Source organism: Streptomyces sp. yr375, assembly GCF_900110755.1.
GTDB lineage: Bacteria > Actinomycetota > Actinomycetes > Streptomycetales > Streptomycetaceae > Streptomyces.
In genome coordinates this window covers 57,672-115,342 of sequence record NZ_FOFF01000016.1, presented here as the reverse complement: position 1 = coordinate 115,342, position 57,671 = coordinate 57,672, and the positions used below count along the sequence as shown (strand labels likewise).

The 57,671-nt window shown below is 71.4% G+C and carries 50 protein-coding genes and 1 tRNA gene (1 of these 51 only partly in view); 31 read left to right on the top strand and 20 right to left on the bottom strand.

Going from position 1 to position 57,671, the window contains the following annotated elements:
- Nucleotides 1-179 precede the first annotated feature (179 nt).
- The 4 genes from BMZ82_RS18375 to BMZ82_RS18355 all read right to left on the bottom strand — a co-directional run bounded on the left by BMZ82_RS18375 (nt 180) and on the right by BMZ82_RS18355 (nt 4,555).
- Nucleotides 180-1,025 (bottom strand): S-methyl-5'-thioadenosine phosphorylase, encoded by an 846-nt coding sequence (locus BMZ82_RS18375; protein ID WP_093777068.1) that lies wholly within the window; start codon nt 1,023-1,025, stop codon nt 180-182.
- An 86-nt stretch (nt 1,026-1,111) separates the two neighbouring features.
- Nucleotides 1,112-1,444, bottom strand: a complete 333-nt coding sequence (locus BMZ82_RS18370; RefSeq protein WP_093777066.1) for an FmdB family zinc ribbon protein — start codon at nt 1,442-1,444, stop codon at nt 1,112-1,114.
- A gap of 68 nt (nt 1,445-1,512) precedes the next feature.
- Complete coding sequence (locus tag BMZ82_RS18365) at nt 1,513-2,775, bottom strand: MFS transporter (protein ID WP_093777064.1); 1,263 nt, start codon at nt 2,773-2,775, stop codon at nt 1,513-1,515.
- A 274-nt stretch (nt 2,776-3,049) separates the two neighbouring features.
- Nucleotides 3,050-4,555 carry a potassium/proton antiporter gene (locus BMZ82_RS18355; protein ID WP_093777062.1) on the bottom strand — a complete coding sequence of 502 codons (1,506 nt, stop codon included), beginning with the start codon at nt 4,553-4,555 and terminating at the stop codon, nt 3,050-3,052.
- A gap of 266 nt (nt 4,556-4,821) precedes the next feature.
- On the opposite strand from BMZ82_RS18355, the gene BMZ82_RS18350 reads away from it, so the two are divergent.
- Nucleotides 4,822-7,620 carry a penicillin acylase family protein gene (locus BMZ82_RS18350; RefSeq protein ID WP_093777060.1) on the top strand — a complete coding sequence of 933 codons (2,799 nt, stop codon included), beginning with the start codon at nt 4,822-4,824 and terminating at the stop codon, nt 7,618-7,620.
- Nucleotides 7,621-7,729: 109 nt separating this feature from the next.
- On the opposite strand, the gene BMZ82_RS18345 is transcribed toward BMZ82_RS18350, so the two are convergent.
- Nucleotides 7,730-8,344, bottom strand: coding sequence for a 5-formyltetrahydrofolate cyclo-ligase (locus BMZ82_RS18345; RefSeq protein WP_093777058.1), 615 nt, complete (start codon nt 8,342-8,344; stop codon nt 7,730-7,732).
- 126 nt (nt 8,345-8,470) lie between these two features.
- On the opposite strand from BMZ82_RS18345, the gene galU reads away from it, so the two are divergent.
- The 10 genes from galU to BMZ82_RS18295 all read left to right on the top strand — a co-directional run bounded on the left by galU (nt 8,471) and on the right by BMZ82_RS18295 (nt 17,277).
- Nucleotides 8,471-9,373 (top strand): UTP--glucose-1-phosphate uridylyltransferase GalU, encoded by a 903-nt coding sequence (gene galU, locus BMZ82_RS18340; RefSeq protein WP_093777056.1) that lies wholly within the window; start codon nt 8,471-8,473, stop codon nt 9,371-9,373.
- A gap of 5 nt (nt 9,374-9,378) precedes the next feature.
- Nucleotides 9,379-10,704 carry a molybdotransferase-like divisome protein Glp gene (gene glp, locus BMZ82_RS18335; RefSeq protein WP_093777054.1) on the top strand — a complete coding sequence of 442 codons (1,326 nt, stop codon included), beginning with the start codon at nt 9,379-9,381 and terminating at the stop codon, nt 10,702-10,704.
- 62 nt (nt 10,705-10,766) lie between these two features.
- The gene (gene moaC, locus BMZ82_RS18330; RefSeq protein WP_093777053.1) at nt 10,767-11,246 is read left to right on the top strand and encodes a cyclic pyranopterin monophosphate synthase MoaC; all 480 of its coding nucleotides are present in this window, start codon (nt 10,767-10,769) and stop codon (nt 11,244-11,246) included.
- Complete coding sequence (locus tag BMZ82_RS18325) at nt 11,243-11,785, top strand: MogA/MoaB family molybdenum cofactor biosynthesis protein (protein ID WP_093777052.1); 543 nt, start codon at nt 11,243-11,245, stop codon at nt 11,783-11,785. Before moaC ends, BMZ82_RS18325 begins: the two co-directional genes overlap by 4 nt.
- 23 nt (nt 11,786-11,808) lie before the next feature.
- Complete coding sequence (locus tag BMZ82_RS18320; RefSeq protein ID WP_256251982.1) at nt 11,809-12,408, top strand: GNAT family N-acetyltransferase; 600 nt, start codon at nt 11,809-11,811, stop codon at nt 12,406-12,408.
- A gap of 140 nt (nt 12,409-12,548) precedes the next feature.
- Entirely contained in the window at nt 12,549-13,967 is a 1,419-nt protein-coding gene (gene glpR, locus BMZ82_RS18315; RefSeq protein ID WP_093777048.1) for a divisome protein SepX/GlpR, read from the top strand.
- A 94-nt stretch (nt 13,968-14,061) separates the two neighbouring features.
- A tRNA-Ala gene (locus tag BMZ82_RS18310) sits at nt 14,062-14,135 on the top strand.
- A 562-nt stretch (nt 14,136-14,697) separates the two neighbouring features.
- Nucleotides 14,698-15,585, top strand: coding sequence for a terpene synthase family protein (locus BMZ82_RS18305; RefSeq protein WP_093777046.1), 888 nt, complete (start codon nt 14,698-14,700; stop codon nt 15,583-15,585).
- Complete coding sequence (locus BMZ82_RS18300) at nt 15,572-16,594, top strand: polyprenyl synthetase family protein (RefSeq protein ID WP_093777044.1); 1,023 nt, start codon at nt 15,572-15,574, stop codon at nt 16,592-16,594. The genes BMZ82_RS18305 and BMZ82_RS18300 overlap by 14 nt, the downstream gene beginning before the upstream one ends.
- Before the next feature lie 29 nt (nt 16,595-16,623).
- Nucleotides 16,624-17,277, top strand: coding sequence for an acyltransferase family protein (locus BMZ82_RS18295; RefSeq protein ID WP_256251977.1), 654 nt, complete (start codon nt 16,624-16,626; stop codon nt 17,275-17,277).
- Between the two features lie 15 nt (nt 17,278-17,292).
- On the opposite strand, the gene BMZ82_RS18290 is transcribed toward BMZ82_RS18295, so the two are convergent.
- Entirely contained in the window at nt 17,293-17,775 is a 483-nt protein-coding gene (locus BMZ82_RS18290) for a GNAT family N-acetyltransferase (RefSeq protein WP_093777124.1), read from the bottom strand.
- A gap of 90 nt (nt 17,776-17,865) precedes the next feature.
- Between BMZ82_RS18290 and BMZ82_RS18285 the strand changes: the two genes are divergently transcribed.
- Complete coding sequence (locus tag BMZ82_RS18285) at nt 17,866-18,669, top strand: exodeoxyribonuclease III (RefSeq protein WP_093777042.1); 804 nt, start codon at nt 17,866-17,868, stop codon at nt 18,667-18,669.
- On the opposite strand, the gene BMZ82_RS18280 is transcribed toward BMZ82_RS18285, so the two are convergent.
- A complete protein-coding gene (locus BMZ82_RS18280; protein ID WP_093777040.1) occupies nt 18,657-19,361 on the bottom strand; it encodes a MerR family transcriptional regulator in 705 nt (234 codons plus the stop codon). The genes BMZ82_RS18285 and BMZ82_RS18280 overlap by 13 nt on opposite strands.
- Nucleotides 19,362-19,519: 158 nt before the next feature.
- Between BMZ82_RS18280 and BMZ82_RS18275 the strand changes: the two genes are divergently transcribed.
- The 4 genes from BMZ82_RS18275 to BMZ82_RS18260 all read left to right on the top strand — a co-directional run bounded on the left by BMZ82_RS18275 (nt 19,520) and on the right by BMZ82_RS18260 (nt 23,142).
- Nucleotides 19,520-21,043: a flavin-containing monooxygenase gene (locus BMZ82_RS18275; protein WP_256251976.1), complete on the top strand. Its 1,524-nt coding sequence runs from the start codon at nt 19,520-19,522 to the stop codon at nt 21,041-21,043.
- A complete protein-coding gene (locus tag BMZ82_RS18270) occupies nt 21,040-21,948 on the top strand; it encodes an alpha/beta fold hydrolase (RefSeq protein ID WP_093777038.1) in 909 nt (302 codons plus the stop codon). The genes BMZ82_RS18275 and BMZ82_RS18270 overlap by 4 nt, the downstream gene beginning before the upstream one ends.
- Before the next feature lie 8 nt (nt 21,949-21,956).
- On the top strand, nt 21,957-22,844 hold the full coding sequence (locus BMZ82_RS18265; RefSeq protein ID WP_093777036.1) for an SDR family oxidoreductase: 888 nt from the start codon (nt 21,957-21,959) through the stop codon (nt 22,842-22,844).
- A gap of 91 nt (nt 22,845-22,935) precedes the next feature.
- A complete protein-coding gene (locus BMZ82_RS18260; RefSeq protein ID WP_093777034.1) occupies nt 22,936-23,142 on the top strand; it encodes a hypothetical protein in 207 nt (68 codons plus the stop codon).
- A 76-nt stretch (nt 23,143-23,218) separates the two neighbouring features.
- On the opposite strand, the gene BMZ82_RS18255 is transcribed toward BMZ82_RS18260, so the two are convergent.
- Both BMZ82_RS18255 and BMZ82_RS18250 read right to left on the bottom strand, forming a co-directional pair.
- A complete protein-coding gene (locus BMZ82_RS18255; protein ID WP_093777032.1) occupies nt 23,219-23,467 on the bottom strand; it encodes a DUF397 domain-containing protein in 249 nt (82 codons plus the stop codon).
- The gene (locus BMZ82_RS18250; protein ID WP_093777122.1) at nt 23,464-24,309 is read right to left on the bottom strand and encodes a helix-turn-helix domain-containing protein; all 846 of its coding nucleotides are present in this window, start codon (nt 24,307-24,309) and stop codon (nt 23,464-23,466) included. Before BMZ82_RS18250 ends, BMZ82_RS18255 begins: the two co-directional genes overlap by 4 nt.
- A 112-nt stretch (nt 24,310-24,421) precedes the next feature.
- Between BMZ82_RS18250 and BMZ82_RS18245 the strand changes: the two genes are divergently transcribed.
- Nucleotides 24,422-24,886 (top strand): ATP-binding protein, encoded by a 465-nt coding sequence (locus BMZ82_RS18245; protein ID WP_256251975.1) that lies wholly within the window; start codon nt 24,422-24,424, stop codon nt 24,884-24,886.
- Between the two features lie 76 nt (nt 24,887-24,962).
- Here BMZ82_RS18245 and BMZ82_RS18240 read toward each other — a convergent pair whose 3' ends face one another.
- Nucleotides 24,963-27,197: an MMPL family transporter gene (locus BMZ82_RS18240; RefSeq protein ID WP_093777027.1), complete on the bottom strand. Its 2,235-nt coding sequence runs from the start codon at nt 27,195-27,197 to the stop codon at nt 24,963-24,965.
- A 173-nt stretch (nt 27,198-27,370) separates the two neighbouring features.
- On the bottom strand, nt 27,371-27,982 hold the full coding sequence (locus tag BMZ82_RS18235) for a TetR/AcrR family transcriptional regulator (protein WP_093777025.1): 612 nt from the start codon (nt 27,980-27,982) through the stop codon (nt 27,371-27,373).
- A gap of 155 nt (nt 27,983-28,137) precedes the next feature.
- On the opposite strand from BMZ82_RS18235, the gene BMZ82_RS18230 reads away from it, so the two are divergent.
- A complete protein-coding gene (locus BMZ82_RS18230) occupies nt 28,138-31,407 on the top strand; it encodes a S41 family peptidase (protein WP_093777023.1) in 3,270 nt (1,089 codons plus the stop codon).
- 67 nt (nt 31,408-31,474) lie between these two features.
- Nucleotides 31,475-31,759: a DUF1876 domain-containing protein gene (locus BMZ82_RS18225; protein ID WP_093777120.1), complete on the top strand. Its 285-nt coding sequence runs from the start codon at nt 31,475-31,477 to the stop codon at nt 31,757-31,759.
- Here BMZ82_RS18225 and BMZ82_RS18220 read toward each other — a convergent pair.
- The 6 genes from BMZ82_RS18220 to BMZ82_RS18195 form a co-directional block, all read right to left on the bottom strand.
- Entirely contained in the window at nt 31,749-32,939 is a 1,191-nt protein-coding gene (locus BMZ82_RS18220; RefSeq protein WP_093777118.1) for a serine hydrolase domain-containing protein, read from the bottom strand. The two genes, BMZ82_RS18225 and BMZ82_RS18220, sit on opposite strands and share 11 nt — an antisense overlap.
- Nucleotides 32,940-32,997: 58 nt before the next feature.
- Nucleotides 32,998-33,489, bottom strand: a complete 492-nt coding sequence (locus BMZ82_RS18215; protein ID WP_371271252.1) for an organic hydroperoxide resistance protein — start codon at nt 33,487-33,489, stop codon at nt 32,998-33,000.
- Between the two features lie 155 nt (nt 33,490-33,644).
- Nucleotides 33,645-34,112: a MarR family winged helix-turn-helix transcriptional regulator gene (locus BMZ82_RS18210; RefSeq protein WP_093777021.1), complete on the bottom strand. Its 468-nt coding sequence runs from the start codon at nt 34,110-34,112 to the stop codon at nt 33,645-33,647.
- Nucleotides 34,109-34,867 (bottom strand): energy-coupling factor ABC transporter ATP-binding protein, encoded by a 759-nt coding sequence (locus BMZ82_RS18205; RefSeq protein ID WP_093777019.1) that lies wholly within the window; start codon nt 34,865-34,867, stop codon nt 34,109-34,111. The genes BMZ82_RS18210 and BMZ82_RS18205 overlap by 4 nt, the downstream gene beginning before the upstream one ends.
- Before the next feature lies 1 nt (nt 34,868).
- Nucleotides 34,869-35,630, bottom strand: coding sequence for a cobalt ECF transporter T component CbiQ (gene cbiQ / locus BMZ82_RS18200; RefSeq protein ID WP_093777017.1), 762 nt, complete (start codon nt 35,628-35,630; stop codon nt 34,869-34,871).
- A 4-nt stretch (nt 35,631-35,634) separates the two neighbouring features.
- On the bottom strand, nt 35,635-36,711 hold the full coding sequence (locus BMZ82_RS18195) for an energy-coupling factor ABC transporter permease (protein WP_093777015.1): 1,077 nt from the start codon (nt 36,709-36,711) through the stop codon (nt 35,635-35,637).
- Nucleotides 36,712-36,946: 235 nt separating this feature from the next.
- Here BMZ82_RS18195 and BMZ82_RS18190 point away from each other — a divergent pair, with 235 nt between their 5' ends.
- Entirely contained in the window at nt 36,947-37,306 is a 360-nt protein-coding gene (locus BMZ82_RS18190; protein WP_093777013.1) for an SsgA family sporulation/cell division regulator, read from the top strand.
- Nucleotides 37,307-37,328: 22 nt separating this feature from the next.
- Here the strand turns inward: BMZ82_RS18190 and BMZ82_RS18185 are convergent, their stop codons facing one another.
- From BMZ82_RS18185 to BMZ82_RS18175, 3 genes are all read right to left on the bottom strand, one after another.
- Entirely contained in the window at nt 37,329-39,014 is a 1,686-nt protein-coding gene (locus tag BMZ82_RS18185) for a penicillin-binding transpeptidase domain-containing protein (RefSeq protein WP_093777011.1), read from the bottom strand.
- 154 nt (nt 39,015-39,168) lie between these two features.
- The gene (locus BMZ82_RS18180) at nt 39,169-40,812 is read right to left on the bottom strand and encodes a penicillin-binding transpeptidase domain-containing protein (RefSeq protein ID WP_093777009.1); all 1,644 of its coding nucleotides are present in this window, start codon (nt 40,810-40,812) and stop codon (nt 39,169-39,171) included.
- A 125-nt stretch (nt 40,813-40,937) separates the two neighbouring features.
- Complete coding sequence (locus BMZ82_RS18175; protein WP_371271251.1) at nt 40,938-42,701, bottom strand: dolichyl-phosphate-mannose--protein mannosyltransferase; 1,764 nt, start codon at nt 42,699-42,701, stop codon at nt 40,938-40,940.
- A 74-nt stretch (nt 42,702-42,775) separates the two neighbouring features.
- Here BMZ82_RS18175 and rsmI point away from each other — a divergent pair, with 74 nt between their 5' ends.
- The 11 genes from rsmI to BMZ82_RS18120 all read left to right on the top strand — a co-directional run.
- Nucleotides 42,776-43,636 carry a 16S rRNA (cytidine(1402)-2'-O)-methyltransferase gene (rsmI, locus tag BMZ82_RS18170; protein WP_093777005.1) on the top strand — a complete coding sequence of 287 codons (861 nt, stop codon included), beginning with the start codon at nt 42,776-42,778 and terminating at the stop codon, nt 43,634-43,636.
- A 278-nt stretch (nt 43,637-43,914) separates the two neighbouring features.
- On the top strand, nt 43,915-44,349 hold the full coding sequence (locus tag BMZ82_RS18165; RefSeq protein WP_093777003.1) for a hypothetical protein: 435 nt from the start codon (nt 43,915-43,917) through the stop codon (nt 44,347-44,349).
- A 61-nt stretch (nt 44,350-44,410) separates the two neighbouring features.
- Entirely contained in the window at nt 44,411-45,310 is a 900-nt protein-coding gene (locus BMZ82_RS18160) for a TatD family hydrolase (protein ID WP_093777001.1), read from the top strand.
- Between the two features lie 101 nt (nt 45,311-45,411).
- A complete protein-coding gene (locus BMZ82_RS18155) occupies nt 45,412-46,854 on the top strand; it encodes a resuscitation-promoting factor (RefSeq protein ID WP_093776999.1) in 1,443 nt (480 codons plus the stop codon).
- Between the two features lie 78 nt (nt 46,855-46,932).
- Entirely contained in the window at nt 46,933-47,835 is a 903-nt protein-coding gene (rsmA, locus tag BMZ82_RS18150) for a 16S rRNA (adenine(1518)-N(6)/adenine(1519)-N(6))-dimethyltransferase RsmA (protein WP_093776997.1), read from the top strand.
- The gene (locus BMZ82_RS18145) at nt 47,832-48,743 is read left to right on the top strand and encodes a 4-(cytidine 5'-diphospho)-2-C-methyl-D-erythritol kinase (protein WP_093776995.1); all 912 of its coding nucleotides are present in this window, start codon (nt 47,832-47,834) and stop codon (nt 48,741-48,743) included. The genes rsmA and BMZ82_RS18145 overlap by 4 nt, the downstream gene beginning before the upstream one ends.
- A 328-nt stretch (nt 48,744-49,071) precedes the next feature.
- On the top strand, nt 49,072-50,592 hold the full coding sequence (locus tag BMZ82_RS18140; RefSeq protein ID WP_093776993.1) for an FAD-dependent monooxygenase: 1,521 nt from the start codon (nt 49,072-49,074) through the stop codon (nt 50,590-50,592).
- 302 nt (nt 50,593-50,894) lie between these two features.
- Nucleotides 50,895-51,674 carry an MHYT domain-containing protein gene (locus tag BMZ82_RS18135; RefSeq protein ID WP_093776991.1) on the top strand — a complete coding sequence of 260 codons (780 nt, stop codon included), beginning with the start codon at nt 50,895-50,897 and terminating at the stop codon, nt 51,672-51,674.
- 330 nt (nt 51,675-52,004) lie between these two features.
- Nucleotides 52,005-54,002: a sensor histidine kinase gene (locus BMZ82_RS18130; RefSeq protein WP_093776989.1), complete on the top strand. Its 1,998-nt coding sequence runs from the start codon at nt 52,005-52,007 to the stop codon at nt 54,000-54,002.
- Nucleotides 54,003-54,103: 101 nt separating this feature from the next.
- Complete coding sequence (locus BMZ82_RS18125; protein ID WP_093776987.1) at nt 54,104-55,948, top strand: ABC-F family ATP-binding cassette domain-containing protein; 1,845 nt, start codon at nt 54,104-54,106, stop codon at nt 55,946-55,948.
- A 191-nt stretch (nt 55,949-56,139) separates the two neighbouring features.
- Nucleotides 56,140-57,671, top strand: the 5' portion of a protein-coding gene (locus BMZ82_RS18120) for an outer membrane protein assembly factor BamB family protein (RefSeq protein ID WP_093776985.1). It continues 388 nt past the right edge of the window; only the first 1,532 of its 1,920 coding nucleotides appear in the window; its start codon is at nt 56,140-56,142; its stop codon lies beyond the right edge, outside the window.

The following is a 57,671-nucleotide window of genomic DNA, read 5'->3' as shown; positions in this document are numbered from 1 at the left end:
TGCGAAGCCACGATGAGCCTTCGCGCCGCCGCTCGCCGGAGCCGGTGGACTACCCACGGGTTGTGGATAACTCCCTCACTCGAACGAGGAGTTCCGCGCCCTCGCCGCCTCCGGAGATCCACCCCCGTGTCCACACCCACCCATGTCCATCCCCCACGCCCACGCCGCACCACCACGCGCTAAGGCAGCTCGAACCCCGGGTTCAGCCCGCCCAGCGCGTTCGTGCACAGACAGTCCCGCTGCTCGTTCGACGGCAGCGCGGCCACCGCGTCGAACAGGACACCCCGCAGCCGGTCCGTGTTGGACGCGAACACGCGCAGGACCTCCTCGTGGGACACGCCCTCACCGCTCTCGGCGCCCGCGTCAAGGTCGGTGACCAGGGTCAACGACGTGTAGCAGAGCTCGAGTTCACGGGCGAGCGCGGCCTCCGGGTGACCTGTCATGCCCACCACCGACCAGCCCTGCGCCCGGTGCCACAGCGATTCGGCGCGGGTCGAGAACCGCGGTCCCTCGATCACGACCAGCGTCCCGCCGTCCACCGGCTCCCACTCCCGCCCGCGCGCCGCCTTCAGGGCCGCCGACCGCCCGGCGGGGCAGTAGGTGTCGGCCAGGGACACATGCACCACGTTGGGCACCGTGCCGTCGGGCAGCGGCAGGCCGTCGAAGTACGTCCCGATCCGCGACTTCGTGCGGTCGACCAACTGATCGGGCACGAGCAGCGTGCCGGGCCCGTACTCGGGGCGCAGACCGCCCACCGCGCACGGACCGAGCACCTGGCGCACCCCGAGCGAGCGTAGCGCCCACAGGTTGGCCCGGTAGTTGATCCGGTGGGGCGGCAGATGGTGTCCGCGCCCGTGCCGGGGCAGGAAGGCGACCCGCCGGCTGGCGATCTCGCCGAGGAAGAGGGAGTCGCTGGGCGGCCCGTAGGGGGTGTCGACCTGGACCTCGGTCACGTCGTCGAGGAACGAGTAGAAGCCGGAACCGCCGATCACACCGATCTCTGCCGCGTTCGCCTTGTTCGCCATGCGTCGCACCCTAACGACCCCCTGACCGCCCCCGGAAACGCCGAAGACCCCGTCGTCGCATGACGACAGGGTCCCTTGAGCGAGCCTTACGCGGCTGAGCTGCTGCCGGTCGAGGTGCCCGTGCTCGACGACTTCGAGTCCGAGGACGACGACGTCGAGGACGAGGTCGAACTCGACGACTTCGCGTCAGAGCCGGACGTCGACGACTTCGAGGACGACGCCGGGGCGCTGCTCGACGAGGAGCCGCGGCTGTCGTTCCGGTAGAAACCGGAACCCTTGAAGACGATGCCGACCGCGGAGAACACCTTCTTGAGGCGGCCACCGCAACTGGGGCACTCGGTCAGAGCGTCGTCGGTGAACTTCTGCACCGCCTCGAGGCCCTCGCCGCACTCGGTGCACTGGTACTGGTAGGTCGGCACTGGTCTTCCTCCTGGCACTCTCACTCAGTGAGTGCTAACGACGGTCTATCTTGACGTATTCCGGAGGATCAGTCCACTGTCACCGGCACGCGGTGACCGACGCCACGTGCGACGGTACGCGCGCGTGGGCGAGTCGCCAGGCTCGATCGCAGGGCCAGCAGCGTCCCCAGGGCCAGCAGTGTGCCGCCCATCGGCACCAGGAAACCGGCCCCGCCCCAGAAGCGGTCCTCCAGTTGTCCGGCGACCGTGACCGCCGCCGCCTGCCCGAGCGCCACCGCGCCCGTCAGCCAGGTGAACGCTTCGGTACGAGCCCCGGCCGGGACCAGGCCCTCGACCAGCGTGTAGCCGGTGATCAGCGCGGGCGCGATGCACATGCCGACCAGGAGGCCGAGGCCCGCCAGCACGAGCACCGAGTGCGCGGCCCACAAGCCGGAGGCGACGAGGGCCAGCGCGCCGTAGGCGACGACCAGGCGTCGCTGCGGTGCCACCTTCCAGGCGACGGCGCCGCAGACCAGGCCGGAGAGCATGTTGCCCGCGGCGAAGGTGCCGTACAGGACGCCGTTCAGGCCGGGTTCGCCGATCGACTCGGTGAACGCGGCCAGCGAGACCTGCATGCCGCCGAAGACGGCGCCGATGCCCAGGAAGGCCACGATCAGCACGCGCACACCGGGGACGCGCAGCGCCGAGCCGTGCTCCACGCGCGCGTGCCCGGCGGCGGCGACCTGGGGCTGCGTGCTCTTCTGTGCGGCGAACAGCAGGCCGCCGAGCAGGGTCAGCGAGGCCTCGGTGACCAGGCCGGCGGCCGGGTTCACGGCCGTGCACAGGGCGGTCGCCAGGAGCGGGCCGAAGACGAAGGTGAGCTCGTCGGTGACGGACTCGAAGGCCGCCGCGGTGGTCATCAGGGGCGAGCCCTTCAGCTTCACGCCCCAGCGGGCCCGCACCATGGGACCGATCTGCGGCACCGACGCGCCTGTGGGCACCGCCGCCACGAACAGCGCCCACAGGGGGGCGTGGGAGAGGGCGAGGGCCGTGAAGGTGAGGCCGGACAGCGTGTGCACGAGCACGCCGGGGAGCAGCACCGCGCGCTGGCCGTAGCGGTCGGCGAGACGGCCGCTGTACGGGGCGCACAGGGCCATGGAGACGCCGGTGACGGCCGCGGCGGCGCCGGCGGCACCGTACGAGCCGGTGGTGTGCTGCACGAGCAGCACGATGGAGATGGTGAGCATCGCGAACGGCTGGCGCGCAGCGAAGCCGGGGAGCAGGAACGTCCAGGCGCCGCGGGTGCGCAGCAGTTGTCCGTATCCCGGGCGGGAGGTGACCGTGGATGCCACGGCCCGTGCCTTTCTGCCGCCTGGTAGCGCGACCCATGTGCGGGCCGGGGCGCCGAGAGCTGTCCTCTTGCGCTGACTGCGGTAGTTGCCGGCGCCCACTGTGGAGGGGTTCTCGGCCGCCATACGGTCGCGCCAGCACTGCGTCAGGCAGAGTTGGTTCGATCAGAATGCGCCTTCATCGTACAGGGGGCAACGCGTGGTGCACCTGTGAAAGCGAGCACCACGCGGGCGTCCACCTGCGTTTGGCGGAGTGTGAACCATACGAAACATGCCGTTAACGGGCCGTGTCGGCGGTGCCCGTTCCGAGCCACCCGGCCAGTTTGCCGCCGTGGCCCACCGCGCGGAGTCGTAGTTCCGCCGCGTCCCGGACCGGGTCGGTGGCGACCACGAGCAGTTCGTCGCCGTGTCGCAGCACCGTCGTCGGCAGCGGGACAAACGATTTTGCGTCGCGTACGACGAGGGTGACGGCAGCCCCGGCCGGCAGTCGCAGCTCGTTGACCTCGACGCCGTGCATCTTCGACCCCTCGGGGATCGCGACCGACAGCAGGTGCCCGCGCAGTCGCTCCAGGGGCGCGGATTCGACGCCGAGGTCGGCGGCCTCGGGGTCGCCGCCCAGCCGCAGCGTGCGCGCCAGCCAGGGCAGCGTCGGCCCCTGAAGCAGGGTGTAGACGACGACCAGGACGAAGACGATGTTGAAGATGCGGCGGCTGCCCTCGACGCCGTTCACCATGGGGATCGTCGCCAGGATGATGGGCACGGCGCCGCGCAGCCCGGCCCAGGACATCAGCGTCTGCTCCTGCCACGGCACCCGGAACGGCGTCAGGCACAGCACGACGCTGAGCGGGCGGGCCACCATGGTGAGCACCAGGCCGATGACGAGCGCGGGCAGCACGTCGTCGCCCAGCTCGTGCGGGGTGACCAGGAGGCCGAGCAGCACGAACATGCCGATCTGGGCGATCCAGCCGAGGCCGTCGGCGAACCCGCGCGTGGCGGGCCAGTGCGGCAGCTTCGCGTTGCCCATGACCATCGACGCGAGGTAGACGCCCAGGAAGCCGCTGCCGTGCGCCAGTGAGCCCGCCGCGTACGCGGTGACCGCGATCGCCATGACGGCGATCGGGTAGAGGCCGGAGGCGGGCAGCGCGACGTGCCTGAGGCCCCAGGAGCCCAGCCAGCCGACCGCGAGGCCGATGGCGGCGCCGATGGCCAGCTCCAGGGCTATCTCGCCCAGCAGCATGTACCAGTGCTCGACGGGGCCCGCCGTGGAGAAGGCGACCACCAGGATGACCACCGGGGCGTCGTTGAAGCCGGACTCGGCCTCCAGGGTGCCCGTCACGCGCGAGGGCAGGGGGATCTTGCGCAGGACGGAGAAGACCGCCGCCGCGTCCGTCGAGGACACCACCGCGCCGATGATCAGCGCCTGCCGCCACTCCAGCCCCATCACGAAGTGCGCGGCCGTGGCGGTGACGCCGACGCTCACCGCGACGCCGGCCAGCGCCAGCGCCGTGGCGGAGGGCAGGACCGGTTCGATCTCCTTCCACTTCGTGCCGAGGCCGCCCTCGGCGAGGATCACGACCAGGGCGGCGTAGCCGATGACCTGGGTCAGTTCGGCGTTGTCGAAGTGGATGTCGCCGATGCCGTCCTGGCCCATGGCGATGCCGATCCCCAGGTACACGAGCAGGCTGGGGAGCCCGCTGCGCGAGGAGATCCGGACCGCCGCGACGGCGATCAGCAGGACCAGCGAGCAGACGAGCAGGAGCTGGTTGAGGTGGTGGACAGTCAGCGGCGGTTCCCTTCACCGGCGCGCGCGCCTCGCGCGGGCACAACATGTGCATCGGATTCATCGGACACGAAGCTGTGCGCTCCGGACCCAACTACTTCGTTACCTTACCTAACTCTTGACGATTTCTTGACGCTTGCCGAGTCAAGATCGAACATCCTTCCGTGCCGGTACCCGACTCCGCGTCAAGTCGCGCGAAGCCCTGCGCCTATGGTTGCTCCAGCACTCCAGGACCGCCTGCCGCTCGCGTTAGGACAGCAAGGACAGCGATGCCCCCCAACACCACCGCCACATCGGGTGACAAGCCCGGCAAGTCCGGCAGGAAGAAGGGGCGCAAAGCCCGTTTGATCGTGCTTGTGCTGGTGCTGGCCATCATCGGAGGCATCGCCTACGGCGCCTACTGGTCCATCAGCACCGTCCGCGCGTCCTTCCCGCAGACCAAGGGTTCGATCACGCTCGAGGGTCTGTCCGGACCCGTCGACGTGCAGCGGGACGGCTACGGAATCCCGCAGATCTATGCGGATTCCGATGAGGACCTGTTCATGGCGCAGGGCTACGTCCAGGCGCAGGACCGGTTCTACGAGATGGACGTGCGCCGGCACATGACGTCCGGGCGGCTGTCGGAGATGTTCGGTAAGAGCCAGGTCGACAACGACGAGTTCCTGCGCACCCTGGGCTGGGACCGCGTAGCCCAGCAGGAGTACGACACCAAGCTGTCGGCCGACACCAAGAAGTACCTCCAGGCGTACGCCAAGGGAGTCAACGCCTACCTCAAGGGCAAGGATGGCGCGGACATCTCCCTGGAGTACGCGGCCCTGGGCTTCACCAACGACTACACGCCCGCCCAGTGGACCCCGGTCGACTCGGTCTCCTGGCTGAAGGCGATGGCCTGGGACCTGCGCGGCAACATGCAGGACGAGATCGACCGCGCCCTGATGACCAGCCGTCTCGGCCCGCAGCAGATCGCCGAGCTGTACCCGCAGTACCCGTACGACCGCAACCAGGCGATCGTCCAGGAGGGCCAGTACGACGAGCTGACCAAGTCGTTCAAGCAGAGCGACGGGGACGGCGGGAGCGGCTCCGGCGACTCGTCCACGAACGGCGGCTCCGGCGGCGCTACGAGTGGCGGTGGCACCGGAACGTCGGGCGGCACGGGTTCGGCCCTGCAGAGCCAGCTCTCGGGCCTCTACGACGTCCTGGACGACCTTCCTACGGCCGTCGGCGTGAACGGCAACGGCATCGGCTCCAACTCCTGGGTCGTCGCCGGGAGTCACACGATCACCGGAAAGCCGCTGCTGGCCAACGACCCGCACCTGTCGGCGTCGCTGCCGTCCGTCTGGTACCAGATGGGCCTGCACTGCCGCACCGTCTCCGCCACGTGCCGGTACGACGTCTCCGGCTACACCTTCGCGGGCATGCCCGGTGTGGTCATCGGCCACAACCAGAACATCTCCTGGGGCATGACCAACTCCGGCGTCGACGTCACCGACCTCTACCTGGAGAAGCTCTCCGGCGACGACGGCTACCAGTACGACGGCAAGGTGAAGCCCTTCACCACACGCGAGGAGACCATCAAGGTCGCCGGCGGGGCCGCCAAGAAGATCGTCGTCCGGCAGACGGAGGACGGGATGCCCCTGTTGTCCGACCGTGACGACGAACTCGTCAAGGTCGGCAAGAAGGCCACCGTCGACACCGCGGCACCCGACCGCGGCGACGGTTACGCCGTCGCCCTGAAGTGGACCGCGCTGGAACCGGGCACCTCCATGGACGCCGTGTTCGCCATGGGTAAGGCGAAGGACTGGGACGGCTTCCGCGCCGCGGCCAAGCTCTTCGACGTGCCGTCGCAGAACCTCGTCTACGCCGACACCGCGAACCACATCGGCTACCAACTGCCCGGGAAGATCCCCACGCGCGCGAAGGGCGTCGACGGCTCGATCCCCGCGCCCGGCTGGGACTCCAAGTACAAGTGGACCGGCTACATCGGCTTCGACGAGCTGCCCTACGAGTACGACCCCGCGCGCGGGTACATCGTCACCGCCAACCAGGCCGTCGTCGACAAGGGCAAGTACCCCTACACGCTCACCACGGACTGGGGCTACGGCACCCGCAGCCAGCGCATCACCGACCTGATCAAGCTGAAGATCAAGGGCGGCGGCAAGATCTCCACCGACGACATGCGCCAGATGCAACTGGACGACGACAGTCAGATCGCGCGGCTGCTCGTCACCAAGCTGCTGGACATCAACCTGGACGATCCGGACGTCCGCGAGGCGCAGAAGCTGCTCCAGGGCTGGGACTACCGGCTGGACGCCGACTCGGCCGCGGCCGCCTACTTCAACGCGGTCTGGCGCAACATCCTCAAGCTGGCCTTCGGCAACAAGCTGCCCAAGGAGCTGCGTGTCGAGGGGCAGTGCCTGTGGGTCGACCCGGTCGACAGCACCGGACCGGTCGACAACACCGACAAGGTCCGCGAGTGCGGTCAGCGCGAGGCCGACCAGGCGCAGCCGGACGGCGGCGACCGCTGGTTCGAGGTCGTGCGCAACCTCATGGACAAGCCGGACAGCGCGTGGTGGACGACGCCCGAGTCGGGCACCCGCCCCGGCGCCGACCACAACCGCGACAAGCTGTTCGCGCGCGCCATGATCGACGCCCGCTGGGAGCTGACCGCCAAGCTCGGCAAGGACATCGACACCTGGAGCTGGGGCCGGCTGCACCGCCTGTTCCTGAAGAACCAGACCCTGGGCACCAGCGGCCCCGGCTTCCTGCAGTACATCCTCAACCGCGGCCCCTGGAAGCTCAGCGGCGGCGAGGCGGCGGTCAACGCGACCGGGTGGAACGCGGCCGGCGGCTACGGCGTCGTGTGGGTGCCGTCGATGCGGATGGTGGTTAACCTCGACGATCTCGACAAGTCGAAGTGGATCAACCTCAGCGGTGCCTCGGGACACGCCTTCAGCGCCCACTACACCGACCAGACGGGCAAGTGGGCCAACGGTGAGCTGCTCGACTGGGCCTTCTCCAAGAAGGCGGTCGACGCCGGCACCAGCGACACCCTGGTCCTGAAGCCCTGAGCGGCCGACCACGGAAAGGGGCCGTCCACGCGCGCGTGGACGGCCCCTTTCCGTGCGTGCAGGTCGCGTAGAGGTCGCAGCCAGGCAGGCATGCAGGCGGGCGGGCGGGTCAGGTGAAGCGGTGTACTCCCGAGGGCGTCACCACGGCGTGCACCGGCCGGTCGTGTGCCTCTCCGGGGACGTGCTCCACGACCTCTGTGTCGTACAGGAGCACCACCAGGTGGGGGCGGGCGCCGGAGTCCGCCAGGCGGGCCAGTACGCGGTCGTACGAGCCTCCGCCGCGGCCCAGCCGCATACCGTGCTCGTCGACCGCGAGCCCCGGCAGCAGCACGACGTCGGCGCCCGTCACAGCGTCCGCGCCGAGGCGCTCGCCGGTCGGCTCCAGGAGGGCCATCCGTCCGCCGTGCTGGACCGGCGCGAGGGAGTCCTCGCCGGTGTAGGCGCCCCAGTCCAGGTCGTTGTCGGGCAGCAGCGCGGGCAGCAGGACGCGTACGCCCCGCGCGCGGAGCGCGTCCAGGAGCGCCAGGGTGCCGGGTTCGGTGCCCACGGAGACGTACGCCGCCACCACGCGCGCGTGCGCCAACTCGGGCAGCTCCAGGGCGCGGGCGGCCAGGGCGACGGCCGCCGTGCGCAGGTCGTCCGTCGTCAACCTGTTTCTCATGGCCAGGAACTCTCGCCGCAACATACGTTTGGCAGACTCTGGTCCGCCCTCGAGGTGGCTCATACGCCGCTCCCGTACAGCTTCCACATAGCGCACGCACTCCTCTCACACCGCTCCAACGCGGTCATATGATCATGAATTAACCGGAGCTACAGATCCCTCTCAAAATCACCGGATAAGGTTGCCGACATGACTCAGTCGCACCCCAGGATCAGCAAGGCTGTCATCCCCGCAGCCGGTCTCGGCACCCGGTTCCTGCCGGCGACCAAGGCCACTCCCAAGGAGATGCTGCCGGTCGTGGACAAGCCGGCGATCCAGTACGTGGTCGAGGAGGCCGTCTCCGCCGGTCTCGACGACGTCCTCATGGTCACGGGCCGCAACAAGCGCCCCCTGGAGGACCACTTCGACCGCAACTACGAACTCGAGTCGGCGCTGCAGAAGAAGGGCGACGCCGCCAGGCTCGCCAAGGTCCAGCAGTCCAGCGACCTCGCGACCATGCACTACGTGCGCCAGGGCGACCCCAAGGGCCTCGGACACGCCGTCCTGTGCGCCGCCCCGCACGTCGGACAGGAGCCGTTCGCCGTCCTCCTGGGGGATGACCTCATCGACCCCCGTGACCCGCTACTCCAGCGGATGATCGAGGTGCGGGAGCAGCACGGCGGCAGCGTCGTCGCGCTCATGGAGGTCGCCCCCGAGCAGATCCACCTCTACGGCTGCGCGGCCGTCGAACCCACGGCGGACGGCGACGTCGTCCAGGTGACCGGTCTCGTCGAGAAGCCGGATCCGGCGGACGCCCCGTCCAACTACGCGATCATCGGGCGCTACGTCCTCGACCCGAGCGTGTTCGACGTGCTGCGCGAGACCGAGCCGGGCCGCGGCGGCGAGATCCAGCTCACCGACGCCCTCCAGCAGCTCGCGCAGGACGAGAAGGTCGGCGGTCCGGTCCACGGCGTCGTCTTCAAGGGCCGGCGCTATGACACCGGCGACCGCGGCGACTACCTGCGGGCCATTGTCAGACTCGCGTGCGAACGTGAAGATCTGGGTCCGGACTTCCGGTCCTGGCTTCGCAGTTACGTCACCGAGGAGATGTAGCCACTTTGAGCACCGCCGCGCCCCGCACCGCCGACCAGGACCACCTCTGGTCGGTGGACGAACACCTGGCGGACATCCTCGCCACCGTCCGCCCCCTGGAGCCCATCGAGCTGCAACTGCCCGACGCCCAGGGCTGCGTGCTCGTCGAGGACGTCACGGTGGCGGTCTCCCTGCCGCCCTTCGACAACAGCTCCATGGACGGGTACGCGGTACGGGTCGCGGATGTCGCGGGCGCGAGCGAGGAGTTCCCGGCGGCGCTGGACGTCGTAGGGGACGTCGCGGCGGGGCAGCGGGCCGACCTGCTGCACGTGGGGCCGGGCCAGGCCGCGCGGATCATGACCGGCGCGCCCCTGCCGCCGGGTGCCGAGGCCGTCGTCCCTGTGGAGTGGACCGACGGCGGGCTCGGCGAGGGGCCGGTCAGCGGGATGCGCGCCCGCAGCCTCGCCCCAGAGCAGGCGTCCGGGCACGTGCGCGTGTACCGGTCCGCGGAGGCACGCGCGCACGTACGCGCGAAGGGCAGCGACGTACAGGCCGGCGATCGCGCCCTCGACGCCGGGACCGTCCTCGGCCCGCCCCAGATCGCCCTGCTGGCGGCGATCGGCCGCGCCGCCGTACGCGTGCGCCCGCGCCCGCGCGTGGTCGTCATGTCCACCGGCAGCGAACTCGTCCAGCCCGGCGAGGAGCTGGGCAGCGGCCAGATCTACGACTCCAACAGCTTCGCCCTCACTGCGGCCGCGCGGGACGCCGGCGCCATCGCCTACCGGGTCGGCGCGGTCGCCGACGACGCCGACACGCTGCGCGCCACCATCGAGGACCAGCTCGTCCGCGCGGACATGGTCGTCACCACCGGCGGGGTGAGCGTCGGGGCGTACGACGTCGTCAAGGAGGCCCTGGAGCACGTCGGGGACGAGGACGAGGCGGGCGGCGGGGTCGAGTTCCGCAGGCTCGCCATGCAGCCCGGCAAGCCGCAGGGCTTCGGCTCCGTCGGCCCCGACCACACCCCGCTGCTGGCCCTGCCCGGCAACCCGGTGTCGTCGTACGTCTCCTTCGAACTGTTCGTCCGTCCCGCCATCCGCGCCCTCATGGGCCTCGACGACGTCCACCGGCCCACCACGCGCGCGACACTGGTCGCGGACAAGGCGCTGACCTCGCCGAAGGGCCGCCGACAGTTCCTGCGCGCCACCTGCGCCGACGGCACCGTCCGACCGGTCGGCGGGGCCGGCTCGCACCTGGTGGCGGCCCTCGCGCACGCCGACTCGCTGATCGTCGTCCCCGAGGACGTGGAGTCCGTCGAGCCCGGCACCGAGGTCGAGGTGGTCCTCCTCGGCTGAGCCCTCCTGGTTGGGGGTACCGTGTCGCGCACAACAGGCCCGACCGGGAGTGCCGACAGAGCATGAGTACGCAGGACCGACTGACGCACATCGACGAGGACGGCGCCGCCCGCATGGTCGACGTATCCGGCAAGGACGTGACCGCGCGCACCGCGCGCGCGAGCGGCCGTGTCCTCGTCTCGCCCCGGGTGGTCGAGCTGCTGCGGGGCGAGGGGCTACCCAAGGGTGACGCGCTGGCCACCGCGCGGATCGCGGGCATCATGGGCGCCAAACGCACCCCGGACCTCATCCCGCTGTGCCACCCCCTGGCCGTCTCCGGTGTGAAACTGGACCTGTCGGTCGCGGACGACGCCGTGGAGATCACCGCCACGGTGAAGACGACGGACCGCACGGGCGTCGAGATGGAAGCCCTCACCGCGGTCTCCGTCGCCGCGCTCACCGTGATCGACATGGTGAAGGCGGTCGACAAGGGAGCGGTCATCACGGACGTGCGCGTGGAGGAGAAGACGGGCGGCAAGTCCGGCAACTGGAGCAGAGCATGACAACCGACGCTTCGCTCGGCGGCGCGCTGCTCGCGCCGTACGCCGCGCTGGTCGTGACCGCCTCCAACCGGGCCGCCGCCGGGGTCTACGAGGACCGGGGCGGACCTCTGGTCGCCGAGGGCCTCAAGGGCTTCGGCTTCGCCGTGGACGGGCCGCGGGTCGTCCCCGACGGGGACCCGGTGGAGGCGGCGCTGCGGGCGGGGGCCGAGGCGGGGTACGACGTGATCGTCACCACCGGCGGCACCGGCGTCTCGCCCACCGACCGGACGCCCGAGGCGACCCGCGCGGTCATCGACCACGAGGTCCCGGGCATCGCGGAGGCCATCCGCGCGTACGGCCGGGAGAAGGTGCCGACCGCGGCGCTCTCCCGGGGTCTGGCCGGCGTGGCGGGCGGCACGCTGATCGTCAACCTGCCCGGTTCCACCGGCGGGGTGAGGGACGGACTGGCCGTCCTGGAGCCCCTGTTGACGCACGCCGTCGACCAGATCCGCGGCGGCGACCACCCCAGACCCGGGGCCGGTACGGGGGGTGCGAGCTGAACAGCGCAGCGTGGCCCGTCGACCTGGTGGAGGGCGATGTCGTCCTGCGGCCGATAAAGCTGCGCGACCAGCGGGCCTGGCGTGAGGTCAACCGGCGCAACCGGGACTGGCTGCGCCCCTGGGAGGCGACCATTCCGCCGCCCGCGCCGAGCGGGCCGATCGCGCACCGGCCGACGTACCGTCAGATGGTCCGGCATCTGCGGTCCGAGGCGCACGCGGGGCGGATGCTGCCGTTCGTCATCGAGTACCAGGGGCGGCTGGTCGGGCAGTTGACGGTCGCCGGGATCACCTGGGGGTCGATGTGCTCCGGGCACGTCGGCTACTGGGTGGACGAGTCGGTGGCCGGCCGCGGGGTGATGCCGACGGCGGTGGCGCTCGTCGTGGACCACTGTTTCCGCACCGTCGGACTGCACCGCATCGAGGTCTGCATTCGGCCCGAGAACGGTCCCAGCCGCCGGGTCGTGGAGAAACTGGGATTCCGTGAGGAAGGGCTGCGGCCGCGCTATCTCCACATCGACGGCGCCTGGCGCGACCATCTCGTCTTCGCGCTCACGGCGGAGGAGGTCCCCGAGGGCCTGCTGAGCAGGTGGCGGCGAGCGCGCTCGCGGAACGCGTCCAATTGAACAAAGGCGTCGAATAAACGTTCGAAAATGATCGGTTGATCGCACCGGTCGCAAAAAAAGCTCGAAATATCAGCCAGATCGTGCGACACACCGGCTCAATTGGCGGATGGCCTCACGAAAACCCCTCTACCGTGTGAGGCGTGAGCAGCAGCGGCCTCATCTACGCAGTCATTGTCGGGGCCTGGGCCGCCTACTTGGTGCCGATGTGGCTCCGTAGGCAGGACGAGCTGAACGAGGCCCGTCCGACGGAACGCTTCAGCACCGCCATCCGGCTGCTTTCCGGACGGGCGGGCATGGAGCGCCGGTACGCCAAGGACCTGCGGGCGCGCTCCACCGAGGAGGGGGAGCAGGGCGCCGACGCCTCGGACGCCGTCACCGACTCGGTGGACGTCCGAGCCTTCGCCATGCCTCCGACCCGCCCGCAGGTGAAGGCGCCGGTTCCGGAGCGAAGCCATGAGCAGCGGGGTCACGAGCAGCGGGGGCACGAGCGCGGGCCGGGGCGTCCGGAGACGGCGCGTGAACCGGCGCGCGAGCCCGCTCGTGAACCGGCGCGCGAGCCGGTGGGTCATCCCGCGCGGGAGCAGCGTGAACAGCGGGAACAGCGGGAGCAGCGTGAACCGGGTGTGACGTCCGCGCGCGAAGGACGAGACGGACGGGACAGTCGGGACGGACGAGACGGGCGGGACGGGCGCGAAGGAGGGGCTGCTGTGGCGGGTCGGCGGGTGCCGGTGGCGCGCCGGACGTCCTCCGCGCAGGCGTCCGCCGCGCGCGCCCAGCGCTCGAAGGCGCTCGCGCGCCGTCGGCGCACCACCGTGATGCTCTTCCTCGCCTTCACGCTCGGCACGATCGTCGCGGCGGTCGGCGGCCTCACGTTCCTGTGGGCGCCCGGCGTGCCCGCCGTCCTGCTCAGTGCGTACATCGCGTACCTGCGCTCCCAGGAGCACCGCCGTTTCGCGTACCAGATGGACCGCAGGCGGGCCGAGGTGGCCGCGCAGCGGCTGCGGGAGCGTCAGCCGCGCCGTCGTGCGCACGCGCCGGCGAGCGCGTCGTCCGTGGAGACCGGCCTCGACGCCGGCGCAGAGGAGCCGCACGAGGTCCCCGAGCCGGAGACCGACCCGGGCCTGCTGGCGCTCGCCGCCGACCGCAGGGCGCTCGTCGAGCAGACCGACCACGCGGAGTGGGTCGACCAGCAGCGCGAGCGGCAGCGCCGGCCCGGTCACGGCGAGAGCTGGGACCCGGTACCGGTGCCGCTGCCGACCTACGTGACCGCGCCGGTCGCCCCCCGGGCCACCTCCGACGTGGACCTCGGAGCACCGGACGCGTGGAGTTCGGCCCGTTCGAGTTCGGTCGCGCCGGAGCACGAGGCGGCGGACGCAGGCACCGCGTCACCGGACGCGGAACCGGAACCGGCCGACCACGCGGAGGACCCGGCGGCGGACGGCGACGAGCGCAGCGACGCCCGACGCGCGGCCTCGGCCCGCCGCTCCCGCGAACGCGGCCACACCCCGCTGTTCGACCAGTACGAGGACGGCGAGCGCCCCCGGGCCGCCAACGAATAAGGCCCGGCCACGGCGGACCGGCACCCCACTCCCGGCCTCGGGGAACGGATTTCCAAGCACCCCGATGGGGGTGCTAGAGTTTCACTCGTTGCAAGGGCCTGTGGCGCAGTCTGGTAGCGCACCTCGTTCGCATCGAGGGGGTCTGGGGTTCAAATCCCCACAGGTCCACGCACAAGCCGTTCGCGAGTTAGCTCGTAGGCGGTACACGAGATCCCGTCCGATCACTTCGATCGGACGGGATCTCGTCGTTTCTGGATTGTACGAGAGGTCCGGGTGCGGGCGGAGTGGCGGACATGCTGTGTGGTGGCAGAGGGCCACTGGACCTGAAGTCGGCGTCCTTGCGGCACGGTGAGCGGGCGCAGAAGCGACCCGTCGACGAGCGAGGCTCCCTGCCAACTACCCTGCTGCCTCCGGGTTCGGGCTCCTCATGGCGTACGTGCATGGGTGTATCGCGGCGTATTGCGCCAAGTGGCTCGTTGTGCTTGCTCCGTTCGAGGGATTTCGTCCCGGTGGGCGTGTCAGCGCGCGGCGTTCGTGATCGTCTTGTAGCGGGTTCAACAAGTTCCCGTCTGTCTTGTTTCTGGAAAGCTCTGGATGATGCGTCACGCTGGTTCGCGGTTCGTCGTCGGCGGCTTCGACCGGCTGCCGGTGTCCGGTGTCTGAGCAGGGGTCGGCGGGTCCGGCTTGCTCAGGCGCGGACGAGTTTGGGCGACGGCCTTTCCTGAACGCCGTGGCAGCCGACTGCGCCCGATGGCTCGAGGCTCATCGGCTGGCGGACTCCCGTGCCTGCGGGGAGGTCGGCAGGCTGTCCGCCTCCTACGCGTACCGCTGCTGGACGGCGGCCGGGGCCGACGAACTGCTCGTGTTGACCGAGTGGTGTGCCCTGTCGCTACTCGTCGACGATGCCTTGGACGGTCCCGGTGGGCGGGCGGATCAGCTTCTCGGGGCGTACGCGGAACATCTGGTGTCGCTCGGCCGGTCGGCCTGCCAGGTCGAGGCGGCGCAACAGGCGTGCGGGCCGTCGGGGTTCGTCGCCGCGTTCGACGATCTGCTGGCGCGGCTGGGCCCGCGGATGGGGCCGGAGTGGGTCCGGCGGTTTCTGCGGCACTGCCTGCTGAGTCTTGAGGCGTTCGGCTGGGAGGCGGGCAACCGAGCCGAGGCCCGCTGGCCCTCGCTCGCCTCCTACCTGGCGAATCGGCCGCACAGCAGCGCGAGCCTGGTCAACCTCGATCTGGTGGAGTACGCGGCGGGCACGCCGCTGACACCGGATCAGGCGGCGCACGAGGAGGTGGTGGCGCTCCGGCGCCTGGCGGCCGACTGCACCGCCTGGCACAACGACCTCGTCTCCTGGCCCAAGGAGCGCGCCCAGGGCGACCCCCACAACCTCGTGCTGCTGCTGGCCCACCACGAGCTCATGCCGCTGCCCCGGGCCGAAGAGGAGGTGCGCCTGCGCATCTCCGGCCGGTTGGCGGAACTCCACTGCGCCGCCGACCGCCTGGCCCGGTCCGTGCCCGGCGCCGAGGCCTACGTCGAGGCTGTGCGTGCCTGGGCACACGGCCTGATGACGTGGCACAACGTCGCGACGAATCGTTTTGAGAGTCCCCATGCCCCTGCGTGACCTCGGCACCGTCCCCTACCCGTCCGCGGTCGGCTTGTACAGCGACCTGGCCGCGGTCGACGCCGCGATCCTGGCTGCGGTCGACCAACTCCCGCCCCGTATCCGCGCCGTGGCGAGGTACCACCTGGGATTCACCTCGGGCCCTCGGCCCGCCGAGCACCGGGGCAAGGCGCTACGGCCTCGTCTGGCGCTGGCTGCCGCCCGGTGCGGGCCCACCCCGGAGCGGGCGGTCGCGGCGGCCGTGTTCGTCGAACTGCTGCACGGGTTCTCCCTGTTGCACGACGACATCATGGACGGCGACCGCACCCGGCGCGGCCGCGCCGCGGCCTGGGTCGTCTACGGCGTTCCGGCGGCGTTGCTGACCGGCGACGCGCTGATGACGCTCGCGCTCGGTGTGCTGGCCGACAGCGGCAGCGCGGCGAGCATGGGCGTGTGCGTGCGGATGATGAACGCGCTCGTCCGCGGCCAGGGCGACGACCTCGCCTTCGAAGACGATCAGCAGGTCACGGTGGACGCGTACCTGGAGATGGCGGAAGGCAAGACCGGAGCCCTGACCGGCGCTGCCTGCGAGCTGGCGGCCACCCTCGCTGGTGCTCCGCCGGTCGTGGTCGAGGCGCTGGAGCGGTTCGGCCGCCACGCGGGAACGGCCTTTCAGATCGCCGACGACGTCCTCGGCATCTGGGGAGACAGCCGCCGTACCGGCAAGCCCGTCGGCAGTGACCTCGCCGCCAGGAAGAAGACCCTTCCGGTGGTGGCGGCGCTGCACGCCGCCGGTGCCGAAGCCGGAGAGCTGCGCGCGCTCCTCGACACCGGTGTCCCGTTGACGGAGGCGCAGACACGGCGGGCGACCGTGCTCGTCGGGCGGCTCGGCGGGCGCACCACCGCCGAGGCCATCGCGCAACAGCACCTCGACCTCGCACTCGAGGCGCTGCACTGCTGCGATCTGCCCGCGGTCGCGCGGGAGGAACTCCGTTCCATGGCACACCAGATGGCCGCCCGGTCCTGTTAGCCGGGGCACCGAGTCCGGCGGGACGCGCTGTGCCTCCGCCCGACCGGACTCCGGTTCGTCTCCTGCGTGCCGACGAAGTTCCCTGGCCGAGAGCGAAGAACGATGGATGTCCTGCCGCCACCCGCCACGAGGGGAGTCTGGTCCCCGCACCGGTCCCCGGGCCGGTCCCCGCACCCGCTTCCCGTGCCGGTGAAGACGCTCGCGGCGTCCAGCCACCGCATGGCCGAGGCCGGTTGCCCTCACTGACCGGGCTGCGTTTCCTTGCCGCCCTGGCGGTCTTCTGCTGCCACGCAGGACTCATGTGGCAGCAGGCGGGCGGGTGGCCCGGACTCCGCGTGCTCAATCCCGGTGGCCCGCTGGGGGTCCTGCTCTTCTTCGTGCTCAGCGGATTCGTGCTCACCTACTCGTCCCGCCCGCAGGACGGCGCCCGGACGTTCTGGCGTCGCCGAGCCGCCAAAATCCTGTCGTACGCCTTCTGTCTGGTGCACTTCACGATCCTGGCGGCCTTGTTCCACGTGTGGGGCGGGGGCTGGTACGTGGTGCCGATCGGCTTGGCTCTGGCCGGGATTTTGCCCGTATCGGCCGCCGTCTACCGCTTCGTCGAGTACCCCTGCTGTCGCGCCGCGGGTGCTGCCAAGGGACCGAGCCCGCGCTGGTGGGGCCGAGGTCGCCGCGTCGGGTGACGGCGGTGTCCGGGGTCAGGGGGTGAGGGGTTTGGCGAAGCAGCGGCTTGCTTCGTAGGTGCGGTAGTAGCCGAATTTTGTGCAGGGTTCGTAGCCGCTGGAGGTGTACAGGGCTATGGCCTCGGGCTGTTCGGTGCCGGTTTCCAGGACCATGCGGGTGCGGCCGGCCGATCGCGCGTCGTCCTCCAGGATGCTGAGGATGCGTCGGGCCAGGCCCAGGCCGCGCATCTCGCGGATGACGAACATGCGCTTCAGTTCGGCGTCGCCGTCCTCGTTGCCCTCGCCGTTGTCGTCCTGGCTGCGCCAGCCGCCGGTGGCCACGGCGCGGCCCAGCTCGTCGTAGGCGATGAGGTACACGCCGTGCGGCGGCTCGAAGTCGGACGGCTCCAGGATCGTGGCGTCGCCGCCGTCGCCGTAGCGCTCGCGGTACTCCGCCTGGACCTCGTCGCTGAGCTTGACGGCGTCGGGGTGGTCGAAGGAGACCCGGCGTATTTTCATGTCGGTCATTGTATGTGTATGCGCAATCGGGGGGAATGGGATTCCGGACGCCGTCCAGTGTGCCGGTAGCGCGGCCGGTATCGTGCCCGGGTGCTCACCGTGACCTCCGTGAACGTCAATGGACTGCGTGCCGCCGCGAAGAAGGGCTTCGTGGAGTGGCTCGCCGACACCTCCGCCGATGTGCTGTGCCTCCAGGAGGTGCGTGCCGAGCCGGAGCAGTTGCCGGCGGGGGTCCGCGCCCCCGAGGGGTGGCACGTCACCCATGCTCCCGCCGCCGCCAAGGGGCGCGCCGGTGTCTCCCTCTATACGCGCCGTGAGCCGGACGCCGTCCGGGTCGGGTTCGGGTCGGCCGAGTTCGACGGCAGCGGCCGTTACGTCGAGGCCGACCTGCCCGGTGTGACGGTCGCCTCGCTCTACCTCCCGTCCGGCGAGGTCGGCACCGACCGGCAGGACGAGAAGGTCCGCTTCATGGGTGAGTTCCTCGCCTACCTCAAGGGCTTGCGTGAGCGGGCCGCCGGAGAGGGGCGCGAGGTGGTCGTCTGCGGTGACTGGAACATCGCCCACCAGCAGGCCGACCTGAAGAACTGGCGCGCCAACCAGAAGAACTCCGGCTTCCTGCCGGAGGAGCGGGAGTGGTTGAGCCGGGTGCTCGACCGGGCCGATGGTGGGTACGTGGACGTCGTGCGCGAGCTGCATCCCGAGGTCGACGGGCCGTACACCTGGTGGTCGTACCGGGGGCGGGCGTTCGACAACGACTCGGGGTGGCGGATCGATCTTCAGGTCGCGACGCCCGGTCTCGCGAGCAGGGCCGTGAAGGGGTACGTGGAGCGGGCGGCCACGCACGGCGAGCGCTGGTCGGACCATGCGCCGGTGACCGTCGTCTACGAACTCTGACCGTCGTCGAGGCGTTGGCGGAGTCGTCGGTCCAGGGCCAGTGACAGTTCTGCCGCTACGACGCCGGCGGCCAGGGGGCGCAGGCGGGGCAGGGTGGTCTCGTCCGTGTGGCGCAGGACGAGGGTGGTGAAGAGGTCGGCGAGGGCGTCGGCGTGGGCGCGGACGCGGGTGGCGGCGGCGAGGACCTCGGCGAGCGGGATGCCCTCGCGGACCAGGGCCGCCGAGACGTCGAGGAGGCGGCGGCTGATGTGGACGATCTCGTCGCCGTCCGTGCCGAGGTAGCCGAGGTCGAGGGCGGCGGCGAGGTTCTCGGTGGTGACCTGGCCCTCGAAGCGGGCGGCGAGTTCCTCGGGGGTGAGGCGGACCGGTTCCTCCTCGGTGGGGCCGCCGACGCCGAGCAGGTCGGCGACGTCGCGGCCGTGGTCGAGGGCGTCGGCCAGTTCCGCGATGCCGGTGAGGGTGTGGCCGCGCTCCAGCAGCGCCGCGATCGTGCGCAGCCGGGCCAGGTGATGGTCGTCGTACCAGGCGAGGCGGCCCTCGCGGCGGGGCGGCGGGAGGAGTTTGCGCTCGCGGTAGAAGCGCAGCGTGCGGACGGTGATGCCGGCCTTCCCGGCCAGTTCCTCCGTCCGGTACTCCCGCCGGGGCTCCTGCCGGCGCTCGCGCTGCTGCCGCTGCTCCCGCTCGTCCGTCACGGCGGAAGCCTATGTCGTGCCGTCGGGGCCGAAGCGGCGGCCGTTGGCGCAAATGTCGCCGTTCTGGCCCTACCCATCGGTACGGGGCTGCTTTACGCTCCCATTGCGCCAGTGTTCACTGGCGCGGTCGCGGGAGTCGGGCAGCGGGAGGTTTCGGGATGACCGAACACGTACGGGTGGCGGTGATCGGGTCCGGCTTCGGGGGGCTGGGGGCCGCCGTGCGGCTGCGCCGCGAGGGGATCACCGACTTCGTCGTCCTGGAGCGGGCGGACGGCGTCGGCGGGACCTGGCGGGACAACGACTACCCGGGGTGCGCCTGCGACGTGCCCTCGCACCTGTACTCCTTCTCCTTCGCGCCCAACCCGGACTGGCCGCGCACCTTCTCCGGGCAGCGGCACATCCGGGCCTATCTGGAGCGGGTGGCGGACGTGTTCGGGCTGCGCCCGCATCTGCGCCTGGGCACCGAGGTGCTGCGGATGACGTGGGACGCGCGCGAGCTGCGCTGGGACATCGAGACGAGCGCGGGGCGGTACGTCGCCGATGTCGTCGTCTCCGCGACGGGGCCGCTGTCCGAGCCGAGGATCCCGGAGGTGCCGGGGCTCGACACCTTCCCCGGCAAGGTCTTCCACTCGGCGCGCTGGGACCACGGCCACGATCTCGCCGGGCAGCGCGTCGCGATGGTCGGGACCGGGGCGTCCGCGATCCAGATCGTGCCCGCCATCCAGCCCGACGTCTCGCGGCTCACGCTGTTCCAGCGCACCCCGCCGTGGGTGATGCCCCGCGTCGACCGGGCCATCAGCGGCGTCGAGCGCGCGCTGCACCGCGCCCTGCCCGTCACCGCGCAGGTGCGGCGCGGGATGCTGTGGGGCATCCGGGAACTCCAGGTGCAGGCGTTCACGAAGCACCCGAACGAGCTGGGCTTCGTCGAGCGGATCGCGAAGCGCAACATGGCCCGGTCCATCAAGGATCCGGCGCTGCGCGCCCGGCTCACCCCGGACTACCGCATCGGCTGCAAGCGGATCCTGCTGTCGAGCACCTACTATCCGGCGCTCGCGCAGCCCAACGTGGACGTCGTCGCGAGCGGGCTGAGCGAGGTGCGGGGGTCGACGCTGGTGGCCGCCGACGGGACCGGGACCGAGGTCGACGCGATCGTCTTCGGCACCGGGTTCCGGGTCACCGACATGCCGATCGCCGACCGGGTGGTGGGTGCCAACGGGCTGACGCTCGGGGAGAGTTGGAAGGGCGGCATGGAGGCGCTGCGGGGCGCGTCCGCCGCCGGGTTCCCCAACTGGATGACGATCATCGGCCCCAACACGGGCCTCGGGAACTCCTCGATGATCCTCATGATCGAGTCCCAGTTGAACTACATGGCCGACTATCTACGGCAGTTGGAGGTCCTCGGGGGCCGCGCGGCCCTCTCCGCCCGGCCGAGTGCCGTGCACGCCTGGAACCGGCGGGTGCAGGAGCGGATGCGGCGCACGGTGTGGAACACGGGCGGCTGCACCAGTTGGTACCTGGACGCCAACGGTCGTAACACCACCATCTGGCCTGGTACGCCTAGTGAGTTCCGGCGGGCGACTCGACGGGTGGACCTCGCGGAGTACGAGGTGCTGCGCGCAACCCCCGTCGTAGAGACGGGCGTTACCCAGAAGCGTGCCGAGAGCGACGGGGTGACCGCGTGACCTCCTCCGGCTCCTCCCGCGCCTCCCGTGTGATCCCCTTCCGTGAACTCACCGCCGTCTCCGCCGACGGCGCTCCGCTGCATGTCGAGGTGCACGGCCTCGAGACCGGTCCCGCTGTCGTCCTCGCCCATGGCTGGACCTGCTCAACTGCCTTCTGGGCGGCCCAGATCCGGGATCTCGCCGTCGATCACCGGGTCATCGCCTACGACCAGCGCGGCCACGGGCGGACCCCGGCGAGCGCGGTGTGCAGTACGGACGTCCTCGCCGACGATCTGGAAGCCGTCCTCGCGGCGACGCTCGCGCCCGGGGAGAAGGCCGTGATCGCCGGTCACTCGATGGGCGGGATGACGGTGCTGGCGGCGGCCGGCGGGGACGTCTTCCGCAGGCATGCCGGTGCCGTCCTGCTGTGCAGCACCGGGGCCTCGCGGCTGGTCGCCGAGTCCACGCTCGTACCGATCCGGGCGGGGCGGCTGCGGACCTGGCTGACCGGGCACGTCCTCGGGTCGCGCGCGCCCCTGGGGCCGGTCACGCCGGTCGCGAAGGCGGTCCTCAAGTACGCGACGATGGGGGCCGGTTCGGCACCGCACCTCGTGGAGACGTGCGCCCGGATCGTGCACGCCTGCCCGCGCACGGTGCGCCGCGCCTGGTCGCACGTCCTGAACGTGCTCGATCTCGACCACGCCGTACGGGAGTTGAGCGTGCCGACGGCGGTGATCGTGGGCACCGGCGACCGGTTGACGCCGCCGGTGCACGCCCGCCGGATCGCCGCCGCGCTCCCGCAGTGCGTCGGGCTGACGGAGCTGCCCGGCCTCGGCCATATGACGCCGGTCGAGGCACCCGAGTTCGTCACGGCACGCATACGTGAACTCGTCTCCACCTACACGCAGTTGAAGGAGGGCGCATGAGCGGCGGAATGGGCGGCAGGGTGAGTCTCGACGGGCAGGTCGCCGTCGTGACCGGGGCGGCGCGGGGCGTGGGCGAGCTGCTCGCCCGCAGGCTGTCCGCGCGCGGGGCGACGGTCGCGCTGGTCGGACTGGAGCCCGACCTGCTCAAGCAGGTGTCCGAGCGGCTGCCCGGCGACAGCGGTCACTGGTACGCCGACGTCACCGACCACGAGGCGATGACGCGGGTCGCGGCCGAGGTGAAGGAGCGCTTCGGGAAGGTGGACGTCGTCGTCGCCAACGCGGGTGTCGCGGGCGGCGGGCCGTTCACGGACTCCGACCCGGAGGTCTGGCGGCGGGTCATAGAGGTCAACCTGATCGGCTCGGCGGTGACCGCCCGCGCGTTCCTGCCGGTGCTGCTGGAGAGCCGGGGCTACCTGCTCCAGATCGCGTCCCTCGCCGCGATCGCCCCCGCCCCGATGATGACCGCCTACTGCGCGTCCAAGGCGGGCGTGGAGGCGTACGCGCACAGTCTGCGCGCCGAGGTCGCGCACCGGGGCGTGCGGGTCGGCGTCGGCTACCTGTCGTGGACCGACACCGACATGGTGCGCGGGGCCGACCGGGACGACGTCATGCGGGAGTTGAGGCAGCGGCTGCCGTGGCCCGCGAACAAGACGTACCCGCTCGGGCCCGCCGTCGACCGGATCGTCGCCGGGATCGAGCGGCGCTCGGCGCACGTGTACGGGCAGGGGTGGCTGCGGGGCATGCAGGGCGTACGCGGCTACCTGCCCGGGATCATCGGCGCGGCCGGCGCCCGCGAGATGCGGCGCTTCGCACCCAGGGTGCGGGGGATAGGAACAGGGCTGGTCGGGGCGGGCGGCTCCGCCGACGAGCAGGCAAGGATCACGCAGCGTAGTTGATCGACATGCGCGGCGTGAGCGCCCGTGTGAATCTGGTCGAGGCCCCACCACGGGGCCCCAACCGCCTCATCTCCCACAGGAGTGAACCCACATGGGTATGAAGGACAAGTTCCAGGACCAGTCCGAGCAGTGGAAGCAGCAGGCCAAGCAGAAGGCCGAGCAGGGCAAGGAGCAGGTCCCCGGCCGCGGTAAGAAGCGGCCGGGCGAGACCAGCCCGGAGCGTACGCGGCGTCCGGAGCAGGAGGAGTCCGAGCGCCGTGCGCCGGAGTCTCCTCGCTACTCCGACGACGTGATCTGACGCGGAGCGCTCTGCGCGACGCGCATCGGAAGGGGTGTCCCCGGTTGCGGGGGCACCCCTTCTCCGCTGCGCTTCTTCACTGCGCGGCGTGCGCGACGAAACCGACCCAGGCGGCACGAGAGACGGCGAGTTTGCCGTGGGCGGGGTTCTTGGAGTCACGGACGTGGATGGTGGCGGGGGTGGTTGCCACCTCCACGCAGTCGCCGGGTTCGTTGTTGTCGCTGTAGCTGCTCTTGAACCAGTCGAGCGCGATTTCGACGCAGTCGCCGGGTTCGGGGCCGCTGCTGTAGCTGCTCTTGAACCAGTGGAGTTCAGTGGTGCTCATAGTCTCCCCAGGGCTTGCTCGATGAAGGCCTGCGACTCTCTCGGCGTGAGAGCCTGCGCCCGGATCATGCCATAGCGCAGTTCAAGAATCCGAAGATCCCTGGGGCTTGAGACCGGGCGTCCGTTGAACGCACCGGCGGAACGCCCGATCGCCGTGCCGTCAGCGAACTTCAGTACCTGGATCCGGCCCGCTGTTCCGGCGTGCTCCTCGAGATCGGTCGGCATGACCTGGAGCGTCACGCTCCTCAACTTCGTTACCTCCAAGAGGTGTTCGAGCTGTCGGCGCAGCACCATCTTCCCACCATAGGGACGTTCGAGGGTCACCTGCTCCTGGACAAAACTGATGGTTGGCGCTGGGTCCCGCTTGAAGACGGCTTGACGGGCCATGCGTGCAGCAGTTTCCCGCTTCACGACCTGTTCGGGATGTGCAGGCTGCCGCATCTCGAACAGAGTTCGCGAGTACTCCGGTGTCTGCAACAGGCCGTGGATGTTGTGACTGCTGTAGAGCAGCATCTCCACCGCCCGCTCTTCCATCTGCGTCAGTTCCGGCACCTTTTTCGGATACCGGGCCTTGCGCATGTCCTCCATGAATGCTCTGAGATGCCCTTGCGCCTTCAGGACATGGTCCGCCTTGTCCAGGAACTCCGGGCGGGGAATGCGGGTACCCCGCTCCATCTTCCGGATCATGTTCTCGCCGTAGCCCATGATGTTCGCGAACTCCGCAGTCGGTATGTCGGCCGCCTCCCGGCACACCTTGAGCAGGCGCCCCACCGCCTGAACCAATGGCTCGATCACGTCCCCGGGTTCGACATCCCAACCCGCATCATCCGCACCTTCGCTCATGTCCACCTCCAACGCGCACCCGTACCCGTGCGTCACCTGGGACAGCCGTGACAGCGCGGGACAAAGCCGGGACAGTCACGGTACGCACAGCCGTCGTCACTGATCACCGTAGATGGATTCCGCCACTCTGGGTGATGTGAACCAACAGACGCGTGCCCCTGGAAACGAACTCACCTCTCACTTCCGTGACTTCACCGTGCTGCTGTCACCGACACCCCGCGGTGCCCGCCTGGCAAGGCTCCTCGCGACGGAACAATTCCGTTCCTGGGGGGTCCCGTTGGACGGCGCGGCGCAGATCGTCGCCGAGCTGGCGGCCAACGCCTCGACCCACGGCCGGGTACCGGGACGGGACTTCCGGCTCAGTCTCTACGTCATCGCCGACACGCTCCGTATCGAGGTGACCGACACCCGGGGCGACCGGCTCCCGGTGCTCGGCAGCCCCGACGCCGATGGCCCGTCCGGCCGGGGTCTCCTCCTGGTGGACCGGCTCGCCGACCGGTGGGGCGTCGTCCCGGAGCCGTGTCCCCGTAAGACGGTGTGGGCGGAGATCGTGCTGCCGAAGTGGGCCGACTCGTAAAAGAAGCCGGTGAGGGCACCCCGTCCCCACGGAGCCCTCACCGGCTTCTTTCAAGCGAACTGGCAGGTCAGGTATGTCAGACCCGGACCAGTTCGCGGTCCTCGTCGCCGTCGCGGGAGGCGTCGGCGTCCTGCGTCCGCAGCCCCTCGCCCTCGACGTCCACGTTGGGCAGGGCGCGGTCCAGCCACTTCGGGAGCCACCAGGCCTTCTTGCCGAGCAGGGCCAGTACCGCCGGCACGATCGCCATGCGGACGACGAACGCGTCGAAGAAGACGGCGATCGCGAGGCCGAAACCGATCATCTTGATCATCGGCTCACTCGCGCCGATGAAGCCCGCGAAGACGGCGATCATGATGACCGCCGCGGCGACGACCACCCGGGCGCTGTACCGGAACCCGGTCACCACCGCCTGCCGGGGGCTCTCGCCATGGACGTACGCCTCGCGCATGCGGGTCACGAGGAACACCTCGTAGTCCATCGCCAGGCCGAACACCACGCCCACCATGAAGATCGGCATCATGGACATGATCGGGCCGGTCTCCTGGACCCCGACGAGGCCGCCCAGCCAGCCCCACTGGAAGACCGCGACGACCGCGCCGAGCGCCGCCAGCACGCTGAGCAGGAAGCCGAGTGCCGCCTTCAGCGGGACCAGGATCGAGCGGAACACCACGATCAGGAGCAGGAAGGCGAGGCCGACGACCAGTCCCAGGTAGGGGATCAGCGCGTCGTTGAGCCGCTGCGAGAAGTCGATGTTCATCGCCGTGACGCCGGTGACCAGCACCTTCGCGTCGGTGTCGGCCAACGCCGCGCTGCCCGCGTCCCGGATGCCGTGCACGAGTTCCTCGGTCTGCGCGGAGGACGGCTTCGACTTCGGGATGACGGTGATGATCGCGGTGTCGCCGGGCTGGTTGAACATCGGCGGGGTCACCGTCACGACGTCCTTGAGACCCTTGACCTCGTCGGTCACCGCGGCGGCCGCGGCCTTCGGGTCGGCGCTCTTCTTGGCGTCGACCACGAGCGTCAGGGGGCCGTTGAAGCCGGGGCCGAAGCCCTCCGACAGGAGGTCGTAGGCGCGGCGCTGCGTGGTGGACGTCGACTGCGAGCCGTCGTCGGGCAGGCCCAGTTCCAGGTGGGTGGCCGGGACCGCCATCGCGCCCAGGCCGACCACGCCGAGCAGCAGCACGGCGACCGGACGGCGTACGACGAAACTCGCCCAGCGCGTGCCCATGTTGGGCTTGGCCGCCGTTCCCGAAGAGCTCTTGTCCTGCTGCGTGTTCTTGCCCTTGCGCTTCTCGCCGGCCGGGTGGATCTTGCGGCCCGCGTAGCCGAGCAGCGCCGGCATCATGGTGAGGGCGATGAGGACGGCGACGACGACCGTGCCCGCCGCCGCGAGGCCCATCTTCGTCAGCACCGGGACGTTGACGACCGCGAGTCCGGCCAGTGCGATGACGACCGTGAGGCCCGCGAAGACGACCGCCGAGCCGGCGGTGCCGGTGGCGCGTCCGACCGCTTCCTCGCGGTCTCGTCCCTCGGCGAGTTCGGCCCGGTAGCGGGAGACGATGAACAGGGCGTAGTCGATGCCGACGGCGAGGCCGATCATCAGGGCGAGGGTGGAGGTGGAGGAGTCGCCGAGGCCGAGGGTGCTGGCGAGGGCGGTGATGGTGGAGACGCCGATGCCGACTCCGATGATCGCCGTCAGCAGCGGCAGTCCGGCCGCGACCAGCGAGCCCAGGGTGATGACGAGGACGACCGCGGCGATGGCGAGGCCGATGATCTCGCCGGCCATCGCGGGCGAGGGTTCGGCCTGGAGTGCGTCGCCGCCCATCTCGACGGTCAGCCCGGCGGCGTGCGCCCGGTCGACGACCGCCTTCGCGGCGTCCTTCGCGGAAGCCTTCAGCTCGGGGGCCGCGACCTTGTACTTCACCGAGGTGTAGGCGACGGTCCCGTCCTGGCTCACGGCCTGCGTCGTGAAGGGGTCGGTGACGGAGGCGACCTCGGAGCCGGTGCGCAGCTCCTTGACGGCCCGGTCGACGATCGCCTTGTTGGCGGCATCGGTCGTCTTCTCGCCGGCCGGCGCCTTGAAGACGATCCGAGCGTTCGCGCCGTCGGCACTGGCCTGCGGGAAACGCTGTTCCAGCAGGTCGAAGGCCTTCTGGGCCTCGACGCCGGGTATCGAGAAGGAGGACGCGCCCGCGGTCGGCGCGGAGGCCGCGCCGACTCCGGCGAGCGTCAGCAGCGCCACCCAGATGAGGGCTACGAAGTGCCGTCGCCGAAAGGCGAACCGGCCGAGTTTGTAGAGGAACGTGGCCATGGAGGCGTCTCCCGGTCAGGTCGTGGGTGGTTCGGGGCAGGGATGACCAACCCGGCGAGGAAGGCAGGGGTGATCGGCCCGACGACGTGAGCGGGACGTCAGGAAGGGCGGCGGACCGTGGGGACGGTCAAAGGGGGGTGTTCAGAAGGGTTCAGAATGGTTCAGCAGGGGGTTCAGGTGATGGTCGTGACGGGTGCGCGGAGGGCGGGGAGGACCACCGCGTCGATGTACGAAAGGAGGTACGCCACCGTCGGCGGCTGCTCGTCGAAGAGGGTGCGGGCGGCGAACGCGCCGATCACCATGGGCATCATGAAATCGATCGCCGGGCTGTCCGGATGGATCTCACCCCGGTCGATGGCCCGGTCCAGCACACGGCGGAACGCGGCCAGCTCCGGTTCGACGAGATGTTCCTTGAGCGCCTTCAGGAGGGCCTTGTCGTCGTGGACCGCCATGGCCAGACCCCGCATCAGCGCGGAGTTCTGCTCGATCTGGCAGTCGTCCGACCGCTGTGTGAGGGCGTGCAGGTCGCCCTTGAGCGACCCCGTGTCGGTGTCCGTGAAGGGACCGCCCGGCTTGTTGTGCCGGACCGCCTTCGCCACCAGCTCCGGCTTGCCGCCCCACTGGCGGTAGAGCGTCGCCTTGCTGGAACGGGTGCGGGCCGCGACGGCGTCCATGGTGAGGGCGTCGTAGCCGACCTCGCGCAGCAGGTCGAGGACCGCTCCGTACAGCTCGGCCTCGCGCTGGGGGGTGATGCGGCTGCGACGCGACGTTGCGCTCTCAGTCATCCCGCTCACCCTTCCGCTGTGCACCGGGTACAGCTCTTGCATGTCTGTCGTGCACGACGAATGTAGCGCACTCTTATGCGAAACGAAACTGTTTCGTACGTGTGCTGGCTCACGCACGAGTTGCTGTGCTCCGGGCCCCGGAAAAGCATGGGGACGTGACGTATCTGCGGCTGCCCCATCTCAGCGGTGACCTGTTGTGCTTCGTCGCCGAGGACGACCTCTGGCTGGCGTCCCTTGCCGACCCGGGCCGTGCCTGGCGGCTCACCGTCGACCGCACCAAGGCCGGGCACCCCCGCTTCTGCCCCGACGGCCGCCGCATCGCGTACACGAGCTGGCGCAGCCTCGTCCCCGAGATCCACCTCGTGGCCGTGGACGGCGGACCGGCGCGGCGGCTGACGTACTGGGGCAGCTCCGACACCCAGGTCCGCGGGTGGACGCCGCCCGACGAGGACGGCAACGCCGACATCCTCGCCGTCGCCTCGCACGGCGAACCCTTCTCCTACTTCACCTGGGCCTACAAGGTGCCCACCGACGGCGACCCCGGCAGTCGACTGCCCTGGGGGCCCGTCTCCGACCTCCAGGTCGCCGAGATCGACGGCGAGCGCAGGACGCTGCTGCTCACCGGCACCCCGCCGCACGAACCCGCCGCCTGGAAGCGGTACCGGGGCGGGGCCACCGGCCGGCTGTGGCTGCACGGGCAGCGGCTCCTGGAAGGCCTCGACGGGCATCTCGGCTCCCCTCTCTTCGTCGGCGGACGCATCGCGTTCCTCTCCGACCACGAGGGCGTCGGCAACCTCTACTCCTGCGCCTACGACGGCTCCGACCTGCGCCGGCACACCGACCACGACGCCTTCTACGCCCGGCACGCGGCGAGCGACGGCACCCGGGTGGTGTACCAGTGCGCCGGTGACCTGTGGATCGTCGACGACCTCGCCGCCGACTCCGAGCCGCGCCGGATCGACGTACGGCTGAGCGGGCCGCGCGCCGGGCGGCGGCCCTACCAGATCCCGGCCGCGCAGCACGTGGACGGCATCTCCGTCGACGAGACCGGGCGGGCGAGTGCCGTCGTCGTCCGGGGCAGCCTGTACTGGCTGACGCACCGCGACGGCCCCGCCCGCACGATCGCCGACACCCCCGGGGTGCGGGTGCGGCTGCCGGAGATGCTCGGTTCCGGCGGGCAGGTCGCCTACGTCACGGACGCGGCGGGCGAGGACGCCGTCGAGATCGCCTACCTGCCGCGCGCGACCGGCGACCGCGCGCCCCGGCGGCTGGCCTCCGGGCGGCTCGGGCGGGTGCTGGAGATGGTCTGCGACCCGCAGGGCGAACGGCTCGCCGTCGCCGCGCACGACGGACGGCTGCTCCTCGTCGATGTGACGGAGGACGTGACGGAGGAATCGGGCGGCGAGGTCACCGAGTTGATCTCGTCGGTCAACGGGCCGGTGCGCGACCTCGCGTTCTCGCCCGACGGGGCGTGGCTGACCTGGTCGCATCCGGGCATCGGGCGCTCGCTGCGCCAGATCAAGATGGCCCGCATCCAGGACCGGCTGATCATCGACGTGACCAACGGCCGCTTCGAGGACGAGAACCCGGTGTTCACACGGGACGGCCGCTACCTCGCCTTCCTCTCCTGGCGCGGCTTCGACCCGGTGTACGACGTGCACACCGGCGACCTGTCCTTCCCGCTGGGCTGCCGGCCCTACCTGGTGCCGCTGTCGTCGGCGACGCCGTCCCCGTTCGCGCTGACCCCGGAGGGCCGTCCGGCGGCCGGCGGCCTCGACCCGGTGACGGACGACGAGGGCGGCGGCGACGGCGCGGTGACCGTCGAGACCGAGGGGCTGGAGAGCCGGGTCACGCCGTTCCCGGTGACGGCGTCCAAGTACTCGGCGCTGTACCCGGTGGCGGGCGGCGGGCTGGTCTGGCTGCGCTGGCCGATCTCGGGGGCGCTCGGCGAGACGTTCGCCAACCCGGACGACACCAGCGGGCGGCCGACGCTGGAGTACTTCAACATCAGCAAGGCGAAGAAGTCCGAACTCGTCGGCGACCTCGACTGGTTCGCGCTCAGCGGGGACGGCACCCGGCTGGTCGTCGTCGACGAGGGCGAGCTGCGGGCGGTGCCGTCGACCGAGTCCGGTGACCTCGACTCCACCGTCTGGATCGACCTGCGGCGCATCCTGCACGAGGTCGACCCGGGCGCGGAGTGGCGGCAGTCGTACGAGGAGGCCGGGCGGCTGATCCGCGCCTACTTCTGGGAGCCGGGGATGTGCGGCATCGACTGGGACGCGGTGCTCGACCAGTACCGGCCGCTGGTCGAACGGGTCGCCTCACCCGACGAGTTCGCCGACCTGCTGCGCGAAGTGCTGGGCGAGCTGGGCACGTCGCACGCGTACGTCACCGCCGCCCGCCGCAACGAGGGGCCGCCGCACTACCAGCGCCCGCAGGGGCTGCTCGGTGCCAACTTCGTTCGCCGGAACGGCGGTTGGACGGTCGGACGGATCCTGCCCGGCGAGTCCTCCGACTCCAAGGCACGGTCGCCGCTGGCCGGCACCGGCATCCGGGAGGGCGCGGTGCTCACGCATGTGGACGGGCGTCCGGTGGATCCGGTGACCGGGCCGTACCCGCTGCTCGCCGGTGCGGGCGGGACGACGGTGGAGTTGACCTTCACCCCGGCGGAGGGCGAGAACGGTCACGCGCGCCGGGTGGCCGTCGTCCCGCTGACCGACGAACGCCCCCTGCGCTACCAGGACTGGGTGGCCAAACGGCGGGCGGTGGTGCGGGAGTTGAGCGGCGGGCGGTGCGGGTACCTGCACATCCCCGACATGGGCGGCTCGGGCTGGGCGCAGTTCAACCGCGACCTGCGGATGGAGGTGTCACGGCCCGCGCTCATCGTCGACGTGCGCGGCAACGCGGGCGGCCACATCAGCGAACTGGTCGTGGAGAAGCTGACGCGCACGATCCTCGGCTGGGACCTCACCCGCGACGCCCAGCCGGTGTCGTACGCCTCGAACGCCCCGCGCGGGCCGGTGGTCGCGCTCGCGGACGAGGCGACGTCGTCGGACGGCGACATGATCACGGCCGCGTTCAAGCTGCTGAAACTCGGGCCCGTGGTCGGCCAGCGCACGTGGGGCGGTGTGGTCGGCATGACCGGCCGCCACCAGCTCGGCGACGGCACCGTCATCACCGTACCGATGAACGCCGCCTGGTTCGACGCGTACGGCTGGTCGGTGGAGAACCGCGGCGTCACCCCCGACCTGGAGGTCCTGCGCACCCCCCTGGACTGGGCCGAGGGCCGCCACGCCCAACTCGACGACGCCATCCGGCTCGCCCTGGACCTCCTCGCCCTCACCCCGCCGGCGACCCCGCCCGACTACACGGCCGTCCCGGACCGCTCCCGCCCGAAGCTGCCGCCGCGCGTGTCGGGGGGCTGAGGAGCGCTTGGGCGTGGCGGGGAGCACCCTGGAAGCAGGAGTTCCGGAGGTGACCGTCATGACCACCATGCACACCGCTGTGCGTACCGCTGTCGGCTGGCATGTCGAGCTGGAGTTCGAGGAGGACGACCGGCACACGCGCGCGGTCGCGCTGGTCCGTCTGCCCGACGGGACCGAGGTCAGGGCCCACGGGCACGCCAGCCGGCACAACGTGGACGCCAACCAGCCCAGAGTCGGCGAGGAGATCGCCGCCGCCCGCGCCCTCAACGAGATCGCCATGAACCTGCTCACCAAGGCCCATGGCGAGATCGACGACGCGTCGGGGCGGACGTCTCACTCGATCAACGTATAAGGGCCGCTGGCGCTGTCGCTGCGCGTAGCGCTCGTAGCAGTGCCTGTGCTCGTGGGTCCGCCGTCACGCTCGTACGGAAGCCGTTGGTGACGTAGCCGAGGGCGAGGCCCGACTCCGGGTCGGCGAGGCCGAGGGCGCCGCCGCGGCCCGGGTGGCCGAAGGAGGTGGGGGACAGGAGCGGGGACGCGGGCCCGTGCAGCATGTAGCCGAGGCCGAAGCGGGTGTTCACGACGAGCACGCGGTCCGGGCCGGACGACTGCTCGCCGCGCGCCAGCTCCACCGTCTCCGGGCGCAGCAGCCGCACCCGGCCCCCTGCCGCGCTGTCCACCTCGCCGATCAGCGACGCGTAGAAGCGGGCCAGGCCGTCGGCGGTGGCGATGCCGTTGGAGGCGGGGAGGGCGGCGGCCCGGTAGGCGGGGTCGTTCTCGTCGGGGAGCGGGGTGATCGCGGCGAAGGCGCGGTGGGTGAGGGAGGCGGGGTCGGCGTAGGCGGCGGCGACCGCGGGCTTGGGCCGGGTCTTCAGCGTCCCGGCGTGCGCGGGCGCGTCCACCGGCCCCACGCGCCCCACCCGCGCGCGCTGCGCCGCCGGCAGCCCGAGCCACAGATCGGCCCCCAGCGGCCCGGCGATCTCGTCGGCGATCCACTCCCCGACCGGCCGCCCGGTGACCCGTCGCACCAGCTCACCGGTCAGCCAGCTATATGTCTGCGCGTGGTACCCGTGGTCGGTCCCCGGCTCCCAGGACGGCGGCTGCGCGGCGACCGCCGCCGCGCCCCGCTCGGGGTCGGCGGCCTCGGCGGGCGTCAGCGGGCGGTCCAGCACGGGCACGCCCGCGCGGTGCGCGAGCAGATGCCGTACGAGGGTGCGCTCCTTGCCCGCCGCCTTGTACTGCGGCCAGTACGTGCCCACGGGCGCGTCCAGGTCCAGTTCGCCGCGCTGGTGCAGGAGGAGCAGGGCGGCGGCGGCCACGCCCTTGGTCGCGGAGCGCACGATCTGCGCGGTGCCGTGCTCCCAAGGGGCTGTGCCGTCTACGTCTCTGGTACCACCCCACAGGTCGACGACCTTGCGCCCGTCCCGGTAGACGGCCACCGCCGCGCCCCGGTCCCCGAGCACCTCGAAGTTCCGGACGAACGCCTCCCGGACCGGCTCATAGCCCTCGGCCACCGTGCCGTGCACGTGCATGTCCGCGCCCATGTCCACGTCCGTACTCCTCGCTCGGCTTGCTCGACTTGTCGACTCTTCAGCCAAGCAGGATCGTCACGTCGATGTTCCCGCGGGTCGCGTTCGAGTACGGGCACACCTCGTGCGCGGCGGCCACCAGCTTCGCGGCCAGCTCGCTGTCCAGGACGGGGAGGGAGACGCTGAGGGCGACCGCCAGCCCGTACCCCTTGCTCCTGTTCGGGCCGATGCCGACCTTCGCGGCGACCGTCGAGCCGGTCAGGTCGAAGCCCGCGCGGTTGCCGACGAGGATCAGCGCGTTGTGGAAGCAGGAGCTGTAACCGGCGGCGAAGAGCTGCTCGGGGTTGGTGCCGTTGCCGTCGCCGCCCAACTGCGGCGGCATCGCCACCTTCAGCTCGATCTGACCGTCCTGGCTGGTCACGTACCCGTCGCGACCGCCGTGCGCGGTCGCCTCGGCGACGTACATGATTTTCGTCGGACGCGTGTCGACGGTACCGACGTCAGTGACGTCATCGACTGTGCCGCCGGTGCCGGCAGCGGCGCCTTCGGTCATGCGGGACCTCCCCCAGAGACTTCCCCAATTACCTTGTGCACAAGGTACCGGCCGGTAGTAAGGCGCTTGCTTGCCAGGGGGTAGTAACCGTGGGTAACTTCAGGTGGGGTCGGTGGTGGGCTCGGCGGGCAGCGGGCCCAGCGGGCTCGGCCGGCTCAGCGCGCGAGGTCTGCCGCGTCCTGTGCGCGTTCCGCGAGCCCCCACAGTTCCTCGCGCAGCCGTGAGGCCTCCGCCGCCACGAGTCCCGTCGACGCGAGCATCGAGCCGGGTACGCGCTCCGCGCGCCCCTTCAGTTCCTCGCCGCGCCCGGTGCACGCGACGAGCACCGAGCGCTCGTCGTGCGCCGCGCGCTCCCGGCGCACCAGCCCCGCCGCCTCCAGCCGCTTCAGCAGCGGCGACATCGTGCCGTAGTCCAGCCACAGGGCCGCCGCCAGCTCCTTGACGGTGGTCTCGCCGCGCTCCCACAGCACCAGCAGCACCAGGTACTGGGGGTAGGTGAGACCCAGCTCGTCCAGGAGCGGGCGGTACGCGGCGGTCATCGCGCGCTGGGCCGCGTACAGCGCGAAGCACAACTGCTCGTCGAGGAGCAGCGTGCCGCCGGCGGTGGGTGCCTCGTTCGTCACGCGCCCATTGTCGCGGAGCGCGGGTCGAATCCGAACGGCAGCTCCAGGCGATGGGCGCGCATGAGGGCGTCGTCGGCGAGCAGTTCGCCGGTCGGGCCGTCCGCCGCGATCACACCGTCGCTGAGGATGAGGGCGCGCGGGCACAACTCCAGGGCGTACGGCAGGTCGTGCGTGACCATGAGGACGGTGACGTCCAACGACCGGAGGATGTCGGCCAGTTCGCGGCGCGAGGCGGGGTCGAGGTTGGACGACGGCTCGTCCAGGACGAGGATCTCCGGCTCCATCGCGAGCACCGTCGCGACCGCCACCCGCCGCCGCTGCCCGAAGGAAAGGTGGTGCGGCGGACGGTCCTTGAACTCCGCCATGCCGACCTGCGCGAGCGCGTGATCGACGCGCGCCTCCAGCGCAGGGCCCTTCAGCCCGGCGGCGGCCGGCCCGAACGCCACGTCCTCGCGCACCGTCGGCATGAAGAGCTGGTCGTCCGGGTCCTGGAACACGATGCCGACCTTGCGCCGGATCTCGGCCATGTACCGCTTGCCGACGGGCCGTCCGGCCACCGTCACCGTGCCCGCGCCGCCGGTCAGGATGCCGTTGAGATGCAGCACGAGGGTCGTCTTGCCCGCGCCGTTCGGCCCGAGCAGCGCGACGCGCTCCCCGCGCGCGACGCCGAAGTCCACGCCGAACAGCGCCTGATGGCCGTCGGGGTAGGCGAAGGCGAGCCCGGAGACTTCGAGAGAAGCGGTCACAGCGTCCATCTCACAGCGTCCATCCCAGTAGGCATACGACAAGGGCGGCACAGGGCAGCGCGAGGGCGTACGACCACTGTGCCCGGTCCGCGGTCACCTCGTCGATCACCGGCATCGAACCGGCGTACCCCCGGCTGATCATGGCGAGGTGCACGCGCTCGCCGCGCTCGTAGGAGCGGATGAACAGCGCGCCCGCCGACTTCGCGAGCACCCCCCAGTGCCGCAGGCCCCGCGCCTGGAAGCCGCGCGACTCCCGGGCGATCCGCATCCGCCGCATCTCGTCGGTGATGACGTCGCCGTAGCGGATCATGAACGACGCGATCTGCACGAGCAGCGGGGGCAGCCTCAGGCGTTGCAGGCCGAGGAGCAGTTCGCGCAGCTCCGTGGTGGACGCCAGCAAGACGGAGGCGGCGACGCCCAGGGTGCCCTTCGCGAGGACGTTCCACGCGCCCCACAGCCCGTTGACGCTGAGGGACAGCCCGAGGACGTCCACCCGCTCGCCCTGCGCCACGAACGGCATCAGTACGGCGAACGCGACGAACGGCACCTCGATCAGCAGCCGTTTGAGCAGGAAACCGACGGGCACGCGCGCGTGCCGTGCGACGCAGCCCAGCAGGACGGCGTACACGCCGAACGCCCACATCGCCTCCCGTGGCGTCGACACCACGACGACCACGAAGGCGAAGGACGCGGCGAGCTTGGTGTGCGGCGGCAGCGCGTGCACGCGCGAGTGCCCGTGCCGGTAGAGGCGATGCGCGTGGCCCGCGCCCACGCCGTCAGGCGCTCTCTACGGCGGACGGCGACACGCCCGCCGTACCGTCGCCATCGGCCGTACGGCGGCGGCGCACCGCCCAGAACACCGCGCTGCCCGCGACGACGGTCGTGCCGACGCCGATGACGCCCGCGAGGCCGCCGGAGAGGCGGGCGTCGGCCACGTCCTTGACGCCGTAGTCGGCGAGCGGGGACCCGGCGTTCGCGTGCTTCTCGGTCTTCGCGTCGATGCCCTGGTCCGCGGCGACCTTCTCCAGGCCGTCGGGGCTGGCGGAGGCGTAGAAGCTGACGAACCCGGCGAGGACGAGGGAGGCGGCCAGCCCGGTCGCCCACAGCGTGCGCCGCGAGGTGCGCGCCGCCACGGGCGCTGTGCGCGCCCCTTCGGCGGCGGGCACGTCCACGAGTGCGCCGTTCACCCGCAACTGGAGCTTCTGTTGCAGGCCGCGTGCGCCGTGGACGAGGTCCGGGCGGACGGCGACGACCGCGCCCACGGTCAGCGCGGTGATGACCGCCTCGCCGAGGCCGATCAGCACGTGCACGCCGATCATCGCGGTGGCCACCTGGCCGATCGCGACGTCGGTCGTGCCGCCGATCCAGTAGACGAACGTGAAGGCGACGGCGGCGGCCGGGACGGACAGCACGGCGGCGACGAACGCCGCGGCCGTGATGGACCGGCGACCGCGCGGCAGCACCTTCACCAGGGCGCGGAAGACGGCGTACGACACGACCGTCGTCACGATCGCCATGTCGGTGATGTTGACGCCGAGCGCGGTCAGGCCGCCGTCGGCGAAGAGGATGCCCTGCATCAGCAGGACCACGGACACGCACAGGATCCCGGTGAAGGGGCCCACGAGGATCGCGGCGAGCGCGCCGCCGAGCAGATGGCCGCTGGTGCCCGCCGCGACGGGGAAGTTCAGCATCTGCACGGCGAAGATGAACGCCGCCACCAGGCCGGCCAGCGGCGCGGTCCGGTCGTCCAGCTCACGGCGCGCGCCGCGCAGGCTCACCGCGATGGCCCCCGCGGCGACGACGCCGGTCACGGCGGAGGTCGGGGCGTTGATGAATCCGTCGGGTACGTGCACCCGTCGATGATAGTGGCTTAATGCGAACGGTTCGCAAGAGCGAGAAGCTTGTCTGTTGAGCGGCGATCGGGGTAGGCGATCGGGGTAGGTGATCGAGGTAGGCGGTCGGGGGTAGGTGTATCGCAGATGTGAGATACGGCGGCACGGAGGAGCGCATTCCGGAAAATATGGGACATTGGAGGGGGAGTGGACACACAGGTTCCCCACAGGTCACGTTGCGTGAGAGGCCCGGTCGATGTCTGTAGTCGAGCAGTACGCACGAGCCCACATCGTCACCGACGCGGACCATGTGGAGGAGGAACGCGAGACCGTCCCCGTCGTCCTGCGCTACGACCCGGAGGACGACCCCCGTTCGGTGCGGGTCGGACTGCCCGACCGGCATGAGTGGACGTTCGCCCGCACGCTCCTCGAACAGGGCCTGCGCGCCCCGGCCGGCACCGGCGAGGTGCGGGTGTGGCCGTTGGGGCGCGTCCAGGCCGTCGTCGAGTTCCACTCCTCGCACGGCGTCTCGGTCGTCCAGTTCGAGTCGAAGACGCTGCTGCGGTTCCTGCGCCGCACGTACACGGCGACAGCGGCGCAGCCCGTCCGCCACTAGCCGCGCCGACGGGCCGGGGGCGTCAGCCGCCCATCCGCAGCAGGGCCGCCACGATCGGGCCCGCCGTGTCGCCGCCGTGGCCGCCCGCCTGGACGACGCCGGCCGCCGCCAGGTCGCCGCGGTAGGCGGTGAACCAGCCGTTGGGCTTGTCCTGGTTGTCGACCTCCGCCGAGCCCGTCTTCGCGCCGTAGTCCGGGCCGAGGCCGGACATCGCCTCGGCGGCGGTGCCGGCCGCGGCGGTGTAGTTCATCAGCTCCCGCACCTGCGCCAGCGTGGTCGACGACATGGTGCGCGAGGCCGTCGCCAGCGTGCGGCCGTCCACGGACGGGGCGACCAGGTACGGCTGGTGGAAGGTGCCCGCCTTCACGGTCGCGGCGACCGACGCCATGTTCAGCGGGTTCATCCGCACCCCGCCCTGCCCGATCAGCGAGGCCGCCATCTGGGCCGCCGACTGCACCGGCACCTGCCCGTCGAAGGACGGCACGCCGATCGCCCAGTTGTCCATCGACAGGCCGAAGACCTGCTGCGCCTGCTTGGTCAGACTGTCGTTCTCCAGCTCGGGGGCCTGGCTGATGAAGGCGGTGTTGCAGGAGCGGGCGAAACTCGCCTTGAAGGTGCCGCCGGTGATCTGGAAGTCGTCGTCGTTGTGGAACTTCCAGCCGCCGTACGTGAACGTCTTCGGGCACGGGTGGACCTTGTCCGCCGACGCCAGGTCCTTCTCGATGAGCAGCGACGACGTGATGACCTTCATCGTGGAGCCCGGCGCGAGCGAGCCGTTGAACGCGGTGTTGAAGCCGCGGCTCGCGTTCGCCACCGCGAGGATCTCGCCCGTGGAGGGGCGCAGCACGACCACCGAGGAACGCGCGGTCGCCGCCACCTGCTTCTCGGCCGCCGCCTGGAGGGTCGGGTTCAGCGTGGTCTTCACGGTGCCCGGGGTGCCCTTGCTGAGCTCCAGCAGCGTCTTGTCGGAGGCCTTCTTCGCCTTCGCCGCCGTGCCGCGCACCACCTGGAGCTCCACGCCCGCCTTGCCGCCCGCCTTCTTGCCGTACTTCTCGCGCAGCCCGTCCAGGACCGGTTCCAGGGACGGGTACTTGGCGGTCGTCAGCTCGCCGCCGTCCCGGTCGACGGCCTTCACCGGCGGGGTGCCGGACTCGCCGGTGACGAGCCGGTCGCCGTCCAGCAGGTCCGGGTGGACGACCGACGCGTGCCAGTCGACCTGCGCCTTGCCGTTCTTCGGGTTGCGGACGACGGTGAGCGCGCTGGCGTACGTGAGCGGCTTGCTGACGTCCTTGTACTTCACTGTGCCCGTCACCGAGAACGGGACCTTGGCGCCGGTGGCCCGGCCGGCGGTGAGGGCGACGCCGGTGATGTGGGCGTCCTTGGTGTAGCCAATGAGGAGGGCGGTCGCGGCGGTGGAGTCGTCCGTGGCGGCGGCGGCCTGCGCCACCTTGCCCTGCTGCCAGGCCGTCAGGAACGTCGCGGCCAGGGTCTTCGCCTCGGCCGCCGACGGCGGGTCGGCCCTGACCCGGGGCACCTGCGTGCCGTTGGCCGCCGCAGCCGAGCCCTCGTCGGCCGCCGCCCCGCCCCCGTACAGCGCGTAGACGCCGAAGCCGGCCCCGCCGACGACGACGGCGATCATGCCGCCGGCCACGGCGGGACGCCGCCTGGCCTTGCCGCGCCGTTCTTCGACACGCCTTCTCTTGCCCACTGTCAGATCCTCCGGATCCCCAGGGGCTCTCCCCCCGGCCCCGCTGCCCTCGTTGCCCTCACTGACCCCAACGACGGCCCTCAGCCTAGAGTCCCGTCCTGTGCGATGACGTCACGTGTGACGTCAGCCACCCATCGACAGTCCCCCGGCGGGTTCAGCCCGCGCGCAGCACCTCCGCCACGATCGGGCCGGACGCGTCGACGCCGTGGCCGCCGTCCTGGGTCATCGCGGCGGCGGCGACGTCGTCGCGGTAGCCGGTGAACCAACTGTCGGACTTGGCGTGCCCGTCGACCTCGGCGGAGCCGGTCTTCGCGCCGATCCGGCCGCTCAGCCCGGCCATCACCTCGGCGGCCGTGCCGCTGGTCGCGGTGCGGTTCATCATGGAGCGCAACTGCTGCACGGTGCTCGACGACAGTCCACGCGCGCGTGCCGGTTCGCGGCCGTCGAGGCTCAGCGGCACGATCACCGGCTGCCTGAAGGCACCCGTCATCGCGGTCGCCGTCACCGACGCCATGTTCAGCGGGTTCATCTGGACCTTGCCCTGGCCGATCAGCCCGGCCGCGGTGTCCGGGCCGCCGGCCGCCGGGACGGAGCCGTCGAAGGACGGGATGCCGGTCTGCCAGTCGAGGCCGATGCCGAAACGGTCGGCGGCCTCGTCGGTCAGCGAGTCGACCTTCACCTCGTCGGCGAACTTCACGAACGCCGTGTTGCAGGAGCGCGCGAAGCTCTCGGAGAGCGTCGCGTTCTCGTTCGGCGTCATGCCCTTGAGGTTCTGGAAGGTCTGGCTCTCCGACACGGCCGACGGCGGGCAGGGCGCGGGGCCGCTCGCGGTGGTGAGGCCGTTGTCGATGAGGGTGGCCGCGCTGATGATCTTCATGGTGGAGCCGGGCGCGACCTCCCCGAGGAACGCGGCGTTCCAGCCGTCGGTGCGGTGGTTGGCGACCGCCAGCACCTCGCCGGTGCTCGGCTTGACGGCCACCACCGACGACTCGGGGTACTTCCGCACCGCCTTCTCCGCCGCCGCCTGGACGCTTGCGCTGAGTGTCGTGGGCAGCTTGCCCGCCCTGCCCTCGGCGAGGGTCAGCAGCGGGGTGTCGGCGGTCTCCGGGTCGGCGTGCTTCACCGCCAGCTCGATGCCGGCCGTGCCGCCCGCCGCGTCGCCGTACTTGGCGCGCAGTTGGTCCAGGATCGGCCCCAGGGACGGATACTTCTCCTTCGTGAGGATGACGCCGTCACGGTCCACGGCCTCGATCGGCGGGGCCGCCGACGCGCCCGTCACCAGCGTGTCGTCCATGTCCTTCAGCCCCGGGTACACGACCGACGGCTGCCAGTCCACCAGCGCCTTACCGGTCGTCAGACCCCGCACCACGGTGAGCCGGCCGCTGTAGGCGAGCGGCTTCGACTTTCCGTCGTACGACACCGTCGCCTTGACGGTGTACGGCACGCTGTCGCCGACCGCCGCACCCGGTGTGATCTTCACCCCGGTGATGTGCGCGGCCTGCCCGTACGAGGTCAGCAACGGCTCGGCCTTCGCCGCGTTGTTGGTGAGCTGGGCGGCCACCGCGGCCTGCCCCTGCTCCCACGCGGCGAAGAACCTGCCGCTCACGTCCTTCACCTCGGCCGCGCCGGGCGGCCCGGTCTTCACGGCGACGGGTTCGTTCCCGCCGCCCGCGCCGCCGCCACCGCTGCCGCCGCCCCCGTCGAGCGCGTTCACGATGTTGAAGGCGCCGTACCCGGCCCCGCCCACCATCACGGCGAACACCGCCCCGACGACGCCCGCCTTGGCCCCCTTGCGCATGCTGTGCCCCTTCCCCCGTCAGTCCCGGAACACGTCCCCCATCGTTCTGAACGTGTTCAGAAAGCTCTGCTCGGGCTCACAGTAGGCGGAAAGGGGGGCTCGAGGGGCAAGGGTTTTCGGAATCGTTAGACCCAGGTGTCCATCCACATCCGCGACCGCCAGTTGTCGATCGGGATGGCCTGGCCGGTGTACAGGGGCCAGAAGTAGATGAAGTTCCAGGCGATGAGGAGGACCAGGACGCCCGCGCCCGTCGCTCCTGCTACCCGGCGGGTGTCACTGGAACCCGGGGGGCCGATCAGTGCGCCGATCATCATCGCCACCGCCAGGCAGAGGAACGGCAGGAAGACGACCGCGTAGAAGAGGAAGATCGTGCGTTCCTGGTACATGAACCACGGCAGGTAGCCGGCCGCGATGCCGCAGGCGATCGCGCCCGCGCGCCAGTCGCGGCGGAAGAACCAGCGCCACAGGACGTACGCGAGGGCGAAGCAGGCAGCCCACCACAGCAGCGGGGTGCCGATGGCCAGCACCTCGCGGGCGCACTTCTCGCCCGCGTCGGACGGGCAGCCGTCCTTGCCGGGCGCGGGCGACTCGTAGAAGTACGACACCGGGCGGCCCAGGACGAGCCAGCTCCACGGGTTCGACTGGTAGGTGTGCGGCGAGGTGAGGTGCGTGTGGAACTCGTACACCTCGTGCTCGTAGTGCCACAGGCTGCGCCACCAGTCGGGGAACAGCCACGTCCAGTTGCCGCCCTTGCCGTCGTCGGCCGCCCAGTCGCGGTAGTAGCCGCCCTTGCCGTCGGTCGCGGAGAGGATCCAGCCCGTCCAGGACACCAGGTAGGTGACCAGCGCGATCGGGACCATCGTCAGGAACGCGAAACCCGTGTCGCGCTTGAGGACCGTCAGGTACGGGCGGCGGGCGCCCGCGACCTTGCGCGAGCCGACGTCCCACAACACCGTCAGCAGGCCGAACGCGACCAGGATGTACAGGCCGTTCCACTTCGTGCCGATGGCCAGACCCAGCATCAGGCCCGCACCCCAGCGCCAGGGACGCCAGCCGAAACGGGTCGTTTCGGCGATGTGCGCGTCCGGGCGGCAGCGGCCGTCCGCGTCGGGCGTGAGCGCGGCGGCGAGTTTCTCGCGGACCCGGTCCCGGTCGACGACCAGGCAGCCGAACGCCGCCAGCACGAAGAACATCAGCACCCCGTCGAGCAGCGCGGCGCGGCTCATCACGAAGTGCAGCCCGTCCACCGCCATCAGCGCGCCCGCGAGGCAGCCGAGGAACGTGGAGCGGAAGATGCGGCGGCCGATCCGGCACAGCAGCAGGACGGACAGGGTGCCCAGCACGGCGGTCATGAACCGCCAGCCGAACGGATCGAACCCGAAGAGCAGTTCGCCCAGCCCGATCACGTACTTGCCGACCGGCGGATGCACGACGTACGCCGCGTCCGCCGGGATCGTGACATGGCCGCCCGAGGAGAGGATCGCGGCGTTGGCGTCCTTGTCCCAGTTGACCTCGAACCCGCGGTGGACGAGCGCCCACGCGTCCTTCGCGTAGTACGTCTCGTCGAATATCACCGCCTTGGGGCTGCCCAGGTGCCAGAACCGCAGCACGCCCGCCAGCAGCGTGACCAGCAGCGGACCGCCCCACGCCGACCAGCGCGTGATCCGCAGCGCCCACCGGTGCGGCACGCCGAGCGCGGCCCACAGGCGCGGGCCCGGCCGCGCGAACGGCGGCACCAGCCGGTCCCGGACGTCGGCGGAGGGCTCCGCCGGATATCCGAACCGGCGCAGCCGCCGCTGCCACGCGGGCCGCTCGTCGTGCGGCCGGTCGTGCGGCGGCCCGTCCGGCGGGCAGTCCGTGGAGTCCATGGAGGACGCGGTACTCGTCACCGCGCCATCGTAGGGAACAGGTCTGTGTGAGTCCCGTGCGCAGGGGCCCGCCGCGGCCCTGCGAGGATGGAAACGTGACAGCTACGCCCGGAATTCTCGTTCTCGCCGGTACGCCCATCGGTGACGTCTCCGACGCCCCGCCCCGGCTCGCCGAGGAGTTGGCAGGCGCCGATGTGATCGCCGCGGAGGACACGCGGCGGCTGCGGCGGCTGACCCAGGCGCTGGGGGTGACGCCCAAGGGGCGCGTCGTGTCCTACTTCGAGGGCAACGAGTCCGCCCGCACGCCCGAACTGGTCGAGGAACTGGTGAAGGGGGCGCGGGTGTTGCTCGTCACCGACGCCGGCATGCCGTCGGTCTCGGACCCCGGCTACCGGCTGGTCGCCGCGGCCGTGGAGCGGGACGTCCGCGTCACCGCCGTCCCCGGCCCGTCCGCCGTGCTCACCGCGCTGGCCCTGTCCGGGCTCCCCGTCGACCGGTTCTGCTTCGAGGGGTTCCTGCCGCGCAAGGCGGGCGAACGGCTGTCGCGGCTGCGCGAGGTCGCAGGTGAACGGCGCACGCTCGTCTACTTCGAGGCCCCGCACCGGCTCGACGACACCCTCGCCGCGATGGCCGAGGTGTTCGGCGCCGACCGGCGCGCCGCCGTCTGCCGCGAACTGACCAAGACGTACGAGGAGGTCAAGCGCGGCCCGGTCGGCGAGCTCGCGGAGTGGGCGGCGGAGGGCGTGCGGGGCGAGATCACCGTGGTCGTCACCGGCGCGCCCGAGCGCGGGCCCGAGGAACTCGACGCGGCCGAACTGGTGCGGCGGGTGCGGGTGCGCGAGGAGGCGGGCGAGCGCCGCAAGGAGGCGATCGCGGCGGTGGCGGCGGACGCCGGACTGCCCAAGCGGGAGGTGTTCGACGCGGTCGTCGCCGTGAAGAACGCGGGCGGATTGTGAAGGCTCTCACACCCCCTCTGAGCAGGGCGCATACCGTCTGAGCAAGCGCCCCATGCGCGGGCAAAGGGCTGTCGTCGAAGGCAAAGCCCAACCCCTTCCTGTGAGGCGGCTTTGGCAAGGAACGCCCAAATCGACTCCAACAGTGCACAGGTCTGATGCATTCGCGTCGGTCGAGGCGTCCACTGGTGACAGGGACGCACCCGTCCCTCGCTCCCAAGGGTGTTCCGGGGGGAATTCCCGCACCGGGAGCGCTTGTCCAGCGGACAGCAGGAGCTGGCATGAGTGAGTTCACAGGGCAGACCGGCCTCCGCGGCGGCGCGAGCGCCGTCGTCAACGAGTCGTACTCCTTCGCCTGCATGCGCTGCGGGCACGGCTGGGAGCAGTCGTACGAGATAGAGCACCACACCGACGCCGACGGCCACGAGTTCGTCCTCTACGTCGCCGACGGCCGGGTCGTGCCGTCGCCGCTGAGCCGGCCCGCGTGCCAGAACTGCGACGGGCACGTCGTGCGCATCATGCGGGCGGGGCAGGTGTCGTCGGTGCTCAGCGCGGCCCGCCAGCGCAAGGCGTCCCCGGCGGCCCCGACAGGGCCCATGGGGCCGATCGAGGAACACGCGGGCGACGCGGCGGCGGCCGGGGCGCAGGCCAAGGAGCCGCACCACCACTGGCACCTGTCCGACCTCCTGCACCCCTTCCACCGCAAGGCCGGCTAGCAGCGGGCCGGTCACCGGCCGGCCAGTCGGGGTGGACATGCCCCTTCCGTAGGATCGGGGCATGTCTTCGAACGCCTCCGACAAGCACGAAAAGCACGACAAGAGCGCCGCGCCGCCGCTTCCGGCTCCCCTGGGGGTGCCGGTCGCCGACTCCCACACCCACCTCGACATGCAGTCGGGCACGGTGCCGGAAGCCCTCGCGAAGGCCGCGTCGGTCGGCGTGACGACGGTCGTCCAGGTCGGCTGCGACGTACGGGGCTCCCGGTGGGCGGCCGAGACGGCGGCGGCGTACGACAACGTCCACGCCGCCGTCGCCCTGCACCCGAACGAAGCGCCGCGCATCGTGCACGGCGACCCCGACGGCTGGTCCCGGCAGGGCGCACGCGCGCCGGGGGGCGCGCAGGGGCTCGACGAGGCGCTCGCCGAGATCGACCGCCTGGCCGCGCTCCCGCACGTCAAGGGCGTCGGCGAGACCGGGCTCGACTACTTCCGCACCGGCCCCGAGGGCAAGGAAGCGCAGGAGCACTCCTTCCGCGCCCACATCGAGATCGCCAAGCGGCACGGCAAGGCGCTGGTCATCCACGACCGCGACGCCCACGCCGACGTCCTGCGGATCCTGAAGGAGGAGGGCGCCCCCGAGCGCACCGTCTTCCACTGCTACTCCGGCGACGCCGAGATGGCCGAGATCTGCGCCCGCGCCGGGTACTTCATGTCCTTCGCCGGCAACGTCACCTTCAAGAACGCGCAGCACCTGCGGGACGCCGTCGCCGTGGCCCCGCCGGAGCTGCTCCTGGTGGAGACCGACGCGCCGTTCCTGACCCCGGCGCCCTACCGCGGACGGCCCAACGCCCCCTACCTCATCCCGGTCACGGTGCGCGCCATGGCCGCCGTACGGGACGTCGACGAGGACACCCTGGCCGCCGCGCTGGCCGCCAACACCGCCCGCGCGTTCGCCTACTGACCCGTCGAACACAACTCTCGGTAGCCGCGCCACTTTGGAGAGTGACGGTCGCTCCGCTAGGTTCTGGGGGCCCGATCCGGACCCACCCCTGGAGTGTCGGCGTGAGCAACTCGCAGCACCTCGACCACGAGCCGTACGGCGGCGGAGCGTACGTCGACCTGCACAACGCGGAGACGGTCGCGTACGGCGTGTACGCGGCGCCTGGGACGTACGACGACACCTACCGGCCGTCGTACGAGGCATACGAGGCGCAGGAGACCTACGAGGCGCAGGAGCGGTACGACGCGTACGGGGCCCCTGACACGTACGACACGTACGTGATGCCGCTTCCGGTCTCCCCGCCGCCCGAGACGCTCGTGCTGCCGGAGCCGATCCACCTGGCCGAGCCGCCGTTTCCACGACAGGCCGGGCGGGCGGCGCGGCGGCGCAGGACGCGGTCCGCGGAGCGCCCGGAGTCCACGATGCGCCGCCTGCTCCCGCAGGCACTCGTCGTCGCCTTCCTGGCCGGCGGCACCACCGCCTTCGTCGCCGAGGACAAGGCGGTCGAGCTGACCGTGGACGGCGCGCCGCGCACCCTGCACACCTTCGCCGACGACGTCGGCGAACTCCTCGCGGACGAGGGCGTACGGGTGGGGGCGCACGACCTGGTGTCGCCCGCCCCCGGCACGGAGCTGGCCAGCGGCGACGAGATCGCCGTCCGCTACGGACGTCCCGTCCGGCTCACGCTCGACGGGCAGCGGCACGAGATGTGGACGACCGGCCGCACCGTGGAGGAGGCGCTCAGGCAGTTGGGGGTGCGCGCGGAGGGCGCGTACATGTCCGTCTCGCGCTCCCAGCGCATCGGACGCGCCGGCCTCGCGCTGGACGTGCGCACCGAGCGCGCGGTGACCGTCATGGCCGACGGCCGGGCCCGTACCGTCCGCACCAACGCGGCGACCGTGCGCGAGGCGGTGGAGGCGGCCGGGATCACCCTGCGCGGCGAGGACACCACGTCCGTCGCGCCCGGCAGCTTCCCGCGCGACGGGCAGACGGTCACCGTGCTGCGGATCACCGGCACCGAGGAGGTGCGCGAGGAGGCGATCCCGTTCGAGGTCCGCCGCACCGACGACCCCACGCTGTTCAAGGGCACGGAGGTGGTGGCGCGGGCCGGACAGTCCGGGCTGCGGCGCGACACGTACTCCCTGCGCAGCGTCAACGGCGTGCGGCAGCGGCCGAAGCTGATCCGCAGCGAGATCGTGCGCGAGCCGCGCGAGCAGGTGGTGAAGGTCGGGACGAAGCCGCTGCCGAAGTCCGTGCAGGGCGCCGACGGCCTCGACTGGCACAGCCTCGCGCACTGCGAGTCGGGCGGCCGGCCGAACGCCGTCGACCCCTCGGGCACGTACGGCGGGCTGTACCAGTTCGACACCCACACCTGGCAGAGCCTCGGCGGCAGCGGCCGGCCCCAGGACGCGTCGGCGACGGAGCAGACGCTGCGCGCGAAGAAGCTGTACGTCCGGCGCGGCGCGAGCCCGTGGCCGCACTGCGGGACGCGGCTGCACGGCTGAGGACCGGGGCGCGGGGCGGGGACGAGGGGCGGGGCGACGGGGTGAGGGGCCGCAGGCGCAGCCCCGTACCCTTGTCCCGTGAGTACCAGCCCCACCCCCGACGCCCTTCTGGGCCCCGCCGACATCCGTGAGCTGGCGGCGGTCCTCGGCGTGCGTCCCACCAAGCAGCGCGGCCAGAACTTCGTGATCGACGCGAACACGGTCCGCCGAATCGTCCGCACCGCGGGGGTCCGGCCCGACGACGTCGTCGTCGAGGTCGGCCCGGGGCTCGGCTCCCTCACCCTCGCCCTGCTGGAGGCCGCCGACCGGGTCACGGCCGTCGAGATCGACGACGTCCTGGCCGCCGCCCTCCCCGCCACGATCACGGCGCGCATGCCGCAGCGCGCGGACCGCTTCGCGCTGGTGCACTCCGACGCGATGCGGGTGACCGAACTGCCGGGCCCCGCCCCGACCGCGCTGGTCGCGAACCTGCCGTACAACGTGGCCGTGCCCGTGCTGCTGCACATGCTGGAGATGTTCCCGAGCATCGAGCGCACCCTCGTCATGGTCCAGTCGGAGGTCGCCGACCGGCTCGCCGCCGGGCCCGGTTCGAAGGTGTACGGCGTTCCGTCCGTCAAGGCCAACTGGTACGCCGACGTCAAGCGCGCCGGCGCGATCGGCCGCAACGTGTTCTGGCCCGCGCCGAACGTCGACAGCGGACTGGTGTCGCTCGTGCGGCGGGCCGAACCGGTCAAGACGACGGCGTCGCGGCGCGAGGTCTTCGCCGTCGTCGACGCGGCGTTCGCCCAGCGCCGCAAGACCCTGCGGGCCGCGCTCGCCGGATGGGCGGGTTCCGCGGCGCGGGCGGAGGCGGCCCTCGTGGCGGCCGGCGTCTCACCGCAGGCGCGCGGAGAGGCCATCACGGTCGAGGAGTTCGCCAGGATCGCCGAACACAAGATCGCCGAGAACGAGGACGAGAACGAGGAGTCGGGTCAGAAGTGAGCGTCACCGTGCGGGTGCCCGCCAAGGTCAACGTGCAGCTCGCGGTGGGCGCGGCCCGCGCGGACGGCTTCCACGACCTGGCGAACGTCTTCCTCGCGGTCGGCCTGTACGACGAGGTCACGGTGACCCCGGCCGACGGACTCCGCGTCACCTGCGAGGGCCCGGACGCCGCCCAGGTCCCCCTGGACCGGACGAACCTCGCGGCGCGGGCGGCGATCGCCCTGGCCGAGCGGTACGGCCGCACACCCGACGTGCACCTGCACATCGCGAAGGACATCCCGGTCGCCGGGGGCATGGCGGGCGGCAGTGCGGACGGCGCGGGCGCGCTGCTGGCCTGCGACGCGCTGTGGGGCACGGGCGCGTCCCGTGACGAACTCCTCGACATCTGCGCCGAGTTGGGCAGCGACGTGCCGTTCAGCCTGGTCGGCGGGGCCGCGCTCGGCACCGGGCGCGGTGAGAAGCTGACGGCCCTTGAGGTCGGCGGCGCCTTCCACTGGGTGTTCGCGATGGCCGAGCGGGGCCTGTCGACGCCGGCGGTGTTCCGCGAGTTCGACCGGCTGGCGGAGGGCCGGGACATCCCGGCCCCGGTCGCCTCCCGCGCACTCCTCGACGCCCTCGCCAAGGGCGACCCCGACGCGCTGGCGGCCACGCTCTCCGGCTCCAACGACCTCCAGCCCGCCGCGCTGTCCCTCTTCCCCGAGCTGGCGGACACGCTCGCCGCGGGCCGCGCGGCCGGCGCGCTCGCGACCCTGGTCTCGGGCTCGGGCCCGACCACCGCGCACCTGGCCCGCGACGCCGCCTCCGCGGCGAAGATCGCGGAAACCCTGCACACCTCGGGCACCTGCCGCACCGTCCGCGTGGCAGCGGGACCGGCGGCGGGGGCGACGGTGGTCGGGGGCCTGGGCTAGCGGCCCCCGCTCCGCCGGGTTCCTCGATCCTTCGACCGTTCGTGGTCAACGTCGGTTCGGGCAGGGCGACTTGGCCGGGTGATCCGCGATGTCGGTCATGTGTCGGGGCTGTCGGTTCCTTGTCGGAGGCATGTCGGTGGGTTGTCGGCGGGCTCTGGGACGTTTCCAGAGGTCCTGCCGGTGCCCATCCGGCGGGCGTCCGCAGGAAGGAATCACCATGACCACTGACAGCACGACCCCTGTCGCCACTCGTGCCACCACTCCTGCCACCACTCCTGCCGCAACTCCTGCCGCAACTCCTGTCACCACTCCTGTCACGGGATCTCTCGTGCGTGACGTCGTGATCGTGGGGGCCGGCCCGGTCGGTCTGTTCCTCGCATGCGAGCTCGGCCTCGCGGGCTGTTCCGTCCTGGTGCTCGAGCGGGAGCCGGAGCTCGGCTCCCCGTGGAAGCCGAACCCGCTCGGGATGCGGGGCCTGTCCGCCGCGTCGGCCGAGGCGTTCTACCGGCGCGGGATGCTGCCCCCGCTGCTGACCGCATCGGGCGCCGACGTCGACTCCGGCGCGAACCCCGACGCGGACGAACCTGCGGCCCCTCGCATCGTGGGCCACTTCGCCGGCATGATGCTCGATCCGGCGCAGGTCGACGTCGCCGACCTGCCGTTCCGGCTCGCCGGCCCGGCACCGGAAGGCATGCTCACAAGCCTCGATGCGGTCGAGACGGTGCTGTCCGAGCGGGCATCCGAGCTCGGCGTGGAGATCAGGCGCGGCGTCACGGTCTCAGGCGTCGCGCAGAACGACGAGAGCGTGGTCGCGCAGGCCGGCGAGGACGCGTACGCGGCGCGCTGGCTCGTCGGCTGCGACGGCGGACGCAGCACGGTGCGTCGGCTCGCGGGCTTCGAATTCGTCGGCACCGAGCCCCAGTTCACCGGCTACGCCATGGACGCCACCCTCGCCGATCCCGAGAAGCTGCGCCCCGGGTTCAACCTGACGCCGACGGGCATGTACCTGCGGACGTCCGTGCAGGGGTACGTCGGCATGATGGACTTCGACGGCGGCGCGTTCGACCGCTCGCGGCAGCCGACTCGTGACCATCTCCAGTCGGTTCTGCGCCGCGTGTCCGGCACCGACGTGACACTGAGCGACGTCCGTCTCGCCTCGACCTTCACCGACCGGGCGATGCAGACGACGACCTACCGGCGGGGACGCGTCCTGCTCGCGGGCGACGCCGCGCACATCCACTCCCCCCTCGGCGGGCAGGGGCTCAACACCGGCATAGGCGACGCCATGAACCTGGGATGGAAGCTCGCGGCGACCGTGCGCGGGAACGCGCCGGACGGGCTCCTCGACACCTACACCCGCGAGCGCCATCCGACCGGCGCGGCGGTGCTCGACTGGTCGCGCGCCCAGGTGGCGGTCATGCGGCCGGACCCGCATGCCCACGCGATGCAAGCGGTGATCCGCGACCTGATCGGGACCCGTGACGGAACGACCTACGTGTTCGGGAGGGTGTCGGGCGCGTCGAACCGCTACGACCTCGGCGACGGGCACCCGCTGGTCGGCCGCAGCGCCCCGGACTTCCGTCTCGAGGACGGCACCCGCCTCGGCGACCTGACGCGCGACGGACGAGGCGTCGCACTCGACTTCGGCGCCGGCCGAACCCTGCACGCTTCGGCGACCGGCTGGGAGCACCGGATCCGGTACACGGCCGGCCCGGCGGGAAACCCCCTCGGCCTGAGCGCCGTGCTCGTCCGCCCCGACGGCACAGTCGCCTGGGCGGACACCGGCACCCCTGACCGCGAAGCGTTCGAACGGGCGGCCACCCACTGGTTCGGCACCCCCACAAAGTGAACCGACCACGGATGGCCGGATAGCGACCTTGTGTGGGCGATGTGGAGGAGCGAGGCGGGCCGGGGGTGGGCTGGGTGAAGGTCTTCGACTGTATGTGAAGATGCCGTCTGACCTGCGGATATGTCACGCAGGGGTGTTACCCACGTCACGATAACTTGATGTTCAACAATCGTCTCCATGGCCCCTTTTGTGCCGTCTGTGTCCCAGTCGGGGGTGGCATGATCAGCCAACCCCCCGTCTGCTGTTACCAGCGGCACCGCGTGCGCGTGCCCGGCTCGCGCCACGGCCGAGAGGAAGTCCCCATGGGACACATGGATCACTTCAGCGCCGGATGGGTCACCCCCGTCCTGTCCTATGCGATGGCCTGCGTCGGCTCGGCGCTCGGGCTGCGCTGCACCGTCCGAGCACTCGAGGCGGACGGCGCGTCCAAGCGCAACTGGCTGCTGCTCGCCTCGCTCGCCATCGGCTCCGGCATCTGGACGATGCACTTCGTCGCCATGCTGGGCTTCGGCGTCGAGGGCACCCCGATCCGCTTCGACGTACCCCTGACCGTCCTCAGCCTGCTGATGGCCGTCGCCGTCGTCGCGGCCGGCGTCTGCACCGCCGGATACGGCCGCTCGCGCGTCGGGTCGGTGCTGCTCGGCGGCCTCGGCACCGGGCTCGGCGTCGCCGCCATGCACTACACCGGCATGGCCGCCCTCAACCTGCACGGCCAAGTCGGCTACGACCCCGTCCTGGTCGCCGCGTCGATCCTGATCGCCGTCGTCGCCGCGACCGCCGCGCTCACCCTCACCCTGATCGTGCGCGGACCGGTGCTGGCCGCCGTCGCCGCCCTCGTCATGGGACTCGCCGTCAGCAGCATGCACTACACCGCGATGTGGGCCGTCAGCATCGACCTCACCCCCAGCAGCGCCGCCCTGCCCGGCGTCACCGCCACCGGGTTCATCTTCCCGCTGGCCGTCGTGCTCGGCTCCTTCCTCTTCCTCGCCTCCGCGTACGTCGCGCTGTCGCCGACCGGCAAGCGCCACGAGTCGGCCGTCGCCGCGGAACTCCTGCGCGAGGTCGAACTCACCACGGCCTGAGGCGCGTTCGCCCCGGGGTGTACGGCATCGGCATTCCGGCCGCGCGGCATCGGCAGGGCGCGCGTCGCCCCGCGCCCACCTGCGCGGATCGCCGTGAGCCGGGCGTGCGCGAGGCGTTGCCCGCCCGCCCGCGCAACCGGCCGCCGTCCAGCGCCGGTCACCGGCCACCCGGCCGGAACCACACCGGCGCGAACGACCCGCGCACGCGCCGCCTATAACCGGCGCGCACGCCCGCGACCAGCGCACACAAACCATTGCGCGCCCCGCACCCCCCAGTCTCCCCCCTCACTTCTCCCCTTCACCTCACCTCACCCACCCCACGAGGTCCCCATGCGCATCCTCCGTACCCCCGCCCGCCTGCGCCCCAGATCGGTGCGCGCGAAGATCGTCGCCCTGCTCATGCTGCCCGTCGTGTCCCTCATGGCCCTGTGGGGCTTCGCGGCGGTGACGACCGCGTCGAGCATCGGGGACACCGAGCGCGCCAAGGACGTCAACGCCGAACTGCTCACCCCGGTCGGCGGCTTCATCACCGCGCTGCAGACCGAGCGCAGCGCGGCCATGCGGTACGGGGACGACCCCGACGCCTTCACCGAGGCCGCGTCGGTCACCGACAAGGCCGCCGTCGCCCTGCTGGACGGCATCAACTCCTCCAGCTCCGACGCCGCGCTCCTGGACGCCGGGCTGCCCAAGCGACTCGACGTCCTGAAGGCCGACGCGGGCAGCCTCGACGCCCTGCGCGACAAGGTGACCGCCAAGGGGACGGGCAAGGGCAAGGGCGTGGCCTCCGCCGCCTACCCGCGCTACTCGGAGATCGTCCAGCACGGCTTCTCCGCGACCGGCGCGCTCACCGGTGACGACAGCACCGACTCGGCGTCCGAGGCCCGTGTCGTCCTCGAACTGGGCCGCGCGCGCGAGGCGGTCGCCCGGGAGCAGGCGCTGCTGGGGGCGGCGCAGGCACAGGGGACGCTCACGCAGGACCAGTACGCGCTGTTCGTCGGAGCCGTCGCCACCCAGCGCGAACTGCTCGCCCCGGGCGTCGCCGACCTCCGCCGTGCCCACCGGACGGCGTACGACGCCGTACTGGACGGAACCGCGTACGCGCGCGTGCAGCGCGTCGAGGACCAGGTGCGGGCCGCCGGACCGGGCGACGCGGCCGTGTCGGCGGCGGCGCTGAAGGGCTGGGGGACCGCCGTCTCCGACGTCCTGGACGGACTCACCTCGGCCGAGGCCGTCGCCGGCACCGGCGAGACGGCGAAGGCCGACCCGTTCGGCTGGGACACGCTCGGCGCGTCCGGGATCGCCGTCGCGCTGGGCCTCGTAGGCGTGCTGCTGTCGCTGCTGGTCTCCGTGGTCGTCGGCCGCGGCCTGATCCTCGAACTCCTCGACCTGCGCAACTCCGCGCTGGAGGTGGCCGGCCGCAGCCTGCCGCAGGCCATGCGCAGGCTGCACGCCGGACAGGGCGTCGACATCGACGCCGAGGCCCCCATGCGCCGCCTCGCGGGCGACGAACTCGCCCAAGTCTCCACCGCCCTGACCGCAGTCCAGCGGGCCGCGCTGAAGGCCGCCGCCGAGCGCGCCGAACTGCTCAGCGGGATCTCCGGCGTGTACGTCAGCCTCGCGCGCCGCAGCCAGGTGCTGCTGCACCGCCAGCTCGACCTGCTCGACGCGATGGAGCGCCGCCAGCACGACCCGGCCGAACTGCACGACCTGTTCCGCGTCGACTACCTCGCCACCCGTATGCGCCGCCACTCCGAGAGCCTGCTGATCCTCTCCGGCATCGCGCCCGGCCGCGGCTGGCGCCACCCGATCCCGCTGGCGGACGTGCTGCGGGCCGCCGTCGCCGAGATCGAGAGCGCCGAGCGCGTGCAGATCTGGGCGGCGCCCAAGGTGTCGGTGATGGGCGGCTCGGTCGCCGACGTGATCCACCTGCTCGCCGAGCTCGTCGAGAACGCGACGTCCTTCTCGCCGCCCAGCACCCAGGTGCACCTGCGGGCCGCGCGGCTGCGCGAAGGCGTGCTCATCGAGATCGAGGACAGCGGCTTCGGCCTGAACGACGAGGCCCTCGCCGAGGCCAACGGCAAGATCCAGTCCGACAAGATCGACCTCCTGGACGCCAAGCAGATCGGCCTGATCGTGGTGAACCGGCTGCGCGAACGGCAGGGACTCGGCGTCGAACTGCGCTCCTCGCCCAGCGGCGGCGCCACCGCCGCCGTCTTCGTCCCGGAGCACCTGCTGCGCGACGACATGCCCCACGCCTCGACCCCCGGCGGCCACGATCGGGCCCTCGCCCCGGCCACCGGACTGCTCCCCTGGAACACCCCGGAGTGAGCTGCGCCACCCCGCGGTGAGCGTCCCCGGACGGGCCGACGGCCCGCACCCCGCGCCGGACTACCCTGGAGGGTCGATCGATCCCCCCGGGCAGGAGAGAAATGGCCGTCAATCTGGTCAATGTCGAGAACGTCAGCAAGGTGTACGGGACCCGTGCCCTTCTTGACGGCGTCTCGCTCGGCGTGTCCGAAGGGGACCGGATCGGGGTCGTGGGCCGCAACGGCGACGGGAAGACCACGCTGATCCGGATGCTCGCCAAGCTGGAGGACGCCGACACCGGCCGGGTCACGCACTCCGGCGGGCTGCGCATGGGCGTCCTCACGCAGCACGACTCCCTGGACCCCGCCGCGACCGTCCGGCACGAGGTCATCCGGGACCTGGCCGACCACGAGTGGGCGGGCAACGCCAAGATCCGGGACGTGCTGACCGGCCTCTTCGGCGGGCTCGACCTGCCCGGCTTCCCGCAGGGCCTGGACACCGTCATCGGCCCGCTGTCGGGCGGTGAGCGCCGCCGGATCGCGCTCGCCAAGCTGCTGATCGACGACCAGGACCTGATCGTCCTGGACGAGCCGACCAACCACCTCGACGTCGAGGGCATCTCGTGGCTCGCCCGGCACCTGCGCGAGCGCCGCTCCGCGCTCGTCTGCGTCACCCACGACCGCTGGTTCCTGGACCAGGTCTGCACCCGCATGTGGGACGTCCAGCGCGGCGCCGTCCACGAGTACGAGGGCGGCTACTCCGACTACGTCTTCGCCCGCGCGGAGCGTGAGCGCATCGCCGCCACGGAGGAGACGAAGCGGCAGAACCTGGTCCGCAAGGAGCTGGCCTGGCTGCGCCGCGGCGCGCCCGCGCGGACGTCCAAGCCGCGCTTCCGCGTGGAGGCCGCCAACGAGCTGATCGCGGACGTGCCGCCGCCGCGCGACAGCAGCGAGCTGATGAAGTTCGCCTCGTCCCGGCTCGGCAGGACGGTCTTCGACCTGGAGGACGTCACCGTCCAGGCCGGCCCCAAGGTGCTCCTGAAGCACATCACCTGGCACCTCGGCCCCGGCGACCGCATCGGCCTCGTCGGCGTCAACGGCGCGGGCAAGACGTCGCTGCTGCGCGCCCTGGCCGACGCCGCGCGCAGCGAGGGCGAGGCGCAGCCCGCGGCCGGCAAGGTCGTCGTCGGCCGGACCGTCAAGCTCGCCTACCTGTCCCAGGAGGTCGTCGAACTCGACCCCGCGCTGCGCGTCCTGGAGGCCGTGCAGCAGGTGCGCGAGCGCGTCGACCTCGGCAAGGGGCGCGAGATGACCGCCGGGCAGTTGTGCGAGACGTTCGGCTTCAACAAGGACAAGCAGTGGACGCCGGTCGGCGACCTGTCGGGCGGTGAGCGCCGCCGCCTGCAGATCCTGCGTCTCCTTATGGACGAGCCGAACGTCCTCTTCCTGGATGAGCCCACCAACGACCTGGACATCGAGACCCTCACCCAACTGGAGGACCTCCTCGACGGCTGGCCCGGCTCGATGATCGTCATCTCCCACGACCGTTTCTTCGTCGAGCGGACGACGGACCGCGTCTTCGCGCTCCTCGGCGACACCGCCCTGCGGATGCTGCCGCGCGGTATCGACGAGTACATCGAGCGCCGCAAGCGCATGGAGGAGGCCGCGGCCGCCGCCTCGGCACCGGCGTCCGCGCAGAAGTCCGGCGCGGGCAACGCGGGGGACCCCGAGAACGCGGGAAAGCCGGAGAAGAGCGCCGCCGACCAGCGTGCCGCCAAGAAGGAACTCCAGAAGATCGAGCGGCAGTTGGACAAGTTCGCCGAGCGCGAGTCCAAGCTGCACGCCCAGATCGCCGACAACGCGACCGACTTCGGGAAGGTCGCCAAACTCGACGCCGAGCTGCGCGAGTTGGCCGGCGAGCGCGAGGAACTGGAGCTGCGGTGGCTGGAACTCGCCGAGGACGCGTGAAGGGTGCGTGAAGGCGCATAACGACGTCATCACGGGCCGGTCCGCCCTTGGGAACAGGGGCGGATCGGCTCCGGGGGCTGTCCGTCACGGGTGATAGAAAGAGCCGTCTGAGAACTTTCTGAAGACGGCTCCGGGCGGGTCACTGACCTGGGGGCGTGGCTAAAAACCAGTGACATAGGGGGAACACGCTGATGGCCCAGCCGCCCGATCAGCCGCCGCAGCAGGGTGGTTTCGCAAGCCCGCAGAACCAGCCGCCGCAGCAACAACCGCACCACCAGCCACACCAGCAGGCACCGCAGCAACCGCAACAGCAGGCACCGCAGGGCGGTTTCGGCGCACCGCAGATGCCGCCGCACCCGGCTCAGCCGCCACAGGGCCCACTCGCCAAGCTGCCGCCCCAGCCCGGCTACGGCTACCCGCAACAGCCGGGACCGTACGGCCAGCCGCCGCAACCACCGCAGCAACAACCGCAGCAGCCGCAGCAGTCGGGGCCTTACGGCCAGCCCGCGCATCCCGGCCAGCCCGGTCCCTACGGTGCCCCGCAGCCGGGTCCGTACGGTCAGCCGAGCGGTGTCTACGGTCAGCAGCCCGGCTACGGCTACCCGGCCCAGCCGCCGCAGTTCCCGGGCGCGCCCGGCGTGCCCGGTGTCCCCGGCACCCCGCCCGGCGGCGGCCGCAACCCCTTCAAGGGGCGCCCCGCGCTGGCGATCGGCGCGGCGGTGATCGCGCTGCTGGTGATCGGCGGGGCGGTGTTCGCGGTCGCGGGCGGCGACGACGACAGCGGCAAGAAGCCGCTCGCCGGACCGAGCGGCGACGGCAACGCGACAGCGTCGTCCAGCGACGCCCCGGTCAACCCCGGTGACGGCAGCGGCGACGGCGGCTCGGACACCGAGGACTTCAACGCGGGCCGCAAGTCCGGCGAGGCGAAGGTGCTCTGGTACAAGGAAGCGCCCGACGCGCCCGCCTCCGGCGCCGACGCCCCCGGCATGTGGATCACCGCCAAGGCGGCCGTGAAAGCGGCGTACAAGGACATCGTCGCGTACAACGTCGGCGACGGCAGGCCGACCTGGCCGACCGTCAGCTTCCCGCAGAAGATCTGCGCGGTCACCCCGCAGAAGACGGCGGACGACAAGATCGTCGTCGCCTACATGAGCGGCACCAGCGACCGCGCCAAGTGCAACCAGCTCCAGCAGATCGACCTGGCCACCGGCGCCAAGGGCTGGACCGGGGTCGTCGCGGACGGCGCGCTCTTCGACAGCGCGATCACCATCGAGCTGTCCCTTACGGGCAACACCCTGATGGTGGGCCGCTCGCAGTCCGGGACGGCGTACGACGTGCGCACCGGCAAGAAGCTGTACGACAAGCAGAAGTACGGCGACGCGTGCTTCCCGTCGGCGTTCGCGGGCGGGACCAAGCTGTACGCGGTGGCGTCCTGCGACGCGACCGGGACGAACGAGCACGACGAGATCCAGGAACTGGACCCGGTGACCGGCAAGGTCAAGTGGAGCCAGAAGTTCGACAAGGGCTGGACGGTCTCGAAGACGTACTCCGTCGACCCGCTGATCGTCTACAGCACCAACGAGGACAAGAACTCCTGGAACATCTCGACCTTCAAGCCGGACGGCACGTTCCGCTCGCAGGTCGGCTTCGACGAGGACTTCGCGCCCGAGTGCGGCTTCGGCTTCCTCCAGCGCAACCTGACGGGCTGCGGGGGCACGGCCTC

Excerpts from the sequence above, each read along its gene's own strand:
- BMZ82_RS18375 (WP_093777068.1), bottom strand. The coding sequence starts at position 1,025 with ATGGCGAACAAGGCGAACGCGGCAGAGATCGGTGTGATCGGCGGTTCC.
- BMZ82_RS18350 (WP_093777060.1), top strand. The coding sequence starts at position 4,822 with ATGCCCCCCAACACCACCGCCACATCGGGTGACAAGCCCGGCAAGTCC.
- BMZ82_RS18345 (WP_093777058.1), bottom strand. The coding sequence starts at position 8,344 with ATGAGCCACCTCGAGGGCGGACCAGAGTCTGCCAAACGTATGTTGCGG.
- galU (WP_093777056.1), top strand. The coding sequence starts at position 8,471 with ATGACTCAGTCGCACCCCAGGATCAGCAAGGCTGTCATCCCCGCAGCC.
- moaC (WP_093777053.1), top strand. The coding sequence starts at position 10,767 with ATGAGTACGCAGGACCGACTGACGCACATCGACGAGGACGGCGCCGCC.
- BMZ82_RS18325 (WP_093777052.1), top strand. The coding sequence starts at position 11,243 with ATGACAACCGACGCTTCGCTCGGCGGCGCGCTGCTCGCGCCGTACGCC.
- BMZ82_RS18300 (WP_093777044.1), top strand. The coding sequence starts at position 15,572 with ATGCCCCTGCGTGACCTCGGCACCGTCCCCTACCCGTCCGCGGTCGGC.
- BMZ82_RS18290 (WP_093777124.1), bottom strand. The coding sequence starts at position 17,775 with ATGAAAATACGCCGGGTCTCCTTCGACCACCCCGACGCCGTCAAGCTC.
- BMZ82_RS18275 (WP_256251976.1), top strand. The coding sequence starts at position 19,520 with ATGACCGAACACGTACGGGTGGCGGTGATCGGGTCCGGCTTCGGGGGG.
- BMZ82_RS18265 (WP_093777036.1), top strand. The coding sequence starts at position 21,957 with ATGGGCGGCAGGGTGAGTCTCGACGGGCAGGTCGCCGTCGTGACCGGG.
- BMZ82_RS18260 (WP_093777034.1), top strand. The coding sequence starts at position 22,936 with ATGGGTATGAAGGACAAGTTCCAGGACCAGTCCGAGCAGTGGAAGCAG.
- BMZ82_RS18255 (WP_093777032.1), bottom strand. The coding sequence starts at position 23,467 with ATGAGCACCACTGAACTCCACTGGTTCAAGAGCAGCTACAGCAGCGGC.
- BMZ82_RS18250 (WP_093777122.1), bottom strand. The coding sequence starts at position 24,309 with ATGAGCGAAGGTGCGGATGATGCGGGTTGGGATGTCGAACCCGGGGAC.
- BMZ82_RS18245 (WP_256251975.1), top strand. The coding sequence starts at position 24,422 with ATGGATTCCGCCACTCTGGGTGATGTGAACCAACAGACGCGTGCCCCT.
- BMZ82_RS18240 (WP_093777027.1), bottom strand. The coding sequence starts at position 27,197 with ATGGCCACGTTCCTCTACAAACTCGGCCGGTTCGCCTTTCGGCGACGG.
- BMZ82_RS18235 (WP_093777025.1), bottom strand. The coding sequence starts at position 27,982 with ATGACTGAGAGCGCAACGTCGCGTCGCAGCCGCATCACCCCCCAGCGC.
- BMZ82_RS18225 (WP_093777120.1), top strand. The coding sequence starts at position 31,475 with ATGCACACCGCTGTGCGTACCGCTGTCGGCTGGCATGTCGAGCTGGAG.
- BMZ82_RS18220 (WP_093777118.1), bottom strand. The coding sequence starts at position 32,939 with ATGCACGTGCACGGCACGGTGGCCGAGGGCTATGAGCCGGTCCGGGAG.
- BMZ82_RS18215 (WP_371271252.1), bottom strand. The coding sequence starts at position 33,489 with ATGACCGAAGGCGCCGCTGCCGGCACCGGCGGCACAGTCGATGACGTC.
- BMZ82_RS18205 (WP_093777019.1), bottom strand. The coding sequence starts at position 34,867 with ATGGACGCTGTGACCGCTTCTCTCGAAGTCTCCGGGCTCGCCTTCGCC.
- BMZ82_RS18190 (WP_093777013.1), top strand. The coding sequence starts at position 36,947 with ATGTCTGTAGTCGAGCAGTACGCACGAGCCCACATCGTCACCGACGCG.
- BMZ82_RS18180 (WP_093777009.1), bottom strand. The coding sequence starts at position 40,812 with ATGCGCAAGGGGGCCAAGGCGGGCGTCGTCGGGGCGGTGTTCGCCGTG.
- BMZ82_RS18165 (WP_093777003.1), top strand. The coding sequence starts at position 43,915 with ATGAGTGAGTTCACAGGGCAGACCGGCCTCCGCGGCGGCGCGAGCGCC.
- BMZ82_RS18160 (WP_093777001.1), top strand. The coding sequence starts at position 44,411 with ATGTCTTCGAACGCCTCCGACAAGCACGAAAAGCACGACAAGAGCGCC.
- BMZ82_RS18135 (WP_093776991.1), top strand. The coding sequence starts at position 50,895 with ATGGGACACATGGATCACTTCAGCGCCGGATGGGTCACCCCCGTCCTG.
- BMZ82_RS18130 (WP_093776989.1), top strand. The coding sequence starts at position 52,005 with ATGCGCATCCTCCGTACCCCCGCCCGCCTGCGCCCCAGATCGGTGCGC.
- BMZ82_RS18125 (WP_093776987.1), top strand. The coding sequence starts at position 54,104 with ATGGCCGTCAATCTGGTCAATGTCGAGAACGTCAGCAAGGTGTACGGG.